Annotated in this window: 51 protein-coding genes (1 of these 51 running past the window's edge); 20 read left to right on the forward strand and 31 right to left on the reverse strand. The window is 69.1% G+C overall.

Annotated features, from left to right (window positions below; all coding sequences use genetic code 11):
- Window positions 1-510 precede the first annotated feature (510 nt).
- Both AC3ERS_RS10895 and AC3ERS_RS10900 read left to right on the forward strand, forming a co-directional pair.
- Window positions 511-1278 (forward strand): SDR family NAD(P)-dependent oxidoreductase, encoded by a 768-nt coding sequence (locus tag AC3ERS_RS10895; protein WP_431966195.1) that lies wholly within the window; start codon window positions 511-513, stop codon window positions 1276-1278.
- A gap of 57 nt (window positions 1279-1335) precedes the next feature.
- Window positions 1336-2775 carry a hypothetical protein gene (locus AC3ERS_RS10900; RefSeq protein ID WP_431966197.1) on the forward strand — a complete coding sequence of 480 codons (1440 nt, stop codon included), beginning with the start codon at window positions 1336-1338 and terminating at the stop codon, window positions 2773-2775.
- A gap of 304 nt (window positions 2776-3079) precedes the next feature.
- Here the strand turns inward: AC3ERS_RS10900 and AC3ERS_RS10905 are convergent, their stop codons facing one another.
- Window positions 3080-3781: a TetR/AcrR family transcriptional regulator gene (locus AC3ERS_RS10905; RefSeq protein ID WP_431966199.1), complete on the reverse strand. Its 702-nt coding sequence runs from the start codon at window positions 3779-3781 to the stop codon at window positions 3080-3082.
- A gap of 67 nt (window positions 3782-3848) precedes the next feature.
- Between AC3ERS_RS10905 and AC3ERS_RS10910 the strand changes: the two genes are divergently transcribed.
- Window positions 3849-6029 (forward strand): MMPL family transporter, encoded by a 2181-nt coding sequence (locus AC3ERS_RS10910; protein WP_431966202.1) that lies wholly within the window; start codon window positions 3849-3851, stop codon window positions 6027-6029.
- A 743-nt stretch (window positions 6030-6772) separates the two neighbouring features.
- Here the strand turns inward: AC3ERS_RS10910 and AC3ERS_RS10915 are convergent.
- The gene (locus AC3ERS_RS10915; RefSeq protein WP_431966204.1) at window positions 6773-7783 is read right to left on the reverse strand and encodes a stage II sporulation protein M; all 1011 of its coding nucleotides are present in this window, start codon (window positions 7781-7783) and stop codon (window positions 6773-6775) included.
- Between the two features lie 44 nt (window positions 7784-7827).
- Here AC3ERS_RS10915 and AC3ERS_RS10920 point away from each other — a divergent pair, with 44 nt between their 5' ends.
- Entirely contained in the window at window positions 7828-8604 is a 777-nt protein-coding gene (locus AC3ERS_RS10920; protein ID WP_431966206.1) for an RDD family protein, read from the forward strand.
- 94 nt (window positions 8605-8698) lie between these two features.
- On the opposite strand, the gene AC3ERS_RS10925 is transcribed toward AC3ERS_RS10920, so the two are convergent.
- The 5 genes from AC3ERS_RS10925 to AC3ERS_RS10945 all read right to left on the reverse strand — a co-directional run bounded on the left by AC3ERS_RS10925 (window position 8699) and on the right by AC3ERS_RS10945 (window position 13681).
- Window positions 8699-9985 carry a DUF58 domain-containing protein gene (locus tag AC3ERS_RS10925; protein ID WP_431966208.1) on the reverse strand — a complete coding sequence of 429 codons (1287 nt, stop codon included), beginning with the start codon at window positions 9983-9985 and terminating at the stop codon, window positions 8699-8701.
- Between the two features lie 2 nt (window positions 9986-9987).
- Complete coding sequence (locus tag AC3ERS_RS10930; protein ID WP_431966210.1) at window positions 9988-10968, reverse strand: AAA family ATPase; 981 nt, start codon at window positions 10966-10968, stop codon at window positions 9988-9990.
- 144 nt (window positions 10969-11112) lie between these two features.
- On the reverse strand, window positions 11113-12138 hold the full coding sequence (locus tag AC3ERS_RS10935) for a DUF4129 domain-containing protein (RefSeq protein WP_431966212.1): 1026 nt from the start codon (window positions 12136-12138) through the stop codon (window positions 11113-11115).
- A complete protein-coding gene (locus tag AC3ERS_RS10940; RefSeq protein WP_431966214.1) occupies window positions 12135-12932 on the reverse strand; it encodes a hypothetical protein in 798 nt (265 codons plus the stop codon). Before AC3ERS_RS10940 ends, AC3ERS_RS10935 begins: the two co-directional genes overlap by 4 nt.
- A gap of 203 nt (window positions 12933-13135) precedes the next feature.
- Window positions 13136-13681, reverse strand: coding sequence for a TetR/AcrR family transcriptional regulator (locus tag AC3ERS_RS10945; RefSeq protein WP_431966216.1), 546 nt, complete (start codon window positions 13679-13681; stop codon window positions 13136-13138).
- Between the two features lie 88 nt (window positions 13682-13769).
- On the opposite strand from AC3ERS_RS10945, the gene AC3ERS_RS10950 reads away from it, so the two are divergent.
- Window positions 13770-15317, forward strand: coding sequence for an MFS transporter (locus AC3ERS_RS10950; RefSeq protein ID WP_431966218.1), 1548 nt, complete (start codon window positions 13770-13772; stop codon window positions 15315-15317).
- A 181-nt stretch (window positions 15318-15498) separates the two neighbouring features.
- Here the strand turns inward: AC3ERS_RS10950 and AC3ERS_RS10955 are convergent, their stop codons facing one another.
- Window positions 15499-17052, reverse strand: a complete 1554-nt coding sequence (locus AC3ERS_RS10955; RefSeq protein WP_431966220.1) for an adenylate/guanylate cyclase domain-containing protein — start codon at window positions 17050-17052, stop codon at window positions 15499-15501.
- Window positions 17053-17190: 138 nt separating this feature from the next.
- Window positions 17191-18975, reverse strand: a complete 1785-nt coding sequence (locus AC3ERS_RS10960; protein ID WP_431966222.1) for a DUF4407 domain-containing protein — start codon at window positions 18973-18975, stop codon at window positions 17191-17193.
- A gap of 192 nt (window positions 18976-19167) precedes the next feature.
- Here AC3ERS_RS10960 and aroQ point away from each other — a divergent pair, with 192 nt between their 5' ends.
- The 4 genes from aroQ to AC3ERS_RS10980 all read left to right on the forward strand — a co-directional run bounded on the left by aroQ (window position 19168) and on the right by AC3ERS_RS10980 (window position 27839).
- Entirely contained in the window at window positions 19168-19743 is a 576-nt protein-coding gene (gene aroQ / locus AC3ERS_RS10965) for a gamma subclass chorismate mutase AroQ (RefSeq protein ID WP_431966224.1), read from the forward strand.
- A 721-nt stretch (window positions 19744-20464) separates the two neighbouring features.
- Window positions 20465-25111, forward strand: coding sequence for a glutamate synthase large subunit (gene gltB / locus AC3ERS_RS10970; RefSeq protein ID WP_431966226.1), 4647 nt, complete (start codon window positions 20465-20467; stop codon window positions 25109-25111).
- Between the two features lie 59 nt (window positions 25112-25170).
- Window positions 25171-26640: a glutamate synthase subunit beta gene (locus tag AC3ERS_RS10975; protein WP_431966228.1), complete on the forward strand. Its 1470-nt coding sequence runs from the start codon at window positions 25171-25173 to the stop codon at window positions 26638-26640.
- A 302-nt stretch (window positions 26641-26942) separates the two neighbouring features.
- Entirely contained in the window at window positions 26943-27839 is an 897-nt protein-coding gene (locus AC3ERS_RS10980) for a cutinase family protein (protein ID WP_431966230.1), read from the forward strand.
- A gap of 64 nt (window positions 27840-27903) precedes the next feature.
- On the opposite strand, the gene AC3ERS_RS10985 is transcribed toward AC3ERS_RS10980, so the two are convergent.
- Together AC3ERS_RS10985 and AC3ERS_RS10990 are read right to left on the reverse strand one after the other, a co-directional pair.
- The gene (locus tag AC3ERS_RS10985; protein WP_431966232.1) at window positions 27904-28209 is read right to left on the reverse strand and encodes a hypothetical protein; all 306 of its coding nucleotides are present in this window, start codon (window positions 28207-28209) and stop codon (window positions 27904-27906) included.
- A gap of 163 nt (window positions 28210-28372) precedes the next feature.
- Entirely contained in the window at window positions 28373-28984 is a 612-nt protein-coding gene (locus AC3ERS_RS10990) for a histidine phosphatase family protein (protein WP_431966234.1), read from the reverse strand.
- 173 nt (window positions 28985-29157) lie between these two features.
- Between AC3ERS_RS10990 and AC3ERS_RS10995 the strand changes: the two genes are divergently transcribed.
- A complete protein-coding gene (locus AC3ERS_RS10995; protein WP_431966236.1) occupies window positions 29158-29727 on the forward strand; it encodes a Uma2 family endonuclease in 570 nt (189 codons plus the stop codon).
- 116 nt (window positions 29728-29843) lie between these two features.
- Here AC3ERS_RS10995 and AC3ERS_RS11000 read toward each other — a convergent pair whose 3' ends face one another.
- Together AC3ERS_RS11000 and lysX are read right to left on the reverse strand one after the other, a co-directional pair.
- Window positions 29844-30149 carry a hypothetical protein gene (locus AC3ERS_RS11000; RefSeq protein ID WP_431966238.1) on the reverse strand — a complete coding sequence of 102 codons (306 nt, stop codon included), beginning with the start codon at window positions 30147-30149 and terminating at the stop codon, window positions 29844-29846.
- Window positions 30150-30282: 133 nt separating this feature from the next.
- Entirely contained in the window at window positions 30283-33606 is a 3324-nt protein-coding gene (gene lysX, locus AC3ERS_RS11005; RefSeq protein WP_431966240.1) for a bifunctional lysylphosphatidylglycerol synthetase/lysine--tRNA ligase LysX, read from the reverse strand.
- A 273-nt stretch (window positions 33607-33879) separates the two neighbouring features.
- Between lysX and AC3ERS_RS11010 the strand changes: the two genes are divergently transcribed.
- The gene (locus AC3ERS_RS11010) at window positions 33880-34101 is read left to right on the forward strand and encodes an RNA-binding S4 domain-containing protein (RefSeq protein WP_068066219.1); all 222 of its coding nucleotides are present in this window, start codon (window positions 33880-33882) and stop codon (window positions 34099-34101) included.
- 10 nt (window positions 34102-34111) lie between these two features.
- Here AC3ERS_RS11010 and rraA read toward each other — a convergent pair whose 3' ends face one another.
- The 9 genes from rraA to AC3ERS_RS11055 form a co-directional block, all read right to left on the reverse strand.
- On the reverse strand, window positions 34112-34597 hold the full coding sequence (rraA, locus tag AC3ERS_RS11015) for a ribonuclease E activity regulator RraA (protein WP_431966242.1): 486 nt from the start codon (window positions 34595-34597) through the stop codon (window positions 34112-34114).
- A gap of 122 nt (window positions 34598-34719) precedes the next feature.
- Entirely contained in the window at window positions 34720-35085 is a 366-nt protein-coding gene (locus AC3ERS_RS11020; protein ID WP_431966244.1) for a DUF5313 family protein, read from the reverse strand.
- 95 nt (window positions 35086-35180) lie between these two features.
- On the reverse strand, window positions 35181-35561 hold the full coding sequence (locus AC3ERS_RS11025) for a DUF5313 family protein (protein ID WP_431966246.1): 381 nt from the start codon (window positions 35559-35561) through the stop codon (window positions 35181-35183).
- 54 nt (window positions 35562-35615) lie between these two features.
- A complete protein-coding gene (locus AC3ERS_RS11030) occupies window positions 35616-36071 on the reverse strand; it encodes an SRPBCC family protein (protein ID WP_431966248.1) in 456 nt (151 codons plus the stop codon).
- Between the two features lie 37 nt (window positions 36072-36108).
- Complete coding sequence (locus tag AC3ERS_RS11035) at window positions 36109-37038, reverse strand: CopD family protein (RefSeq protein WP_431966250.1); 930 nt, start codon at window positions 37036-37038, stop codon at window positions 36109-36111.
- Between the two features lie 7 nt (window positions 37039-37045).
- Window positions 37046-37591 carry a copper resistance CopC family protein gene (locus AC3ERS_RS11040; RefSeq protein WP_431966252.1) on the reverse strand — a complete coding sequence of 182 codons (546 nt, stop codon included), beginning with the start codon at window positions 37589-37591 and terminating at the stop codon, window positions 37046-37048.
- Entirely contained in the window at window positions 37588-38238 is a 651-nt protein-coding gene (locus tag AC3ERS_RS11045) for a YcnI family copper-binding membrane protein (protein WP_431966254.1), read from the reverse strand. The genes AC3ERS_RS11040 and AC3ERS_RS11045 overlap by 4 nt, the downstream gene beginning before the upstream one ends.
- Window positions 38239-38277: 39 nt before the next feature.
- A complete protein-coding gene (locus tag AC3ERS_RS11050) occupies window positions 38278-38997 on the reverse strand; it encodes a hypothetical protein (protein WP_431966256.1) in 720 nt (239 codons plus the stop codon).
- Window positions 38998-39011: 14 nt separating this feature from the next.
- Window positions 39012-39641, reverse strand: coding sequence for a DUF6474 family protein (locus AC3ERS_RS11055; protein WP_431966258.1), 630 nt, complete (start codon window positions 39639-39641; stop codon window positions 39012-39014).
- A gap of 303 nt (window positions 39642-39944) precedes the next feature.
- Between AC3ERS_RS11055 and AC3ERS_RS11060 the strand changes: the two genes are divergently transcribed.
- From AC3ERS_RS11060 to AC3ERS_RS11070, 3 genes are all read left to right on the forward strand, one after another.
- The gene (locus tag AC3ERS_RS11060) at window positions 39945-41624 is read left to right on the forward strand and encodes a TM0106 family RecB-like putative nuclease (RefSeq protein WP_431966769.1); all 1680 of its coding nucleotides are present in this window, start codon (window positions 39945-39947) and stop codon (window positions 41622-41624) included.
- 46 nt (window positions 41625-41670) lie between these two features.
- A complete protein-coding gene (gene htpG / locus AC3ERS_RS11065; protein ID WP_431966260.1) occupies window positions 41671-43629 on the forward strand; it encodes a molecular chaperone HtpG in 1959 nt (652 codons plus the stop codon).
- A gap of 552 nt (window positions 43630-44181) precedes the next feature.
- Complete coding sequence (locus tag AC3ERS_RS11070; protein ID WP_431966262.1) at window positions 44182-44910, forward strand: TMEM165/GDT1 family protein; 729 nt, start codon at window positions 44182-44184, stop codon at window positions 44908-44910.
- Window positions 44911-45035: 125 nt separating this feature from the next.
- On the opposite strand, the gene AC3ERS_RS11075 is transcribed toward AC3ERS_RS11070, so the two are convergent.
- Together AC3ERS_RS11075 and AC3ERS_RS11080 are read right to left on the reverse strand one after the other, a co-directional pair.
- Window positions 45036-45707, reverse strand: a complete 672-nt coding sequence (locus tag AC3ERS_RS11075; protein ID WP_431966264.1) for a TetR/AcrR family transcriptional regulator — start codon at window positions 45705-45707, stop codon at window positions 45036-45038.
- A gap of 63 nt (window positions 45708-45770) precedes the next feature.
- Window positions 45771-46658, reverse strand: coding sequence for an SDR family NAD(P)-dependent oxidoreductase (locus tag AC3ERS_RS11080; protein WP_431966266.1), 888 nt, complete (start codon window positions 46656-46658; stop codon window positions 45771-45773).
- Between the two features lie 196 nt (window positions 46659-46854).
- Between AC3ERS_RS11080 and AC3ERS_RS11085 the strand changes: the two genes are divergently transcribed.
- Window positions 46855-47622: an SDR family NAD(P)-dependent oxidoreductase gene (locus AC3ERS_RS11085; protein WP_357448794.1), complete on the forward strand. Its 768-nt coding sequence runs from the start codon at window positions 46855-46857 to the stop codon at window positions 47620-47622.
- 64 nt (window positions 47623-47686) lie between these two features.
- Here AC3ERS_RS11085 and AC3ERS_RS11090 read toward each other — a convergent pair whose 3' ends face one another.
- The 3 genes from AC3ERS_RS11090 to AC3ERS_RS11100 all read right to left on the reverse strand — a co-directional run bounded on the left by AC3ERS_RS11090 (window position 47687) and on the right by AC3ERS_RS11100 (window position 50013).
- The gene (locus AC3ERS_RS11090; protein WP_431966268.1) at window positions 47687-48505 is read right to left on the reverse strand and encodes a class I SAM-dependent methyltransferase; all 819 of its coding nucleotides are present in this window, start codon (window positions 48503-48505) and stop codon (window positions 47687-47689) included.
- A 147-nt stretch (window positions 48506-48652) separates the two neighbouring features.
- Window positions 48653-49180, reverse strand: coding sequence for a peptidase (locus AC3ERS_RS11095; protein ID WP_431966270.1), 528 nt, complete (start codon window positions 49178-49180; stop codon window positions 48653-48655).
- A gap of 209 nt (window positions 49181-49389) precedes the next feature.
- Window positions 49390-50013 (reverse strand): superoxide dismutase, encoded by a 624-nt coding sequence (locus AC3ERS_RS11100; protein WP_067844217.1) that lies wholly within the window; start codon window positions 50011-50013, stop codon window positions 49390-49392.
- A gap of 197 nt (window positions 50014-50210) precedes the next feature.
- Between AC3ERS_RS11100 and msrA the strand changes: the two genes are divergently transcribed.
- Complete coding sequence (gene msrA, locus AC3ERS_RS11105) at window positions 50211-50915, forward strand: peptide-methionine (S)-S-oxide reductase MsrA (protein ID WP_431966771.1); 705 nt, start codon at window positions 50211-50213, stop codon at window positions 50913-50915.
- A gap of 70 nt (window positions 50916-50985) precedes the next feature.
- Here the strand turns inward: msrA and AC3ERS_RS11110 are convergent, their stop codons facing one another.
- Window positions 50986-51597 carry a hypothetical protein gene (locus tag AC3ERS_RS11110; RefSeq protein ID WP_431966272.1) on the reverse strand — a complete coding sequence of 204 codons (612 nt, stop codon included), beginning with the start codon at window positions 51595-51597 and terminating at the stop codon, window positions 50986-50988.
- Window positions 51598-52203: 606 nt separating this feature from the next.
- Between AC3ERS_RS11110 and AC3ERS_RS11115 the strand changes: the two genes are divergently transcribed.
- The 4 genes from AC3ERS_RS11115 (at window position 52204) to AC3ERS_RS11130 (ending at window position 55490) form a co-directional block, all read left to right on the forward strand.
- On the forward strand, window positions 52204-52569 hold the full coding sequence (locus AC3ERS_RS11115; protein WP_431966274.1) for a rhodanese-like domain-containing protein: 366 nt from the start codon (window positions 52204-52206) through the stop codon (window positions 52567-52569).
- A gap of 84 nt (window positions 52570-52653) precedes the next feature.
- Window positions 52654-53715: a DUF4328 domain-containing protein gene (locus AC3ERS_RS11120; RefSeq protein ID WP_431966276.1), complete on the forward strand. Its 1062-nt coding sequence runs from the start codon at window positions 52654-52656 to the stop codon at window positions 53713-53715.
- Window positions 53712-54479 (forward strand): glycerophosphodiester phosphodiesterase, encoded by a 768-nt coding sequence (locus tag AC3ERS_RS11125; protein ID WP_431966278.1) that lies wholly within the window; start codon window positions 53712-53714, stop codon window positions 54477-54479. The genes AC3ERS_RS11120 and AC3ERS_RS11125 overlap by 4 nt, the downstream gene beginning before the upstream one ends.
- 90 nt (window positions 54480-54569) lie before the next feature.
- A complete protein-coding gene (locus tag AC3ERS_RS11130; RefSeq protein WP_431966280.1) occupies window positions 54570-55490 on the forward strand; it encodes a DUF5926 family protein in 921 nt (306 codons plus the stop codon).
- Between the two features lie 262 nt (window positions 55491-55752).
- Here AC3ERS_RS11130 and AC3ERS_RS11135 read toward each other — a convergent pair whose 3' ends face one another.
- From AC3ERS_RS11135 to AC3ERS_RS11145, 3 genes are all read right to left on the reverse strand, one after another.
- Complete coding sequence (locus tag AC3ERS_RS11135; RefSeq protein ID WP_431966282.1) at window positions 55753-56301, reverse strand: ferritin; 549 nt, start codon at window positions 56299-56301, stop codon at window positions 55753-55755.
- Between the two features lie 70 nt (window positions 56302-56371).
- Window positions 56372-56917, reverse strand: a complete 546-nt coding sequence (locus tag AC3ERS_RS11140; RefSeq protein WP_431966284.1) for a ferritin — start codon at window positions 56915-56917, stop codon at window positions 56372-56374.
- A 9-nt stretch (window positions 56918-56926) separates the two neighbouring features.
- A protein-coding gene (locus tag AC3ERS_RS11145; RefSeq protein ID WP_431966286.1) for an LCP family protein crosses the window boundary here: on the reverse strand, window positions 56927-57671 show its 3' portion. The gene runs 440 nt beyond the window's last position; only the last 745 of its 1185 coding nucleotides appear in the window; the start codon falls outside the window, past its right edge — the gene reads right to left on this strand; it ends in the stop codon at window positions 56927-56929.

Below are 57671 nucleotides of genomic sequence, written 5' to 3' on the forward strand. Positions count from 1 at the left end.
TTTTTTTCTTTTTCCCCCCCCCCCCCCCCCCGCCCCGCCTGGGGGCTCTGCCCCCTAGCCCCCCGCTTGGTAGGTACCGAGTGGGCGCTATTTGGTAGGTGCCAGTGGGCACTTTTGGTGGGTGCCGATGCGTGCTGTTCGATAGGTGCCTGGTGGGGGCGTTGGCGGCGCGGCGCGCTATCTGGCGGGTGCCGAAGGGGGCTTGGTAGCGAGCGGCTGTTCGGTCGGCGTCGAGTGGATGCTTTGTGTCGTCTGCGGTGGTTGGTGGGGTCCGACTAGGCGCTTTCGATGGGGGGTTGCGGCTGTTCTGCGGGTTGGGGGAAGTGGGTTGTCGGTGCGGTTCGGTGGGAGGCGTTCGTGGGGCGGCTGGGTGTGGGGGCCTTATCTATATGTGTGCGCTGCGCGGGGGTGTGGGGTGGGGCGGTTCTGGAACTGGTTTCAGGTGGGGAAATGGGAAATGTGGTGCCGGAACGGGTTGATTCCTTGGAGGAACCTGTTCTAATTTTGGGCATGCGTAGATACGAGGGTCGTCGGGTTGTCGTCACCGGAGCTGGGTCGGGGATCGGGCAGGGGATCGCCCTGCGGCTGCTCGACGAGGGGGCGCAGTTGGTGGGGGTCGACATCGATCGGGCGGGGTTGGATGTCACCGCGGAGAAGGCGGGGGACGCGGGTGAGCGGTTTCGCGCGGTCGAGGTGAACATCGCCGATGCGGAGTCGGTGCGGGCGGGGACCACCGCGGCGCTCGAGTTTCTCGGCGGGCTGGATGTGCTGGTGAACGCGGCGGGGATTCTGAAGCCCGCGCGGACGCACGAGATGCCGCTGGACGCGTGGAACCAGGTCATCGCGGTCAACCTGACCGGAACCTTCCTCATGACGCAGAGCGCGCTGCCCGCCTTGCTGGACTCGGGGCACGGCGTGGTGGTCAATCTGTCCTCGACCGCGGCCTACAGCGCCGCGCCGTATCTCGCCGCGTACGCCGCGTCGAAGGGCGGGGTCAGCTCGTTCACTCATTCGATCGCGCTGGAATACGCCAAGCAGGGTTTGCGCGCGGTGAACATCGTGCCCGCGGGCATCACCAGTGGGATCACCACCAAGTCGATCCTCGATCAGCCCGAGGGCGTGGACTACAGCCTGTTCGCGCGGCTGACGGGCTGGCTCAACGGTGGCGCGCTCGGCACGCCGGAGGACATCGCGGGCGTGGTCGCGATGGTCGCTTCCGACGACGGCCGCTACATGACCGGCACCGAGATCCGCATCGACGGCGGCGCGTTGATGTGAGGGCCGCCGAGGTTCTCCTCGCGACGCCCGGACGCGCAGTCTGATTACGTAACTCCCATGGGTAACACCTCTGGCGTGCCGCCGCGGCACGCACGGTCGCTCTCGCTGTTCGCCGCCTGCCTGCTGGCGCTGGGTGCGCCGGGTCAGGCGCAGGCCGCCGAGCAGTGGGGGCCGCTGGCGCCGCCGAATCCGCACCTCGGTCCGAACGGCACGTCGACCATGCACGGCGACGCGGGGGCTTCGGACGCGACGCCGTTGGCGGGGCCCGGTCTGCGCGGGGTCGGCGCCTATCCGCTGGCCGCCGCGTGCCCGACGCTGCTTCAAGGCTCCGACGGGCTCGTCGTCGCGTTGTGCACCGCCATCGTGGGGCGGTCGCCGACGGTGCACCTGCTCGATCCGGGCGCCGGGCCGGTCGGCCGCTCGCTCGCCTCGCTGGAACTGTCCAAGGGCAGCCTGCTCGGCGGCGTGTACGTCTATCTGGACAACGCCGACCGTCTCGTCGTGGTGGACGGCGACCGTGCGCTGTTGCGTGTCGCGCACGCCAAGAGCTCCGGGGGCAGCTGGCAGCTGCGCGTCGACACGCGCACCGATCTCTCCGGCGCGATTCCCGCCGACGACAACGTGACCGGGTTGGTGCCCGATTGGTCGGGCAACGTCTGGTTCGCCACCGGCAAGGGACTCGTCGGCCTGGTCACTTCGGCGGGCGTGGCGACGACGGTGGCGCTGCCCGCCGGTGAACTGGTGGCCAACAGCATCTCGGCGGCGCCGAGCGGGCGGATCGCCGTGGCGACCACGCACGCCCTCTACGAACTCCACGCCGACGCGTCCGGACGGCCCGAGGTGATCTGGCGCGCGGCCTACGACCGCGGCTCCGCGCGTAAACCGGGACAGCTCAGCTGGGGCACCGGCTCCACCCCGACCTACTTCGGCCCGCGCACCGGCGCCGATTACCTCACCATCGTGGACAACGCCGACGGACAAGTGCGGGTGCTCGTCTACGCCTCGGGCACCGGGCAGCCGGTGTGCTCACAGCCGGTGCTGACCGAGGGCGGCGCGGGCAGCGAGAATTCGCCGATCGGCATCGGCGGGTCGGTGTTCGTGGCGAGCACCTACGGCTATCCGTATCCCGCGGTGCCGGAGGACGCGGGCCCGGCCGTGCCGCCGAGCGCGCCGTTCGCGGGCGGGATGACCCGGGTCGACATCGATGACGCGGGCGGCTGCCGCACGGTCTGGGAGAACACCGTCCGCAGCGCGGCCGTGCCGCACCTGTCCACCGCGGACGGATACCTCTACACGGTGACCAGGCGCGGTCTCGACGTCACCACACCACTGGACGGCTACGCGTTCACCGTCATCGATCCGGGCACCGGAGCAGTGGTCTCGAACACGCCGCTGCCCGGCACCATCGTGGACGATCCGCTTCAGATGTCCCCGCTCGTCACCGCGAGCGGGCGGGTGTTGCAGGGCACGGTTACCGGCGTTTTGCGGGTCGGCTGACCACCACGCACAAGCCTGTGGATATCCCGGGCATTTCTGTGGAAAACGTGTGCGGCGCAGGGAATGTGCGCCTGGTTGTGCACAACTCGCCCGATGGTCCGTGAAACTCCTTGCGCACCAGCGTGAGTGCCGGAGCCGCGTTGGTTCCAGGCATTGTTTCCGCTGGTAGAACGCCTATTCATGAAGTGCTGACACATCGTCCGGCCTGTGCATACGTGATCGGCGCCGCGCAGGGGACACGGAACCGCGCCCCGCTCACACCGACATCAGCCCGTTTATCCACAGGATGTGCGCACCGCGGTGATCAGTTCGCCTGGTCAGGCATAGCTGCGCGCCGCGCACTGCTGTGGAAATCCGCGGCGTTCGGCCCGGTCGCCAATCCGCGCTCGATCATCGCGAGGGTGCGCGCGATGGCCAGATCCCTCGCCTCCGGCCCCTGGTCGGGCATCGCCCGCTCGATGAGCAGCGAGGCCATGCCGTGCACCGCGGACCACGCCGCGAACTCGGCGTCCGGCCGGTGCGCGGGATCGGTGAAGCCGATCTCGACGAGCTCGTCCAGCAGATCCGAGAGCAGGTCGAAGGCGGGGGAGTCCCAGTCCTCCGGGCCGTCCTGTTCGCGGTTGCAGAACGCGGTGCGGAAGAGACCGGGCTCGCGCAGGGCGAAGACGATGTATCCGCGCCCGACCGCGAACAGGCGGGTCACCGCGTCGGCGTCGGGCGGGAACGTCTTGATGGTCTCGGCCATGGCATCGAACAGGGTCTGCTGCGCTTGCTCCTGCGCGGCGCCGAGCAGCTGCTCGTGATTGGTGAAGTGCCGGTAGGCGGCGGTGGGTGTGACGCCGACGCGGCGGGCGGCGGCGCGGACGGTGACCGCCTCGGGTCCGCCGGTCTCGGCGAGTTCCGCGGCCGCGTGCACCAGGGCATTGCGCAGGTCCCCGTGGTGATAGGGGCCTTCGCGGTGTGGGCGCCGCGCTGCCTGTTCGGTCGCTGATTCCGATGTCGTCACCTCTTCGATGTTGACACTCGCACACATCGGTGGCAAGTTAACACCCACAAAGTTTACGCATGCACACATGCCCGACTGGAGGCTCGACATGTTCGAACGACTCGGCCGCTACGTGGCCGGACATGCTCGCTGGATACTCGTGGCGAGCGTGCTCGCCCTGATCGCGGGCGGCGCGCTCGGCGTCACCGCGTTCAGCAAGATGCAACCCGGCGGTCAGGAGGATCCGAACGCGGAATCCAGCACCGCCACCGCGCAACTGGCCGACGAGTTCGGCGCCGACACCGATTACGTCTTCCTGATCCGCGCCGAGCAGGGCAGCGTCGACGCCGAGGCGATCGCCGGATTCGGCAGGGAACTCGCGCGCAGGCTGGCGGCCGACGATCGGCTCGTCAACGTGGTGTCGTACTGGGACACCGGCTCTCCCGCGATGCGCTCCGGCGACAGCACGGCCGCGGTCATCCTGGCCGGCGGGGCCGATCAGGATCCCACCAGGGAGACCGAGATCGCCGAGCAGATCGTCGCCGAATACCGCTTCGACGGCCCGATCGCCGACGTCAGGATCGGCGGCACCAACGCGATCTTCCACGCCATCACCGAACAGATCGGCGCGGATCTCGGCCTGGCCGAGGGCATCGCGGTGCCGCTGATCCTCGCGCTGCTGGTGCTGGCCTTCGGCAATGTGGTCGCCGCGCTGCTCACCATGGTGGTCGGCGGCGTCGCGATCCTCGGCACCTTCACCGAGCTGTCGATCCTCGGATCGATGACCGACGTGTCGGTGTACGCGGTGAACCTGACGACCGCGCTGGGTCTCGGCCTCGCCGTGGACTACGGGCTGCTCATGGTCAGCCGCTTCCGTGAACGGCGAGCGGCGGGCGCGTCACCCGACGACGCGGTGGTCGGCGCGGTGTCGACGGCCGGGCGCACCATCGTGTTCAGCGCGGCCACCGTCGCGGCGGCGCTCTCCTCGCTGGTGATCTTCCCGCAGTACTTCCTGCGCTCGTTCGCCTACGCGGGCATCGGTGTGGTCGCTATCTCGGCCACGGCCGCCGTGATCACGCTGCCCGCGCTGCTCGTCGCGCTCGGCGCCAAGTCCGACGCGTGGAAGATCCCGGGCGTGCGCGGTATCCGCGGCGACGCGGCGCCGTTCTGGGCGGGGGTGGCGAGCTTCGCGATGCGGCGTCCGCTGGTCACCGGCATCCCGGTGGTGGCGGCGCTGCTGCTGGCCGCGGCGCCGCTGCTGAACGTCCAGTTCGGTACGCCGGACGATCGCGTGCTGCCGACCAGTACCGACGTGCGCCAGGTCGGCGACGCGCTGCGCGATGATTTCGGCGGCGGTGACGCCAACGCGCTGTCCGTCGTCACGGCCTCGGGGGTCGAGGCGGGTCCGCTCGCCGAATACGCGGCCGCGGTCTCGCGAGTGACGCACGTCACTCAGGTCGATTCCAGCGCGGGCACTTTCGTCCGCGGCGAGCGCACCGCGAGTTCTCCCGCGGACGCCCGGTTCGCCAGGCCGGACGCCCAACGCCTCACTGTGCTCACCGATCTCGACCGAAACTCGGCCGAGGCGCGCGATCTCGTCGACCGGGTACGCGATGTGCCCGCTCCGGCAACGGCTCTCGTCGGCGGGCAGGTCGCCGAGCTGCGCGACAGCCTGGCTTCGATCGGATCGAGATTGCCGGTGGCTGTGGCGTGGATCGTGCTCACCACCTTCGTGCTGTTGTTCCTGTTCACCGGCAGCATCGTGCAGCCGTTGCGCGCGCTGCTGTCGAACGTGTTGAGCCTGGCGGCCACGCTCGGGTTGATGGTCTTCGTCTTCCAGGACGGGCACCTGTCCGGTCTGCTCGGATTCACGCCCGCGCCGCTGGACGTGTCGATGCTGCTGTTGTTGTTCTGCATCACATTCGGGTTGTCCATGGACTACGAGGTTTTCGTGATCAGCCGGATCAAGGAGATGCACGACAGGGGCGCGTCCACGCACGACGCCGTCGTCGAGGGGCTGGCTCGCACCGGCAGGTTGGTGACCACGGCGGCGGCGTTGATCTCGATCAGCTTCCTCGCCTTCGTCACGAGCGACGTGCGGTTCATCCAGTTCTTCGGACTCGGCGCGGGGCTGGCCATTCTGATCGACGCGACGCTGGTGCGCGGTGTGCTCGTTCCGGTGGCGATGCGGCTGCTCGGCCCGGCGGCCTGGTTCGCGCCGCGCCCACTGCGGTTGGTGCACGCGCGAATCGGTCTCGCGGAGGCGTGATCGTCAACACACCTGAATGCGTCCGGCCGGGTTTTCACGCTCGGCCGGACGCCGTCGTTTCAGTACCCGAAACCGGCTCGGCCCTGGCCTTTTGACCCACTGAGCGAGACGGTGAGGCGAAGGTCACACGGCCGCTTTCGATTGCGGTTTCGGTGCTGGGGTACCGCTCGGTACTCGGGTGCGGGCGCGCAATTCCGCGCCTGGCAACCATCCACTTCCGCCTGATGCGAGTACGTCGAATGCCATTGCGACCGGGTGTCGATCTTGTTTGGTCGGCGGTAAACAAACTTCGGGTCTTTTTTCACTCCCGGAACATGTAGTTACCAAAAATAGAGTTGACAAAACCGCAGGTAGATGCGTTGTTGTAGATACATACCGGTGCCCGAAAAATGCCTTGGCTAACCATTCCATAGCCCATTGTTCGGTGCGTGGAAGGGCTGATCGAATGGTTTTCGAGTGCCCTTCGGGCGGGTTTCGGAGGGTCGAAATTCGGGCGATCGAGCGTCAGCTACGAGTTAGCTGCCAGTATGAAAAACTGTGTGGTCAGAGGGGTTTGCTGGCGCGCTGCTTTATACGCTCGCCACCGGCGTGGAGGGTTGCGCGGGCATAACGATTGTGTAGAGTCGACGGTAACGCTGGCCGCAGCTGAGCAGCGACTCGCTGCGGCCAGCGGAACTCAAATGGGGGATATCGCAACCGATCTGATACATGGCGTTGCTGCCGATTGTCCGAGGCCGCGCCGATCAGCGTGTGCCCGAGGTTGTCTGCCAACTCTCCGCTTCTTCGACCGGTAAAGCCGCCGCCGCGTCCTGCGCCAGCGCCGCCCTTCGTCCCGCGCCGAACACGTAGGCGAGGAAAAGTGCCTCGGCCGCGAAGCCGATACCGATTCGCACCGGGGCGGGAAGCGGACTCGGCGTCACGAAACCCTCCAGCAGGCCCGACACGAACAGCACCCCGACCAAACCGAGCGCGATCGTCGCCGTCGCCCTGCCCTGCCGGGCGACCGCCTCGATGCGGCTCAGCCGACCGGGGTCGACGAGGGTCCAGCCCAGCTTCAGTCCCGCGCCACCCGCCACGAACACCGCGGTCAGCTCCAGGGTTCCGTGCGGAAGGATGAAGCCGAAGAACGAATCGAGCCGGTCCGCCTCGGCCATCAGCCCGGCGGTGATGCCGACGTTCATCGCGTTCATGAACAGCAGATACACCGCGGGCAGGATCAGCACGCCGGTGAACAGCGCGATCGCCGCCACCCACGCGTTGTTGGTCCACACCTGCGCGGCGAACGCGTCGTTCGGGTGCTCGGTGTAGTAGGTCTCGAACGCGCCGCCCGGCGCGGTGACCGCGGAGTTGTCGGCGGGAATGCCGAACAGCTCGCGAGCCCGGCCCGATCCCTCGATCCAGATCGCCAGCCATGCCGAGACCGCGACGAACAGCGCGGCCACCGACGCCCACCACGGCCACGCCCGGTAGACCGCGGCAGGGAAGCGGTGGGTGAAGAAGTGACCGATCTCACCCCAGGTGTCGGCGCGGGTGCCGAGCACCCGTCCGCGCGCCCTGGCCAGCAGGGCGCTGAGCCCGGCGATGAGTTCCGGATCGGGACTATGCGATTGCAGCCTGGCCAGCTGCTGTGACGTCCGCCGGTACAGCGCGACGAGTTCGTCGGACTCCGCCCCGCTCAGCTTGCGCCTGCGCGACAGCTGATCCAGCCGGTCCCAGGACCGCCGGTGCGCGTAACTGTATGCGTCTACGTCCATATCGGTTGCCTCCCACTACCGCCGGTCGCAAGAATGCTATCGAGATGGCTGAGTTCACCACCGGCGAAGCGGTCGCCCTCGAGCTTCCGATCGCGCGGATACCGACACGCGCCACCGCGTTCCTCATCGACCTGGTGGTGCAACTGACGCTGGGCGTGCTGTGCGTGGCCGTCGCGGGCCTCCTGGTGGTGCGCAGCGGCGCCGACCCGGCGTGGGGTGACGCGATCATGCTGACGACCGTCGTCGCGGTGCTGGTCGGCTATCCGGTGGCGTGGGAGACGCTCAGCCGCGGCCGGTCGCTCGGCAAGCTGGCGCTCGGGCTGCGGGTCGTCCGCACCGACGGCGGGCCCATCGATTTCCGCCACGCCATGACGCGCGGTCTGGCCGGCGTCATCGTCGACTTCTGGATGCTCGGCGGTTTCGGCGCCATCGCCGTGATCACCTCGATGTGCTCCCCGAACGCCCGGCGCGTCGGCGACGTGCTCGCGGGCACGGTCGTCGTGCACGCCCAGCGCGGACTGCCCGCGCCCGCCCTCGCCTTCGCGCCGCCCTGGCTCGTGGGCTGGGCCGCACGCCTCGACCTCTCCGGCATACCGGAGGATCTCGCCCTGGCCATTCGCCAGTACCTGACCCGCCTGCGCACCCTCACCCCGGCGGCCCAGGCGACCCTCGGCCAGGCTCTGGTCACCGCCCTCTGCGCCCACCTGCGCGTGCCCGTTCCACAGGGCTACCCGCCGATCCAGATCCTCGGCGCCATCGTCGCCGAACGCCAACGCCGCGCCCTCGCCCCACAGGCTCCCGGCCTCGTCCGCGTGGCGTAGCCGCTTTCCCACAGACCGTTCTCACGCCTCACAAGGCTGATGCCTATGTGAGGCGTACGAAGGTGTGTGAATCCAGCCGGGGACGGCGGGTGGTTCAGAGGGAGCCGGACTGTTTGAGTTCGAGGTATTCGTCGGCCAGCGCCTCGGGGAGGCGGTCCGGGGGTGCGGAGACGACCGCAATGCCCTTGCGGCGCAGGGATTCCTGTACCAGGGCGCGTTCGGCGAGGATCGTTTCCGCGGCGGCCGCGGCGTAGATGTCGTCGCGGGTGGTGGCGGCCGCGGCGACGTCGGGGTCGATCACCGAGACGATGAGGACGCGGTGGCGGTGCGCGAGGACGGGCAGCACCGGCAACAGGTTCTCCTCGACGGCCGCGCCGTCCAGGCTGGTGAACCACACCACCAGGCTGCGGCGGCGAGCCCGTTCGATGGTGGCGCGCACCAGCCCCGCGCTGTCGGTGTCGACGAGCGCGGGGGTCAGGCCCGCCAGCGCGTGCATGAGCTGGAGTTGCAGGCGGTTGCCGCGCACGCCGCGCACCTCGGTGCGGACGGTGCGGTCGTAGGCGAGCAGATCGACGCCGTCGCCCGCCGCCGCGGCCAGCCCGCCGAGCAGCAACGCGGCTTCGATCGCGGCGTCGAGACGGGTGCCTTCGCCGACCCGGCCCGCGCTGACCCGCCCGGTGTCCAGCAGCATCAGCACGTGCCGGTTGCGCTCGGGGCGCCAGGTGCGCACCAGCACGTCGGTGGCGCGTGCGGTGGCGCGCCAGTCGATGGAGCGCACATCGTCGCCCGCGACGTACTCGCGGAACGAATCGAATTCGCTGCCCTGGCCGCGGGTGTTGGCGACGTTGCGGCCCTCGAGGTGTTGCAGCCGCTTCACTTTCGAGCGCATCAGCCGCTCGCTGCGGAACGCGGGCAGCGCCCGCACCCGGGCGGGCACGGTGCGCCTGGTCTGCCTGCCCGCCAGGCCGAGCGGGCCGAGCAGCCGCAATGTCACCGGACCCGCGACGCGGTCGCCGCGGTGCACCGGCCGCAGCGAGGTACGCAGCCGCACCTTGGTGTTGGGCGCGAGTTCCAGGGTGTGCCTGCGGTTTTCGGTGCGCGCGCTGCGCGGCCAGTCGTCCCAGAGCAGGCCACGCACCGTGTGTGCGCCGGTGTTCACGACGGTGAGCTCCACCTCGGTGGCGCGGCCCTGCCGCACGGCGGTCAGCTCCGGCCTGGTCAGCGTCAGGTCGCCCGCCGCGCCCGCCGCGACCAGGTCGACGAGCACCGCGATCGCCAGCGCGGCGCACGCCAGCGCGACGCCGTACCAGGACGGCAGCACGACAGCCACGAACAACCCGAGCACCGCCGCGACGGTGACCAGACGACCGGTGACGACCACGGCTAGACCGGAACCGGGACCGAGCCGAGCAGCGAGGACATGACGCCCTCGGTGGTGACACCGTCCAGCTCCGCCTCCGGCCGCAAGTGCAGCCGGTGCCGCAGCACCGCCACCGCGACGAACTTCACGTCGTCGGGCGTGACGAAGCCGCGCCCGTTCAACCACGCGAACGCCCGCGAGGCCGCCATCAGCGCGGTCGCGCCGCGTGTCGACGCGCCGTGCTGCACGGCGGGCGCGGTGCGGGTGGCCCGGCACAGGTCGACGGTGTAGGCCAGCACCTCGGGACTGATCGTCACGGTGGCGATGGCGGCACGCGCGGCGGCGATGTGCGCGGGCCCGGCCACCGGCCGCAACCCGGCCGCCGCGAGATCGCGCGGGTCGAAACCGGCCGCGTGCCGTTGCAGGACGCGGAATTCGTCGTCGCGCCCGGGCAATTGGATGTCGACCTTGAACAGGAACCGGTCCAGCTGCGCCTCCGGCAGCGGATAGGTGCCCTCTTGTTCGATCGGGTTCTGCGTGGCGATCACGACGAACGGGTCGGGCAGCGGCTGCGGCTTGCCGTCGACCGAGACCTGCCGCTCCTCCATCGATTCCAGCAGCGCGGACTGGGTTTTGGGCGGCGTGCGGTTGATCTCGTCGGCGAGCAGCAGATTGGTGAACACCGGGCCGTGCCGGAAGGTGAACTCGGCCGAATGCGGGTCGTAGATCTGCGATCCCGTGACATCGCCGGGCATCAGGTCGGGCGTGAATTGCACCCGCGCGTACTCCAGATCGAGCGCGGTGGCCAGCGCGCGGACGAGCAGCGTCTTCGCCACGCCCGGTACGCCTTCCAGTAGCACGTGACCGCGGCACAGCAAGGCGAGCACGAGGTACATGACCGCGTTGTCGTTGCCGACCACCGCCTTGCCGATCTCCGCGCGCAGCGCGCCGAACGCCGCGCCGGCCTGCTCGGCGGTGGCGGCCTTCGTGATGTCCGTGGTCATCCGACCTCCTGTACTCGGCGGGCGTTCCCGCGTCTCGTCGGCCGGGTGAGCGCGAGGCGATAGTCGCTCATGCCTCCGCCTCGCTGGCGCTCCGCTGCGGCATGCGCGCCGCGCGCTGGCACATGATTCGCTCACTTCGTTCGCTCATCCGATCTCCGTCTCGATCCATTCCAGTTGTGCGGCGACGATGTGCAGCGCGCCCGCGTCCGGCACCGGGCCGAAGAACGCGTTCCCGACCAGCTGCCGGTCCGCGCCGATGCGTGCCGTGACGGCCGCGACGAGCAGGTCGGGCGGCGCGTCGGCGCCCATCCCGAGCAGCGGCCGCAGCCTGCGTAGCGTGGCCGCGCGCAGTTTCGCCGCGACGTACTCGTGGTCGCGGGAGCGGCGATACAGCGCGGCCTGGCCCGCGAGCAGTTCGTTCGCGGCGACCTCCACCGGGCGCGGTTCGCCGACCAGCGCGCCACGCCGCCGGGCCCGCCACCACACCAGCAGCGCGGCGGCGATCAGAAACTGCAAGCCGCCGAAGGCGAGCGGCGCGGGCAGCCGGGCGAAGATCGAGTCCTGGCCGGGGCCGATGTCCGGCCGGTCGATATCGCCGTTGGAGGGCGGCGGCTGCGGGGGCGGGATGTCGGGCGGCGGTTTCGGCGCGGTGGGCGCGCCGCAGGATTGCATCGCGCCGTAGACGATCAGCAGGAGCACGGCCACCGCGGCGAGCGCGGCCCAGAACTTCGGATCGCGCAATAGTGCAGGCAGCGGCGGCAGCTTGCGGCGGGTGCGTGGCGCGGTCTCCACCGGCGTCAGCTCGGTGGGTTCGGCGACGGGAGGCGGGGCCTCGGCCGAGAAGCGGTCGGCGTATTCGAGCCTGCGGTACTCGTCCTCGGTGGCCGTGCGGCCGCCGTAGACCACCTCGTCGAAACTGCGTGCGGCGGGCTGGAGTTCGGTGGTGACCTCCAGCGGCAGCACCGACGAGACGTCGTCGACCGTCTCGTCGGCGGTCCGGGAGCGGCGCACTTCGAGCACACCGCGTTGTTCCATGCCGCGCAGCACGGCGCGGAAGCGCTCGCGCAGCGCGCGGTCGTAGTCGCGGCGCTGGGCGGCTTCCTCGGCGGCGGCGCGGTGGTCGGCGGCCGGACCGAGGCGCGGGGGCGGCGGGGTCTCGGGATGCGTCACCGCGCGCCTCCGGACGGGATCCGGATGTCCAGACCTTCGCGGCGGCACCGCAGATCGATGTAGGACGCCACCCGCGTGCTGGCCTCGACGATCTCGCCGAAGGCGACGAGCAGCAGCGCCGCCGAGGTGAGCAGCACGATCACCGGCCAGCGGTGGGTGCCGGAGAAGTCCGAGACGAACCACGGAATCGCCAGCAGCGGAACGGCGAGCAGCGTGAACAACAGACGCTGACTCAACCACAGCCCGGTCAGCGACCATTCCGAGCCGCCGACAAGGAGTTTCGTGCGGCGCACCGCGTTGCCGTGCGAGCCGTGCTCGGCGAACAGCACCGGCGCGACCAGGAACCGCTTGGCGCGCAGGTAGCCGAGCCAGATCACCGCGAACGGAAAGGTGATGATCAGAATCGCGCCGACGGACAGGACGCCGATACCGACGAGGGTGAACAGCAGCTGCCCGATCAGCAGCGCGGGTGCGGTCCCGCGCAGCCGGACCAGCGCGGCCCGCCATCCGATACGCTCGCCCGCGATGCTCGCCAACCCGACCGGCACCGTCACGCCGCGCAGCAGCAGGCGGAGGAACCACGCGCCGACCACGGTCGACAGGATCGCCGCCCACGCGGTGCCCGCGTCGGACCCGTCGGTCGCCTCGGAGACGCTCGCGGTGATCACCACGACGACGACCTCGGCCACCACCAGTCCGGCCGCCGCCGTACCGGCCAGCGTGGCGATGTTGGCCTGAATCAGGGCGAACGGCAGGTCGAGCAGTTCGCGGAAGGTCAGCGGCCGGATCGGCACCGTCGTTCCAGGGGACCCTGGTACCGGATCGCTCCCCGCCCCAACGGCACCGGCCGGGTCAGCGGCTGGTAACACGCGGCCGAGTCTAATGGGCACCGCGGCCGGGCGTCAGGGCTGGAGGAGGCAGCGCAGCGTAATCACGCAGGCCCCGAGGCTGTCACACCATTGGGTACAGCGGCACCGAGCCCGCTATCAGGTTCGCGTCAGCGTTCCAGCAGACGAGCGACCACATGGCGGTAGCGCTCCGGGTCGATCGGCGGGATGCCGAGCAGCGCCCGCAGGTACACCCCGTCGCCGACGAGCCGGATGATGTCGGCGCGCACCGGGTCGTCGATCTCGGCGTCCAGGCTGTCGGACCAGGAGGTCATGAGTTCGGTCAGCGCCCGCTGGACATTGTCGAGGTCGGGACCGGAATTGGCGTCGATGGTGCGCATGGTGGCGAGCAGCGAGCGGTAGAGCTCGAGTTCCACGGCATCAGCGGCGTTGTCCTGGTTGGGGGTTTGGAGATACCACTCCGTCGCGGAAATGCCTTTGGCTCGCGCGTCGGTGAGCTGCTGGGTGGCCCGTTCGCCGACTCGGCGGACCAAGCCCGCGAGCAGCGAGTCCTTGCTCTTGAAGTGATAGAGCAGCCCGCCTTTGGAGACGCCCGCCGCGGCGGCCACGTTCTCCAGCGTCACCTGGGACATGCCTTTGTCCAGCAGCAACGTCTCCAGTGCGTCCAGGATCCGGTCGCGGGTGTTTGCCGTCACGCGAGGAACTATACCGGCTGGACGGTAAGGTGCTGTACTGTACCGTCTGGACGGTAAATGAACCTGACGACGAAAGTCGAGAAAGTCGATGAACGCCCAGACCTCAACCGCGGCCACCGCCGCGTCGACAACCACGCCCGCCCCGCCGCGCGCCACCGCGCGCGAGTGGGCGGGCCTCGCCGTACTCGCCCTCGCCCTGCTGCTGCTCGCGGTAGACGCCACCGTTCTGGACCTCGCGGTGCCCGCCATCAGCGCCGACCTCGCACCGACCACCCCGCAGCTGCTGTGGATCATCGACGTGTACTCGTTCGTGCTCGCCGGTCTGCTCGTGGTGATGGGCAATCTCGGCGACCGGATCGGGCGGCGCAGGTTGCTGCTCATCGGCGCGGTCGGCTTCGGCCTCGCCTCCGCTGTCGCGGCATGGGCGGTCTCGCCGCACATGCTCATCGCGGCGCGCGTGCTGCAAGGCGTCGCCGGCGCGACGTTGATGCCCGCGACCCTCGGCCTGATCCGGTCGATGTTCCTCGATCCGCGTCAGCGCACCGTCGCGATCGCGGTGTGGAGCGCGATGGCCGGTGGCGGCGCGGCGGCCGGTCCGCTGCTCGGCGGCTGGCTGCTCGAGCACTACTGGTGGGGTTCGGTGTTCCTGGTGAACCTGCCGGTCATGCTGGTGCTCGTAGCGCTGGGTCCGGTGCTGATCCCGGAATCACGCGACCCGAATCCGGGCCGCTTCGATCTGCCGAGCGCGGTGCTGTCGATGCTGGCCCTCGTGCCGCTCGTGTACGCGGTGAAGGAAGCCGCGGCGCACGGTCCGAGCGCGGCGCTGGTCGCCGTCGGCGCGGTGGGTGTGCTCGCGGGCGTGCTTTTCGTGCGCAGGCAGCGCAGGCTCGCGCACCCGATGCTGGACCTGAAGCTGTTCGCGCTGCCCAGGTTCCGCACCGCGGTGGTGACCAACCTGCTCGCGGTGTTCGCGTTGGCGGGCGTGCTGTTCTTCGGCTCGCAGTATCTGCAGCTGGTGCTCGGCAGGTCACCGATGCAGGCCGGTCTGCTGTTGCTGCCGGGGCTGGTGGCCAGCGTGGCCGCCTCGCTCGCGGCCGCCTGGCTGCTGCGGCGCTGGCGGCCGGGCGCGGTGCTGGCGGGCGCGCTGGTGACGGCGGCCCTCGGCGCGGTGCTGTTCCGCTGGCTCAGCCCCGACGCCGCGACCAGCACGGTGCTGTTCGTCCTCGGGTTCCTCGGCATCGGCGCGGGCGTCGGTGTGGCGCTGACGGTGTCGTCGGACCTGGTGATCAGCTCCGCCCCGGCGGAGCGAGCGGGCGCGGCGGCGGCGGTCTCCGAGACCGCCTACGAGACCGGCATCGCGCTCGGCGTCGCGCTGCTCGGCAGCGTGGTCATGGCGATCTTCCGCAACGGTCTCGACGTGTCCGAGTTGCCCGCGGAGTCGGCTGGTCCCGCGTCCGAATCCCTCGGCGCCGCCACCGAATTCGCCCGTCAGCTCCCGGAGGCCGCGGCCGAGACCTTCCTGGTCTCGGTGCACGAGGCCTTCGTCTCCGGCATCCACCTGGCCGCGCTCGGCACCGCGTCGGTGCTGCTGATCGCCGCCTGGGTGGCGTTCCGCCTGCGCGCGGCGCGTTCGTGATGCAGCGAGGACTCGCACCCCTGGTGGGTGCGAGTCCGTCGCGTTCGTCGTGTGATCACTTCAGCAGGGCCGTGCTCGGTGCGACAGGGAGACCCGGCCTTCAGTGCGGGTGGGTGGTCGGCGTCACGAGGCGGCGCGTCTTCCCGAGTTCCGATCAGGAAGCGCTGTGGCGCCGTCGGTTTCAGCGTGGCCGTGCCAGGGTGGTCGGTGCGATGCGGCCGCGCAGGGTGACCGACTCGCCCAGCTGCCAGTGCTCGCCCTCGCCCGCGTCCGCGGCGGCGACGGTCGACCCGGACGCCAGCAGCAGCCCCGAATCCTGTTTGGCGAGTTCGCACAGCCGCGCGGCCTCGTTGACCGCGTCGCCGATGACGGTGAATTCGTAGCGCTGGTGCGCGCCGACATTGCCCGCGACCACGCGTCCCGCCGCCACGCCGAGACTCGCGGTGAGCTCCGGGATTTCGCCGAGACGCACGCGGATGGCGCGGGCGCAGGACAGGGCCGCGCCCGCCGCGTCGGGCAGGGGAGTGGGGGTGCCGAAGACCGCGAGCGCCGCGTCGCCCTCGAACTTGTTGAGCAGCCCGCCGCAGCGCTCGACCTCGTCCACCACGAGCCCGAAGAAGCGGTTCAGTAGCGCGACGGTCTCGGTGGCGGATCGGGTCGCGGTGATCGTCGTCGAGCCGATGATGTCGATGAACAGTGCCGCCGCGTCGGTTTCCACGCCGCCCAGCTCCGGCTCGGCGGCCAGCGCGGCGTCCGCGACGTCCTGGCCGACGTGCCTGCCGAACAGGTCGCGGATCTGTTCGCGCTCCCGCAACCCCTGCACCATGTGGTTGAAACCGCTTTGCAGCTCGCCCAATTCGGTGCCGTCGTACACCGCGAGCCGGATGTCCAGATCGCCCTTCTCCACCTGGCGCATCGCCTGGCGCACCCCGCGGATCGGCGCCACGGTGGCGGCCAGGGTCTGGGTCATCAGCAGCAGGCCGAACACCAGCGTGGCGCCGCCGAGCGCGAGCACGCACACGGCCAAGCGCTCGGCGCTCACGTCCGAACGGCCCAGCGCGAGCACGGCGATCACCATCAGTCCGGCCACCGGCACGCCGGAGCCGAGCATCCAGGCCAGCAGCGAGCGCCCGAAGACGCCGATGCCGCGGCGGCGATGGGCGGGCGCGGCCTCGAGCACCCGCGTCGTCACCGGTCGCAGCGCGAACTCGATGATCAGATAGCTGTTCGCGCACACCACGATCGCGCTGATGCCGACGGCGAACGCGACCTTCGGGATCAGTTCCGGATCCGCCAATCCGTACAGCGTCGTGAGCAGGACGAGCCCGCCGAACCACAGCAGACCCTGCTGCACCACCAGCGACCGGGGCACGGCGGCCGCGGCCGCCTGTTCGGCCTCGGTGGGGACGTGATCGAGATCGGTCGCCCAGCGCAGGGCGCGCAGTCCGCGCGTCGTGCCCCACCCCATGCCGAAGGCCATCGCCAGCCCGGCGTAGACGGGTGCGGCGATCACGTCGAGCAGCAGCAGGTCGCGGGTGAACACCGAGGGGCCGGGCAGCACGAACCCGCCGAGCGCGATCGAGACGACCATGCCTGTGACGTTGGCGAGGAGCAGCGGCACCGTCAGCAGCAGCTGAATTCGCAGCCGGCGCATCCGCGAGGATTCCTGCGCTGACCCGAGCAGCCGCGAACCCCACGGCGCGGTCCGCGTCGACACCTCACCCACCACCGGCATGCGTGCAGAGTAGAACGCCGCGCGCGAACCCACTCGGAGATCTCTGGCGGACGGGATGCAGGCCAGTGCGCGCTCGGCAGGATCGGGTCTCCGCACGAACGGCGCGACATCGCCCGGACCGCGCGGCCGATCGCTCGATCAGCGGCCGGGAGGAAGCTCCCGTCGGCCGGAGCCCGGCAGTTCCCGCTGCTCGCGCGCGGTCAGCTCGTCGTGGTGCGCCACGGGCGGCAGTCCGTAGTACGGCCCGTATCCCTGGTGGAGCGCGGCGTACCGCGGATCGTGCGCCGCCGGGTGCGGCGCGTCGACCACGGTCGAGGCGATGCGGTGCGCGTGCCAGGCCTCCGGCGAGCCGGGCGGCAGCTGGTAGCCGGCCTGCGGCGTGACCGCCTGCGGCTGGGCCGGTGCGTGCGAATCCTGCGAGTCCACCGTCACCTTCCTGGTGCGGCGCAGCGTGAAGGTGATCTCCTCCACCTCCTCGAACGCCTGCCGCGCGGTGCGCAGCGGGTGCGTCGCGGTGTCGATCGCGTTGGCGACGAATGAGGGCACCAGCGGCCGGATCCAGCGTGCCGCGGTATCGGTGAACGGCACGGTGCCGATGATCGGCAATTCCAGGCCGCCGCCCTTGGGCTCCTCGGTTCTCGGCGCGACCGGGGCGAGCGCGCCCGCGCCCGTGATCGGTGCGAGCGGAGCCGCGCCGACGGTCGCGGGCAGGTTCGGTGTCACGATCCCGTCCTGAGACACGGAACTGTCCTTTCGATCGGCAGCCGGTGCGGCTGGCAGTTCGGGGTGCCTCGGCTTGTCGAGGCCACGCGGTTCGGAGATGCCGATCTCCAGCCCGCCGATGGCCGCGATGATCCGGGTGCGCTGGCGCTCCCTGTCGATGGCGGTGTCGGCCTCCACGGCGAGCCGGGCGGCGGTGAGCTGCTGTTCGGCGCGCATCTGCTCGGCCTCCGCGCGCACCTCGGCCTGCTTGACCGCGATGGCCGCGTCGGCTTCGCGTTCGGCGCGGTCGACCACGGCGCGGGCGGCGGCGTGCCGGTCGAACGAGGTCTCTCCGCGCCACCAGCGCAGCAGCAGCGGCAGCAGGGCGAGCAGCACGAAGGAGATCAGGCTCGCCAGCCGCAGCAGCAGCGCGCCGCCGGTCGCCGCGGTGTGGTCGTTCATCGCGACCCAGCGCGCGCCCAGCCCCCGATCACCGTCCGTGAAGGCGGCGGATCGGGCTGCGGCCGTTGCCCTTTCGGCCTCGGGCAGGCGCTGGTCCAGCGCGGCCGCCCGGTCCTGCGCCGCAGCGAGCCGGTGGCGGGCGTCGTCGAGCATCTCGTTGGCGGTCTGGGATTCCGGTCCCCGGCCTGGCACGCCGGTGATCCGGGTCTGCGGGCATTCCGGGGTCGGATTGAATTCGCACCGCGCGATCACCAGTGCGCGGTCGATATCCGCCTGCGCGGCGGCGATGGTCTGATCCAGCGCGGTGCGGTCGGCGCGCGCCCGGTCGAGGTCGGCGCGGGCGGCGGCCACCGCGGGTGCGGATTCGACGGCGGCGTGGGCCTTTTCGTCGAGTACGCGGTTCACCGAACCGCCGAACAACGCCGTGCTCGCCAGTTCGCCCAGCAGCACGCCCGCGAGGATCGCCACCGCGATGCGCCCGGCCAACCCGAGCCGGTCGGGCATGCGGCCGGGCCGCGCGGTGGCGAGCGCGCGGCCGACGGTGCCCGCGAGCAGCGCGACGATCAGCGCGACCGGCACGATGGCGAACAGCGGCCAGCCGTCGGTCACAGCCAGCGCCAGGGTCGTCACGACCCCCGCTACCAGCGCGAACAGTGCGACCGCCGCACCGGTGACGGCGTAGCTGGCGCGTTCGTGGCGTTCGGTGAGTTCACCGGTCTGACCTCCGCCGAGCCAGGTGAACAAGCCGGTGACGGTCATGGGATCTCACATCCTCTACGTCCCAGTCGTATGGCAGCTTGGCGAAACTGTCACAGATTCGTTGTCCCAGCGTGACAGGCAGTAGCCCGACACACCGAGTACGGCCCAGTGGATGTGGCAAGGCTCACAGCGAAGGCGGCGGTTTCGCCTAACCTGACTGGGTGATTCGTTGTCCAGCGAACGGGCGGGAGTATGCGCGCACTCGCGGCGGCACTGCTGTCGGCGGTGCTGCTCGTGTGGGCCGCGGGTAGCGCTCGGCCGGTTCCCGGCGAGCCGATGGACAGGTCACTCGACCGGCTCGTCGTCCTGATCGCCGAGCGTCTCGACACCGCCGACGCCGTCGCCGCCGCCAAGTGGGCCGACGCCGCGCGCGACGGATCGGCGCCGACCATCGACGACCCGGCCCGCGAGGCGGAGGTCTACGACGCGATGGCGCGCCTCGGCGTGGCCAAGGGGCTGCCCGAAAACTGGGTCAGGCGGGTGTTTTTCGGCCAGATCGAGGCCAGTAAGACGGTGCAATACGGCCTGATCACGCGCTGGCGGTTCGACCCCGCGGGCGCCCCGAGTACGCCACCGGATCTGACCGACGTGCGTCCGACGATCGATCGGCTGAACGCGGCGATCATCGACCAACTTGCCGAGCACCGGGCCGAACTGGCCGCGCCGGACTGCATGGAACGGCTGTCGCACGGCGTGTTCGCCCTGCTCGAGGCCATGGATCCGCTGCATCGGCTGGCGCTGATCCGGGCCGCTTCCGCACTGTGCTGAGCGACGGTCGCCGAGCGTCCGGCGCGGTGTGTTCAAGACCACTGATCTTGTTTGCTGAAAATGTGCTGTAAAGCACAAAGCGCAAAAGAATCCGGACGGTCGGATACCTCCTGAGGCTTGTCACACCCCTGTCGTAAATATCTCATCGAGGTCGCGCGCGAGTTAGCCGCAGCACAAGTGGTTTGCCGTCCTCCGGGCAGGGGAAATCATCTTCGATGCAGGTGAGCGCCTGTTCTCGGGGTTGTTCGGCCTCGCGGGGCGGTCGCGCGGTGGGCCGTGTCCACCACTCGGCACCGGGTGCCGGGGGATCGATCCAGGTCCATTCGCTGCTTTACACTGGACGACGCGCACACGTGGAGGACCGTATGAAGAAGCCCAGCTAGACCAGGTTATTAGTGCTACCTAAGTTGGTTGGGCCCCGGACCTGACTTATCGTTTGCTCTTACGCCGAACACGAAAAGCTCGGCAACCATCGCCCGCTCGGGCTCACCAAGCAGGTGCCCAGAGTAGCGGGTGAACACCCGCGCGGAGGTAAGGAACACGTAAGCGTTCCGTTACCTACGAGCACCCACTTATCCATCGCGGGTGGACAACTGGAGACGTGACTGCACGCCGAAGACCATCAGCGCGGCTGGCTTCGGAACGTACGGGCGCAGTCTTGACGGAGGCGTTCGACGAAAGGCCGTTTTTCATCGAAGGCCACTTTCTTGAAGGCAGAGGCATGACGCAACTTCCTGGCCACAGGTCACCTGGACCCATCGGTCTCTACGACCCGGCGAACGAACACGACGCTTGCGGCGTCGCATTCGTCGTCGATATGCACGGCCGCCGCAGCCGCGACATCGTGGACAAGGCTATTACGGCACTGTTGAACCTGGAGCACCGTGGTGCTGCGGGCGCCGAGCCGAACTCCGGCGACGGCGCGGGCATCCTGATCCAGATCCCGGACCGTTTCTTCCGCGCGATCGTGGACTTCGAGCTGCCCGCCGAAGGGTCCTACGCGTCCGGCATCGCCTTCCTGCCGCAGGCTCGCCGCGAGGCCGCGCGCGCCGCCTACGGCGTGGAGAAGATCGTCAAGGAAGAGGGCCTCGAGGTTCTCGGCTGGCGCGAGGTGCCGATCGACGAGTCGTCGCTCGGCGCGCTGTCGCGCGACGCCATGCCGACCTTCCGTCAGATCTTCATCGCGTCCCCGCAGGGCGCCGCCGAGCAGCTGTCCGGCATGGACCTGGAGCGTCGCGCCTACGTCATCCGCAAGCGCGTCGAGCACGAGCTCGGCTCGGCGGGCGCGGGCCAGGGCGCCGTCGGCAAGGAGTCGGTGTACTTCCCGAGCCTGTCCGGCCAGACCTTCGTCTACAAGGGCATGTTCACCACGCCCCAGCTGCGCGCCTTCTATCTGGACCTGCAGGACGGCCGGGTGGAGTCCTCCCTCGGCATCGTGCACTCCCGGTTCTCCACGAACACCTTCCCGTCGTGGCCGCTCGCGCACCCGTTCCGCCGGGTGGCGCACAACGGTGAGATCAACACCGTCACCGGCAACGAGAACTGGATGCGCGCCCGTGAGGCGCTGCTGAACAGCGACGTGTTCGGGACCGACTCCGCGGGCAAGAACCGCTTGGAGAAGATCTTCCCCGTCTGTACCCCGGGGGCGAGCGACACGGCCCGCTTCGACGAGGTGCTGGAACTGCTGCACCTCGGCGGCCGCAGCCTGCCCCACGCCGTGCTGATGATGATTCCCGAGGCCTGGGAACGCAACGAGAACATGGACCCGCAGCGGCGGGCGTTCTACGAGTACCACTCGATGCTGATGGAGCCGTGGGACGGCCCCGCATCGGTGTGCTTCACCGACGGCACCGTGATCGGCGCCGTACTCGACCGCAACGGCCTGCGTCCGAGCCGGATCTGGGTCACCGAGGACGGCCTCGTCGTGATGGCCTCCGAGGTCGGCGTGCTCGACATCGACCAGTCCAAGGTCGTCAAGAAGGCCCGCCTGCAGCCGGGCCGCATGTTCCTGGTGGACACCTCCAAGGGCCGCATCGTCACCGACGACGAGTTCAAGACCGAGCTCGCCGCCGAGCACCCGTACCAGCAGTGGCTGGACGAGGGCGTGACCCGCCTGGCGGATCTGCCGGACCGTCCGCACGTGCACATGTCGCACGACCGCGTGCTGATCCGTCAGCAGATCTTCGGATACACCAACGAAGAGCTGAACCTGCTGATCTCGCCGATGGCCAAGTCCGGCCTCGAGGCGCTCGGCTCGATGGGCACCGACACCCCGATCGCGGTGCTCTCGGCGCGCCCGCGCCTGCTGTTCGACTACTTCTCGCAGCTGTTCGCGCAGGTGACCAACCCGCCGCTGGACGCGATCCGGGAAGAGGTCGTCACCAGCCTCAAGCGCAACATCGGTCCCGAGGCCGATCTGATGCACCCCGGCCCCGAGTCGTGCAAGCAGATCGCCATCGAGCAGCCGATCCTGGACAACGACGAGCTGGCCAAGCTCGTGCACATCAACGACGACGGCTCGCGTCCCGAGCTGCGTTCGGTGGTCGTGCGCGGTCTGTACCCGGTGAAGAAGGGTGGCAAGGGCCTGCGCAAGGCGCTCGAAGCCATCAACACCCAGGTCTCGGCGGCCATCGACGGTGGAGCGCGGATCATCGTGCTCTCCGACCGCGAATCCAACGAGAAGCTGGCGCCGATCCCGTCGCTGCTGCTGACCTCCTCGGTGCACCACCACCTGGTGCGCGAGCGCACCCGCACCAAGGTCGGCCTGATCGTGGAGGCCGGTGACGCCCGCGAGGTGCACCACATGGCCATGCTGGTCGGCTTCGGCGCGGCCGCGATCAACCCGTACATGGCCTTCGAGACGATCGAGGACATGCTGGAGCGCGGCGCGCTCGACCTCGGCACCGGCAGCCTGGAGGCCGACTACCGCAAGGCCGTCGCCAACTACAACAAGGCGGCGGGCAAGGGCGTGCTGAAGGTGATGTCCAAGATGGGCATCTCCACCCTGGCCTCCTACAACGGCGCGCAGCTGTTCCAGGTGATCGGCCTGTCGCAGGAACTGGTGAACGAGTACTTCACCGGCCTGCGCTCGCACCTGGACGGCATCGGCCTGGACGAGATCGCCGACGACGTGGCGGCGCGGCACCGGGTGGCGTTCCTGGAGAACCGCAACGAGCGCGCGCACCGCGAGCTCGAGGTGGGCGGCGAGTACCAGTGGCGTCGCGAGGGCGAATACCACCTGTTCAACCCGGACACCGTCTTCAAGCTGCAGCACGCGACCCGCTCGGGCCAGTACTCGATCTTCAAGGAGTACACCAAGCTGGTCGACGACCAGTCCGAGCGACTGGCCTCGCTGCGCGGCCTGTTCAAGTTCAAGTCCGGTCAGCGCGCGCCGATCTCGATCGACGAGGTCGAGCCCGCCTCGGAGATCGTGAAGCGGTTCTCCACCGGCGCGATGAGCTACGGCTCCATCTCGGCCGAGGCGCACGAGACCCTCGCGATCGCGATGAACCGGCTCGGCGGCCGCTCGAACTCCGGTGAGGGCGGCGAGCACCCGGCCCGCTTCGAGGTCGAGGAGAACGGCGACTGGCGTCGTTCGGCGATCAAGCAGGTGGCCTCGGGTCGCTTCGGCGTCACCGCGCACTACCTGACCAACTGCACCGACATCCAGATCAAGATGGCCCAGGGCGCCAAGCCGGGCGAGGGCGGCCAGCTGCCCGCGCACAAGGTGTACCCGTGGGTCGCCGAGGTGCGGCACTCGACGCCGGGCGTCGGCCTGATCTCGCCGCCGCCGCACCACGACATCTACTCGATCGAGGACCTGGCGCAGCTGATCCACGACCTGAAGAACGCGAACCCGCAGGCGCGGATTCACGTGAAACTTGTCGCGGAGCCCGGCGTCGGCACCGTCGCCGCGGGTGTGTCGAAGGCGCACGCGGACGTCGTGCTGATCTCCGGCCACGACGGCGGCACCGGCGCGTCCCCGCTGACCTCGCTCAAGCACGCGGGCGGTCCCTGGGAGCTCGGCCTCGCCGAGACCCAGCAGACGCTGCTGCTGAACGGTCTGCGCGATCGCATCGTGGTGCAGGTCGACGGTCAGATGAAGACCGGCCGCGACGTCGTGATCGCCGCGCTGCTCGGCGCCGAGGAGTACGGCTTCGCGACCGCTCCGCTGGTGGTCTCGGGCTGCATCATGATGCGCGTCTGCCACCTCGACACCTGCCCCGTCGGTGTCGCCACGCAGAACCCGGTGCTGCGCGAACGCTTCACCGGCAAGGCGGAATTCGTCGAGAACTTCTTCCTGTTCATCGCCGAAGAGGTCCGCGAACTGCTGGCGTCGCTCGGCTTCCGCACGCTGGACGAGGCCATCGGCCGGGTCGACATGCTCGACACCGCCAAGGCCAAGGAGCACTGGAAGGCCAGCAAGCTCGACCTGTCGCCGATCCTGGACGACGTCGAGACGGCGTTCATGTACCAGGACCGCCGCTGCACCAAGTCGCAGGACCACGGCCTGGACAAGGCGCTGGACCAGCAGCTGATCACGCAGAGCCGGGACGCGCTGGAGCGCGGCCAGGCGGTGAAGTTCGAGACCAAGATCACGAACGTGAACCGCACGGTCGGGACCATGCTCGGCCACGAGGTGACCAAGCTGTACGGCGGCACCGGCCTGCCGGACGACACCATCGACATCACGTTCACCGGTTCCGCGGGCAACAGCTTCGGCGCCTTCGTGCCGGCGGGCATCACGCTGCGGGTGCAGGGTGACGCGAACGACTATGTCGGCAAGGGCCTTTCGGGCGGTCACATCGTCGTGCGCCCGTCGCAGAGCGCGCCGTCGGACTTCGTCGCCGACCAGAACATCATCGCGGGCAACGTGATCCTGTTCGGCGCCACCAGCGGCAAGGCGTTCATCAGCGGCGTGGTCGGCGAGCGTTTCGCCGTGCGCAACTCGGGCGCCACCGCGGTGGTCGAGGGCGTGGGCGACCACGGCCTCGAGTACATGACCGGTGGCCGGGTGGTCATCCTCGGCGAGACCGGACGCAACTTCGGCGCCGGTATGTCCGGCGGTGTCGCGTTCGTCTACGACCCGGAAGGCACGTTCGCCGCGCGGGTCAACCCGGAACAGACCGACGCGATCGAGCAGCTCGCGGGTGACGACTTCACCTGGCTGCACGACATCGTGACCGAGCACCGTGACCAGACGGGTTCGGCTGTCGCCGATCGCATCCTGAGCGATTGGTCGCAGCAGGTGAACCACTTCGTCAAGGTCATGCCGCGCGAATACAAGAAGGTTTTGCTCGCCATCTCCGAAGCTGAGAAGAGCGGCAAGGACGTGGACGAAGCGATCATGGAGGCCGCACGTGGATAACGCGCGACGCTTGCAGAAGCCGAGTCCGACTTCGATAGGCGAGAATACGGAGGCGGCACGTGGCTGACCCACAGGGATTTCTGAAGCACACCTCGCGGGAACTGCCCAAGCGGCGTCCGGTTCCGCTGCGCCTGATGGACTGGAAAGAGGTCTACGAGGAGAAGTTCTCCCAGGACACTCTGAAGACCCAGGCCAGCCGGTGCATGGACTGCGGTATCCCGTTCTGTCACAACGGCTGTCCGCTCGGGAACCTGATTCCCGAGTGGAACGACCTGGTGTACAAGGGCCAGTGGCGGGAGGGCATCGACCGCCTGCACGCGACCAACAACTTCCCGGAGTTCACCGGTCGCCTGTGCCCCGCGCCGTGTGAGGCGTCCTGCGTCCTCGGCATCAACCAGGACCCGGTGACGATCAAGCAGGTCGAGGTCGAGCTCATCGAGAACGCCTTCGACGAGGGCTGGGTGACCCCGGTCTACCCGACCCGCATCACCGGCAAGAAGGTCGCCGTCGTCGGTTCGGGCCCGGCCGGTCTGGCCGCCGCCCAGCAGCTGACCCGCGCGGGCCACACCGTGACCGTGTTCGAGCGCGCCGATCGCATCGGCGGCCTGCTGCGCTACGGCATCCCGGAATTCAAGATGGAGAAGCGCTTCATCGACCGCCGTCTCGCGCAGATGGAGGCCGAGGGCACCATCTTCAAGACCGGCGTGAACGTGGGCGTCGACATCACCGCCGAGGAGCTGCGTGAGCGGTACGACGCGGTCGTGCTCGCCGGTGGCGCCACCCTGGCCCGCGACCTGCCGATCCCGGGTCGTGAGCTGGACGGCATCCACCAGGCGATGGAGTTCCTGCCCTGGGCCAACCGGGTGCAGCTCGGCGACGACGTCACCGACGCCGATGGCCTGCCGCCGATCCACGCCAAGGGCAAGAAGGTCGTCATCATCGGTGGCGGCGACACCGGCGCGGACTGCCTCGGCACCTCGCACCGCCAGGGCGCGGAGTCGGTGCACCAGTTCGAGATCATGCCGCGTCCGCCGGAGGAGCGCGCCGCGTCCACCCCGTGGCCGACCTACCCGCTGATGTACCGGGTTTCCTCGGCGCACGAAGAGGGCGGCGAGCGGGTGTTCTCCGTGAACACCGAGCGCTTCGTCGGCAAGGACGGCAAGGTCACCGGCCTGGAGGCGCACGAGGTCAAGATGGTCAACGGCCGCTTCGAGAAGGTCGACGGCACCGACTTCACCCTCGAGGCCGATCTGGTGCTGCTGGCCATGGGCTTCGTCGGACCCGAGAAGCCGGGCCTGCTCACCGATCTCGGTGTCGGCTACGACCAGCGCGGCAACGTCCAGCGCGACAAGAACTGGGCCACCAACATTCCCGGCGTTTTCGTCGCCGGTGACATCGGCCGCGGCCAGTCGCTGATCGTCTGGGCCATCGCCGAAGGCCGCGCCGCGGCCTCCGCGGTCGACCAGTTCCTCGAGGGCGAGACGGCGCTTCCCGCACCGGTCACCCCGACGATGGTCGCCCAGCGCTGAGCGTCGCCTGAGCAAACACGAGGCGCCCGTGGACAACTCGTCCACGGGCGCTTTCGTGTGTTCGCTGTCGGAAATCGGACATTCGCGGAGCCCGAATGGCGAATGGGACGCGCGACCCCTATTGTGATCAACGGTGTGCGGCGGACCTGCGGGCTCGTCGTACACGTCGTACAGGCGTTAACGCGGTGGGTGGCTCGGGTTGACTTCGCGTCCACGAGAACGACATCCGCCGCGTTCAGCATGTGAGCGGCAACTCGACGGGGAGCGCCCCACCACCGGGGCCAGGTTTGAACTGGAGCAGTATGCAGTTGAAGAAGCTTGTCGCGGCCCTCGGCGCGTCCGCGACGATCGCCTCGGGCTTGGTGTTCGGCAGTGGGACCGCGGCGGCGGACAACTGCCCCAGCCTCTATGTGGTGGCCATCCCCGGTACCTGGGAGACCGGTCACGACAAGAAGCCGCAGCCCGGCATGCTGGCCGGCGTCACCCGCGGCCTGCCCGGCTCGGTCGACGTCGACTACGTGACCTACGCGGCGACCGCCTTCCCCTGGGAGGGCGAGATCTACGGCAACTCGAAGAAAGAGGCGGTCACCGCCGCGCGCGGGTTGATCGGCGACGTGGCCCAGCGTTGCGGCGCGACGAAGATCGCGCTGGTCGGCTACAGCCAGGGCGCGGACGCCGCCGGTGATCTCGCGGCCGAGATCGGCACCGGCCTCAGTGTGGTCTCCCCCGATCGCGTCGCGGGCGTCGGCCTGATCTCCGACCCGCGCCGCTCGCCGACCGACACTCAGGTCGGTCCGGTGGCGCCCGGCGCGGGCGCGGGCGGCGCGCGGGTCGGCGGCTTCGGCTGGGTGAGCGACCGCACCCGCACCATCTGCGCGGTCGACGACCTGTACTGCGCGACCGCGACCGACGACTTCGTCACCCGTTTCGCCGGCTTCCTCGCCCAGAGCTCGGACGCCAACCCGGCCAACATCTGGCGCTACCAGATCGAGGCGGGCGCGATCATCAACGATCTGATGGCCTTCGGCGGCGTGCCGCTCCTGCAGTCGCAGCTGACCGACGCGGCGAACCAGCAGCGCGCCAAGGACCTGGAGCGTTTCTACCGCTCGCAGGCGCACACCGTGTACGGCAGCTACTCGGTCGGCGGCGGGCAGACCGCGGTCTCCTGGATGCACAACTGGATCGCGGGCATGGCCTGATCGGTTCGTAGACACAGCGAAGGCCACCTTTCCGGCGCGGGAGGTGGCCTTCGTCGTCTCCCGATCAGTTGCCGGACGTGGTCGGCGGGATACCCTCCTGGTGGACGCGTGGCCCGGCACCCGGCGAGGTGTAGTAGTCCGAGTCGTGGGAATCCGTTCTGTCGTTGCCCGGTCGGCCCGGGTACCCGTGGTTCCCACCCGGATGTGGATAGCTGACATCGGTCAGCACGAGGCCCTCCGTCCCCTGCTGAGCGGTGTCGGCAGCGGGCGCTTCCGCACTGGCCGTCGCCGCCAGCGGAATCGTCACCATCGCGCCCGCCACGGCGGCCAGGAGGGCACCTCGGCGGATGTTCTTAGTCTTGGAAAACATTCGGAACTCCCTTCTCTCAGAGCGTGAGTCGCGGTGACTCACGAACTCCCATCGAAGGGCGCGGCGCTGTGACTGGGGTGCGACGATTCTGGTAGTCCGCTGTGAGCGGCGGGCTTCGCTGTGAATCCGCGGCCGATGTTAACGGCGGCGGGCTCTCCCGCGATCAGCGGCCGATGTTACGGGGCAACAGGTCCCACACGTGCCCGTTCTCGTTCACGGTCGCGGCGGTGCGGCGGCCGGTGCGGGAGAACAGGATTCGGGTCACCGAGCAGTAGTCGATCGGGAAAGTCAGCGGCCGCGGCAGGCCGAGCACCTCCTGGAGCAGCACGTTGATCACGCCGCCGTGGGCGAAGGCGACCACGGTCTCGGCGGGATCGGTGCTCGCGGCGATCTCCGTCGCGGCCTCGCGCACCCGGTGCACGAACGCGGGACCGTCGATCTGCTCGGGCAGATACCCCGCCTTGATCCGTTCGTAGGCGTCGCGGAACTCCAGCTTGGCGTCCTCGATCGGAATGTAGGCGGGTAGGTCGCGATCGTATTCGGCCAGATCGTCCACGATCTCCACCGGCAGCCCCAGCTTGGCCGCCGTCGGCGCCGCGGTCTCCCGCGCCCGCCGCTGCGGACTGCTCAGCACCCGCGTGATCCGATGGTGGCTCAACGCCCCCGGCACGCGCTCCGCCTGCTCCCGCCCCACCTCGGACAGCTCGGGATCGGCGGGACCGGACGCGTTCAGCATCCGAAACGGCTGAGCATGGCGAACGAGAATCAACTGCACCCACCCACTGTGCCGCATGCTCCCGCGGAGGTCCGGTTCAGGTGGCGTTGTCGGGCGGAAAAGGCTCCGGGTCGCGGGCGACGACCGGGGTTTTCGCTCTGCATCTCTGTTGTTCACTTCAGGCAGTGCTTTTCGGATACATCGCGTCGAAGTGCGGTGACATACTCGTCGCCGTGACCGCCGAACCGTTCCCACAGTGGTTGCGTCCGCCGCCCGGCGGGTTCGTCGCCGAGGACCTGGACCGCCTGCCGGACCTGCCGCCGCACACCGAGTTGATCGACGGGAGCTTCGTCTTCGCGTGCCCGCAGGCGAAGTTTCACGTGCAGGTCATCGCCTTGCTCGAATCGATGCTCGGTCGCTTCGCGCCTGCCGGCATGCGGGTTCGCCACGCGATGACGGTCACGCTCGGCCGGGACCAGCGGCCCGAACCGGATGTGCTGGTGGTGCGTGCGCACACCGAGGGCGGTAGGGAAAGGACGACCTATTGGCCCGAGGAAGTCGTGCTGGCCGTGGAGGTCGTGTCGATCGAAACCCGAACCCGGGATCGCGAGCGGAAACCTCAGCTGTACGCCAAGGCCGGTATCGCACACTTCTGGCGAGTGGAGAACAGCGACGGGCACCCGGTCGTCTACGTGTACGAACTCGACCCCGCGACAAAGGCATACGCGCTCACCGGCATCCACCACGACCGCCTGCGCCTGAGCGTTCCGTTCCCTATCGACATCGACCTGACCGGGATCTGATCGGATGTAGTCCGCGGGCGAACCCACTCGCCGCCCTACGGCGTACCGAGCCGATTCCGCAGCACACGAAAGCCCGGGTCGCGTACGCGGCCCGGGCTTTTCGCGTCAGAGCTCGATCAGTGCTGGCCGTACGGCGGCTGGCCCGGCTGGCCGTAAGGGGGCTGGCCCGGCTGGCCGTACGGCGGCTGACCCGGTGCGCCGTAGGGCGGCTGGCCGTTCGGCGGCTGCTGGTCTTTCTTCTTCTTGTTCAGCAGCAGGTAGATACCCACTCCGATGGCGACGACCACGAGCAGGCAGCAGAGGCCGCCGAAGAGCAGACCGTTGTTGCTCTTCTTCTTTTTCTTGGCCGCGTATTCCATGGCCGTTGTCCAGGTGTCCGGGCTCGCCCACACGGACGGATCCAGCAGGCTGGCATTGGTCAACAGGTCAACGTACATATGTCCCATCCCGATCGTCGAAGGTGTCGGCCTCCTCCCGGAGCCGAGTCTCAAAGGTTATCGGGCGGTTTCGATCATCGTTAATCCTTCGACGATGCAATCTCTCATAGTGAGATCCTCAGCGCGGCTTCACCAATGGGAACGGCAGCGTCTCGCGGATGCTGCGGCCCGTGATCAGCATGACGATCCGGTCGACGCCCATGCCGAGACCTCCGGTGGGCGGCATGGCGTGTTCGAGCGCCTGCAGGAAGTCCTCGTCCAGCTCCATGGCCTCCGGATCGCCGTTCGCCGCGAGCATGGATTGCTCGGTGAGCCTGCGCCGCTGCTCGACCGGATCGGTGAGTTCGCTGTAGGCGGTGCCGAGTTCGACACCCCACGCCACCAGATCCCAGCGCTCGGTGACACCCGGGATGCTGCGGTGCGCGCGGGTCAGCGGCGACACCGAGGTGGGGAAGTCGATGTAGAAGGTGGGTTCCTGGGTCTGCGATTCCACCAGGTGCTCATACATTTCCAGCACCACCTGCCCCGCGTCCCAACCGTGCTGGTACGGGATGGCGGCCCCATCGCACAGCGTCCGCAGTTCTTCCACGGACGTCTGCGGGGTGATAGTGGACCCGATGGCCTCCGACACCGCGCCGTGCACCGTCTTCACCGGCCACTCGCCGGAGATGTCGACGGCCTCGAACTCGCCTTCGTCGGTGGGCCGCATCGCGACCATGGCGCCGTTGGCGGCCATCGCGGCGTCCTGGATCAAGTGGCGGGCGGTGTGCATCATGCGCTCGTAGTCGCTGTGCGCCTCGTACGCCTCGAGGATGGTGAATTCCGGGTTGTGGCTGAAGTCGACGCCTTCGTTACGGAAGGTGCGGCCCAGCTCGAACACCTTCTCCATGCCGCCGACGCATAGTCGTTTCAGGTATAGCTCGGGTGCGATGCGCAGGTAGAGGTCCAGATCGTAGGCATTGATGTGGGTGATGAACGGCGTCGCGTTGGCGCCGCCGTGCACCTGCTGCAGGATCGGCGTCTCGACCTCGAGGTAGCCCCAGGAGTTCAACGAGTCGCGCAGCGAGCGCACCACCGCGCTGCGCCTGGCGAGCACCTCGCGGGTCTCCTGGTTGATGGCCATGTCGACGTAGCGCTGGCGCACCTTGGCCTCGGGATCGGCGAGGCCCTTCCACTTGTCCGGCAGCGGGTGCAGGCATTTGCCGTTCATCCGCCAGTCGGCCGCCAGCAGGGAGAGTTCGCCGCGTCGGCTGTGCCCGATCTGGCCGCTCACCTCGATCAGATCGCCGAGGTCGAAGTACTCGCCGAACTCGGCGCTGCGCTCGGCGCCGACCCGTTCGCGGTCGATGACCAGCTGGATGTCGTCGGACCAGTCGCGCAGCACCGCGAAGATCACCCCGCCGTAGTCGCGGATGCGCAGCAGCCTGCCGCACACCCGGACCGTGGTGCCGCGCGGTGAGCGCCGGGCCGCGGCCACGGTGTGCGTCGGGGGATAGGCGATCGGGTACGGGTCGATGCCCGCCGCGGCCAGCCGGTCCAGCTTGTCCATCCGCACCCGGACCTGCTCGGGGCGGCGCGCGAGGAGTTCGGCGACACCGACTTCCGGTATGTCCGGCGCGCTGCCGTCGGCGTGCAGGCCGGTGATGGTGTCGGGCACCGCGCTGTGCAGACCGGTGTGCACCGCGGTCTCGGGTTCTTTGCCGAAGCGCGGCAGGAAGCCTTCGGCCAAGCCGCTGGCCATCGCGACCCGCGGCAACTGCCTGCGCTCCTCGAACAGGAAGAAGCGCGGCACCCAGTGCGGCTGGTATTTCACATTGGACCGGTACAGCGCCTCGAGCTGCCACCACCGCGAGAAGAACAGCAGTACTCCGCGCCAGAGCCGCAGCACCGGGCCCGCGCCGATCCGCCCGCCCTCCTCGAACACCGACCGGAACACCGCGAAGTTCAGCGACACCCTGGTGATGGCGTGCTGCTCGGAGGTCAGCGCCAGCTGCGAGATCATCAGCTCCATCACGCCGTTGGGGCTCTGCGGGTCGCGGCGCATCAACTCCAGCGACGCCCCCGTGCGGCCCCACGGCACCAGCGACAGCATGCTGAGCACCCGGTCCTGCTGATTCACCGCCTCGACGAGCAAGCAGTCGCCGTCCAGCGGATCGCCCAGCCTGCCGAGGGCCATGGAGAAGCCGCGCTCGGTCTCGGTGTCGCGCCAGGCGTCGGCCCTGGCGATGACCTGCGGGAACTCCTCGGCAGGGATGTCACCGTGCCTGCGGATACGCACCGAGATGCCGTGCTTGCGCAGGCGGTTCGCGGCCTGGCGGACCTGCTTCAGCTCCGGCCCCGCCAGCGAGAAACTCCTGGTGTCGAGAATGGCTTCGTCGCCGAGGCGCAGCGCGGAGAGCCCGGCCCTGCGGTAGGCGGTCGCTCCGAGTTCGCTGGCCCCCATGACGGCGGGCGTCCAGCCGAATCGGTCGGCCAGCCGTAGCCAGGCGTCGATCGCCTGCGGCCAAGCCTCGCGGATGCCGATCGGATCACCGCTGGCCAGGCAGACGCCCAGCTCCACGCGATAGGTGACGGCGGCCTTCGCGCTCGGCGCGAAGACCACCGCCTTGTCGCGGCGGGTGGCGAAGTAGCCGAGCGAATCGTCCACGTCCGAGCCCTCGAGCAGCCCTCGGATCGCCGACTCGTCCAGGCCGGTCATGGCGTTCTCCGCGCGCTGCGAGCGCAGCAGCGTGATCACCGCGGCCAGCAGCGCGATCGCGCCGAACAGGCCGAGCAGGAAGTTGACGAACGGACGCGGGTGACCGTCGAAATGCTCGTTGTCCACCAGGATCGCCGCGGTCACCCGGTAGACCGCCCAGGCGGGCCGCTGCACGCCGGGCGGCAGCGTGCCGGGGAACAGCTCGACCAGGGCCCAGCCGAGCAGACAGCCCACCGCCAGCCCGCCTGCCAGGACGCCGAGCGCCTTCCAGGCCGCACCGCGGCGCACCTTGGTGTAGAACTCCCGCCACGAGGCGATCAGCACGCCGATAACGCCGAGCTGCACGATCATCGCGACGAGCGCGTCGATATTGCCTTCGGTCACGAATTCCACGGCGTTGGTCAGCGCGAACAGCGCGAGATAGCCGACGAGCAACCACCAGGCGATCCGTTTGCGGCTGGCGATCGCGCCGGCCAAGAGGCCGACGATCAGCGCCCACATCAGGTTGGTGTCCGGCGCGTCGAAGTAGTAGTCGTCGAGGTAACGGCGCGGCACCTCGGTCAGGAATCGCAGCGCCGGCGAGAGGCTCCACAGAAAGCACGACACCGCGAAGACGCCGAGCACAGTGCCCGCGATATGCGGGACCTGGGCGAACCGGCCGTGCCCGCGGTGCGGGACCGGGGGAATCGGTCTGTCCGCCAGTGGCTCGATATCGATACGCTCACCGGCTTGCGTGAAAGTCACCAATCCAGTGTGGACGCTTCCGGGTTTGTTTGCCGAGCCTTCGCGCGGCGTGTTCGCGGCCCCCTGATATATCGCGTCCCAGCGGCCGAGACTCGCGACTATGTCGCATGCGCTTCGACCGCTGGGACGCGAGACGGGCAGCGAACGGGCTCGTAAGACTCGCCCTCGAGGTGGTCGAGAATTCTCCCGGCTCAGGTTGGCGCATGCCTCCGCCTAAGTGCGTGCTGGCAGGCGGTTTGCCGATCCGGGGTTCCTGGCGCGAGGATGTACGCCATGTCGGATCCAGTCGATGTGCCGATTGATGACGACGTCATTCGGCTCGGTCAGTTCCTGAAATTGGCGAATCTGATCGATTCCGGTTCGGAGGCCAAGACGGTGATCGCCGCGGGCCTGGTCCGGGTGAACGACGAGGTCGAACTACGGCGCGGACGGCAGTTGCACGTCGGCGACGTCGTCGCCCTCGCCGGACACAAGGCGCGGGTCGCCCCGGACTAGCCGGGGCCGTTCAGGATTCGGCGCGCACCACGATGCCGTCGTGGTCGCTGTAGAGCACCTCGCCGGGCACGAAGGTGACGCCGCCGAACTCGACCGTCACGTCGCGCTCACCGCTGCCGGTCTGGGTGCTCTTGCGCGGGTTGGTGCCCAGCGCCTTGATGCCGATGTCGAGGGTGCGCAGGATCGCCGAATCGCGGACGGCGCCGTTGACGATCACGCCTGCCCAGCCGTTGTCGACGCCGCGGCCCGCGATGATGTCGCCCACCAGCGCGGTGTGCACGCTCGCGCCGCCGTCGACGACCAGCACCGCGCCGTTGCCCGGTTCGCTCAGCGTCTGCTTGACCAGCAGGTTGTCCTGGAAGCAGCGGATGGTGGTGATGCGTCCGGAGAACACCTCGCGGCCGCCGAACTGAATGAACTGCGTGTCGCAGCTGCGGATCTCGGGGCCGATCTCGTCGGCCAGATCGGCGGTGGCAATGTTCACTGATTCGGTCACGGTGTCAGCTTAGGGGTGGCGCGCCGAAGGGTGGCCGCGGCCGGTTGCTCGATGTGAGCTCGGTCGCTGTCGCTCTCGGCGGCTTGCCGGGGCGGTCACCGGTGTTCGGATGATGTCCGGCGTCAATGGTGTCGGTAGCGCAGTTCGTACTTCTCGCGATCGATGTCGGAGATCCGGCCGTGGTCCAACAGGTCCGGGCTCAGGCCGTGCTGGATCAAGCGGAAGCGGCGCCACACGTAGGTCAGCGCCACCGTGAAGACGATCAGCGGCACGATCATCATCACGATCATGCCGATCTTGAGCGGCATCGGTCCGGGGAACAGCAGCACCAGCGCGAAGAACGGGATGATCGGCACGAGGAAGCGGACGAGGTACCGCTCCGATGCCCCGTGTCCGACGAGGTCGTGGACGACCCACTCGTGCAGCTCCTCCGGGAGCTCGCGGCCCAGATCGTAGGCGATCCGTTGCCCGAATGTGGGTTTCTTCATGTCTACAGGCTATGCCCGTGAGATGAGTCACCGCCAGCGTCGCGGCGGCGGTCGACCGCCGTCCGACCATGCGTTTTCCGGCCGCCGAGCGGGCGTCAGGCGCGGCCGTGCTTGCGCTCGTAGGCCAGCCGGTCCGCGGCGGACCGCTCCCTGGCGTCGGCGTCGGCCAGCGCGGGGTCGAGTCCGTGTTTGATCAGGCGGTGCCGCCGGTAGACGTACATCAGCGCCACCGTGAAATAGATCAGCGGCAGATAGAGCAGCGCCATCATCGCCAAGCCCATCCACAGCGGGCCGGGGACGAGCAGGAACAGGCTCAGCACCGGGATGATCGGCACCAGGATGCGCACCAGGTAGCGGCGGGTGGCCCCGGGGCCGGTCAGGTCCGCGCGCACCCACTCCGACATCGCCGGGGGCAGCGTGCGGCCCCAGATGTAGCCGATCCGCTGGGCGAAGGTCGGGGTGGTGCGCTCGCTCATGGTTTCAGCATCCCATTGGCCGCGCGGTTTTCCCGCCCTTCGCCCGGCGCGAGGTCAGGCGCGGGCGGCGTGGTACGCGGCGATCTCCTTCACGAGATTGTCCGTCGTGTGCTTGACCGCGATCTTCACGAACGGCTCGATGGTCTTGCCGAGCGCCTTGCCCGCCAGACCACCGGGCACCCGGAAGTCGATGATGGCATCGACGGTGCACAGCGCGTCGCTCTTGGGGTGGAACAGGAAGGTCGACACGATCTCGAAGCCCTTGATCGACTTGATGCCGATGGCGTAGTTCTGCTCCCAGCGGATCACCTCGACGCGCGAGTGCAGCGAGGCCGGACCGAGCTTCATGTGCCCGTCGAAGACGGCGCCGACGCCCTCGGTCTGCTCGCCGACCGGCGTGAAGGACTGAATGCCATGCAGGAAGCTCGGCAGGTTCCGGTAATCGTTGACGTACTGGAACGCGGATTCGGCCGTCGCGGCACAGTTTTCGACGATCTTCACTTCGGTCATGCGGGCCACTGTAACGGGTTTCCCCTGCGGTAGCGGATCACGCTGTGACGGCCAGGGTCGCCGCCAAACCGAAGGCCACGGCCATGACGGTCACCTCGAGCACGGCGCGGCGCAGCGAGCTCGCCGCGTCCATCCGATGGTCGGCGGCGCGGCGCACCCAGGTGCGCCGCCACCACCAGCCGAGCGCGAGCAGCACCGCGAGCACCGTGGTCTTGGCCAGCAGGATGCGGCCGTACCCGGTGTCGAACAGCGGGCCCAGACCGCCGAGCCGGACGAGTCCGTTCACCACGCCCGTCGCCGCGACCACGCCGATCAGCGGAAAAGCCACCGCCGAGTACCGCGGCAGTGTCGCCGCCCATTCGCCGCGCGTGCGGACCACCAGCGCCAGCGCGACCAGCAGTCCGAACCAGGCCCCGGCCGCGAGGGCGTGCACGGCGGCCAGGACCGAGCCGAACGCCTGCTGCGACATGTGCCCGGTGATCGGGCGCAGCGCCACCGCCACGGCGGCGAATACCAGTACCAGGTCGGTCGAGGCCGTGCCCGCGCCGCGGAAGGCCAGCGTCGAATAGCCGGCCACCGCGGCGGTCGCGATCAGGATGGCGATGCCGACCTGACCGCCGCTGATCTCGGTGAGAAAGGTGCCGAACTGGCCTGCCGCCAGCCGTCGCACGGGAACGCCGACCACCTCGGCCGCCTCGAAGACGAGCACCGCGAACTCGGTCACGCACCAGGCGCCGGCCAGCGCGGCGAGCATGCGCCACGGCGGCGCCAGCCGTTCGTGCACACGGGGAAGCGCGGCGAGTCCGAGCACCGTCGCGCCCAGACCGTCCGCGATGACCCGCACGGCGCCTTCGGCGGGCGCCGATCCCGTGGTGAGCAGCCAAGCCAACCCGACACCGAGCAGCCCGGCCGGGACGATCAGCAGCAGCGCTCCCGTGTCGCGGACGCCGGTCGCCCCGCTGCTCACCGCGTGCTCATCGGCGCTGCCCGCCGCGGAAGCCGATCAGCGCGAGTGCGAGACCGCCGCCGAACAGCACGACCGCGCCGATCACGAAGATCCACACCGGGATTCCGTCGGAGCCGTCATCCTCGGTGGCCCTGCCCTTGGCGTCCGCACGCGGGCCCGGCGTGCCCTTGCCGGGCTGGCTCAGCGTGAACGTCCGCTTGCCGCTGACCGGGTGACCGTCGGCGGACGTCACGCGGTAGGCGATGACGTAGTCACCCACCGGGCCGAGCTCGCCGACCTCGATGCTCACCGTCTTGCCGTCGACGACCGGCTCGCCCTTGGACCAGAGGTTGCCGTCCGGACCCGTGAGCGTCAGCGACGGGAAGTTCGGCTGTAACTCCTCGTTGAAGGTGACGCTGATCCGCCCCGGGCTGGTGTCCACAGTCGAGCCGTCCTCCGGCACGCTGCCGACGGCGCCGGAATGCGCGGCGGCGACGGCAGCGGTGGCCAGCCCGACACCGAACAGCAGCAGTACGGCGACCAGCGCGGCGCCGAGACGTCGGATGGTCCTCATGAGCGCCTCCCGATCAGGCTGCCGAGTCCGAATGCGACACCGAGCGCGCCGAGGGCAACGCCGATGCCGCCGAGCCAGCGCGCCGCGTTGTCGGTGCTGTCGTCCTGCGCGGCCGCGCCGTTGTCGACGCTGTGGCCGTCGGCGTGATCGCCCGAGCCCGCCGCGAGGGTCAGCGTGGGCGCCGGGTGCTCCGGTTCCGCGCCGTCCGGGCCGACGGGCTGATTCCAGTCGACCACCTTGCCGTCGCTGTAGGTCTGCTTGGCCGGGAAGCTCACCATCTCCGCGGCGGGCAGCGGGCCGAGCGAGACGACGAAACGCTGGAACTGGCCGGGGCCCACGCCGGGCGCGCCGGGGTCGGCGGTCCAGGTCACCGCGACGGCCTCGGATTTGTCGTTGCGTTCCACCCGGGCGGTCCAGCCCGACATGGGTTCGGTGCGCGCGCTGCGCACGTTGGGCAGCGTGACGGTGAGCGCGGTCGTCGACGCGGTGTCCGATTCGGTCGGTACGCGGAAGGTGACGACGGAGTACTTGCCTTGCTGAGCGCCGGGCGCGTCGACCGTCACGTGCGCGGCGGCGATACCGCCGGAGAGCAGCACGAAACCAACGGTCGCCACCGCACCGCAGGCATGTGAAAGAGAACTTCGCATGGGGAGGCTTTCTGTCCGAAAGGAATTGGGGTGCGCGGATCAGGCGAACGCCGGTGGCGCGCGCGGCCCGATCGGTCCCCGCGGCGGAAAGCGGTAGGTCGGTGTCCGGTGATCGGCCCAGCGGCCCGCTCTCGCGACCGGGAGATGCCGAGGTTCGCCGAGGATGGCTCGGGCCGCGCCGGAGACGATCCCGTAGAGACGTTCGGCGGCCAGGATCGCGACCGCGCAGGCGAGGGTCGCGAGAAGATGCGCGCACAGCATCCAGCCGGTCGGCAGGAAACCCGCCAGCGGTGCGTCGTCGCGCGCGATGTGCGAGACGCGCTCGCCGTGCGCGTGCCCGAGCAGGCCGGTCAGTACCGCGTGCCCGGCGAGTTGTCCGGCCGCGAGCGCACCCAACACGGGCGCGGCGGCGTGCGCCTGTCCCGCACGGCGTCGAGCACCCTCGAGCCATTCGCCGCGTCGGGTGCTGAGCTGGGCACTGTGCTGATCGCCGCGTCGGGTGCTGAGCCGATCGCCGTGCCAATCACCGCGTCGGAGCCCGAGCCGACCGCGGCCGATCGTGCTGCGGGATCGGTCGGAGCTCCGCGAGAAACTCGTCGCCGCGCACCCCGCCAACGCCGAAACCGTCAGCAGCAGGGCCGATTCCGGCGAATCCGGATAGCCCCCGCCCGCGGCGCCGTGCGCGGCAACGCTGAGCAGACCGACCAGCGCGCCGACCAGGCCGCCGCGCGGCCAGCCGGTACTCGGGCCGGGGTTCATCGCGGAGACGGCATTCAGCTCACGCCGAGCCGGGCGAGCACGTCGGCCTCGATGCCGGACAGCTCGTGCGAGATGGAGGTGTGCACGGCGCGCCTGCGCGCGGCGGGCATCTGTTCGGCGGTGCGGACCGCGGCGCCGAGACTGTCGAGCCGGGCGCGGGTGGCGATGACGAACTTCTGCCCGTCGCCCTTGTCGTCGATCTTGCCGAGCGCGGCCTCGGCGTTGGCGAGGCGGGCCTGGAGCTTCGCGCCGTGCCCGGTGTAATCGCCGAGCTGGTCGATGCCGATGCCGAGTTGCTGCGCGCGACGGGTGTCGAGCTGGCCGCGGACGAAGGTGGCGCCGCGGTAGGCCAGCGGCGCGAGCACCGGAACGAGCACACGGGCCACGCCGAGGTACTTGCGCACCTGGCCCGCGCTGAACACGTCACGCTCGGCCTTGGCGGCCACCTTCAGCGCGGCCTTCTCCTCGGCCTGCAGGGTGGCGATCTGCTGCTTGGCGACCTTGGCCTGAGTGCGGGCCTCGGCGCGCTTGGCCTTGCGATCGTTCTTCGCGAACAGCTTGGCTTCCATCGCCGCCTTGTGCTTGAGGGCTTTGGCCTCGGCCCGGCGACTCGGACGCCGCTTGCGCTTCGTGAACAACCCCATCGGAAGGCCCTCCGTCAATGCTGTGTGCCAGGGCAGCGCTGTCGGCGCGAGGCCGTCTGCCGTCTACCACGCGGTTTGCGCCCACCTTATCCGGTCGACGGCGGCGGCAGCGAGGGCACGCCATGTCCTGTCGGGGGTCTGGACCATACTGCATACGTGTATTCGGGCAGCGGTGACCGCGAGGGTCGCAAGGTGGACGGCTCGGCCGCGGACCGGTCGGGCGAGCTCGCCGCCGCGCCGATCGAGGACGCGCCGATCGAGAACGAGCCGGTCGAAAACGCGCCGATCGAGAGCGGTCCGATCGTGAACGCGCAGGTCGCGTTCATCGATGCGCGCGCGTTGATCGGATGCAGGCACCGGCTGCACCTTGACGCGGCCCACCCGCAGATGCTCACGGGCGTACTCGAGGATCCGGGTGTGCGCCAGCGGCGGGAGGCCGCGACCGCGCATCGCAATCGGGTCCGCGACGCGCTCGTCGCCGCCGATCCGGACAACTGGCTGATCATCGACCCCACGCTGCGGGCGTCGGATCGCGCCGCGGCCACCATGAGCGCGTGCGCCGCTGGGGCGCAGAACATCTGGGGCGGGCTGCTGCCACAGGAACCGGACACCGGCAGACGCGGCGGCTCGGAGATCCTGCTGCGCGACCGCGATCGCGGCGGCTACATCCCGGTCATCGTGGTCAACCACAAGGTGACCGATCCACGCAAACCCGAACCGGCCGAGTTCCATCCGACCACCTCGGACCCGTATCGCTGGGACCCGCGCCCGGATCCGGCCCGCAAGCTGCGTCAGCAGCCGCGCGACCAGCAGCGCCTCGCCCACCTCTACCGGATGCTGCAACGTCACGGGCTGGCCAGTCCGTCGCTGGTCGGCGGTGTCATCGGCTACCACTTCGACCGCATCCTCGTCCACGATCTCGGCCCGCTGCTCGACGAATACGACCGCCGCTACGCCGACCGCATCGCGGTGGTGCGCGGCGAGCTGCCGACGGTGCCGTCCAAGGTGCCCGAATGCAGGCAATGCCCTTGGTGGACACGGGGAGTCGAGGGAGCGAGCTGCGAGGGCTGGCTGGCCGAGCACCGCGACGTCAGCCTGGTCGCGCCGGGCTCGCGGGCCGACGTGCTGCGCGGCCACGGTGTGGAGACGATCGACGACCTGGCGGCGTGGACCGGCGACGACCCGGAGGACTGGCAGCACGGCCCCTTCGACGAGGCCGTGGTCACCGCGCGCGCCTGGCTCGCGGGCGCGCCGCTGGTGCGCCGCTACGACCGGGTGCAGGTGCGCCGCGCCGACGTCGAGGTGGACGTGGACCTGGAGAGCTTCCAGGAGCACGGCGCGTACCTGTGGGGCACCCTGCTCGACGGGCGCTACCGCCCGTTCGTCACCTGGGACCCGCTGCCGACCGAGGACGAGGGCCGCTCCTTCGGCGAGTTCTGGACCTGGCTGATGACGGTGCGCGCCGAGGCCGCGACGGCAGGGAAGACCTTTGCCGCCTACTGCTATTCGCGCACCGCAGAGGACAAGTGGCTGTACGAGTCGGCGCGCCGGTTCGCCGGGCGTCCCGGGGTGCCGACGGTGGACCAGGTGCGCGCGTTCGTGGACGGACCCGAGTGGGTCGACATGTTCCAGGCCGTGACCGACCAGTTCATCTGCCCGAACGGCAAGGGGCTCAAGAAGATCGCGCCGGTGGCCGGTTTCTCCTGGCGCGATCCCGAGGCGGGCGGCGAGGCGTCGATGAGCTGGTACCGCCAAGCCGTCGGCTACGACGGTGCACCCGATCCGACCCAGCGCACCCGGTTGCTCGAATACAACGAGGACGACGTGCGGGCCACCCAGGTGCTGCGCGAATGGATGTCGCCGCTGGTGCCGAACCCGCACTGCGCCGAGTTGGAGGTGCCCGCCCTGGCCGACTTCGGGCGTGCGCCGGAGTTGCCCGCCGGTGGCCGCGGCGCGGCGTCTTCCTTCGGCCGCGGCGCCTGATCGGGCGTGCGTCCGTGCCGTCGGCCCGCGGCGGTACCATCGCGACGTGACTCAGCACGTCGAACAACTCGAGTTCCAGGCAGAGACCCATCAGCTGCTCGAGCTGATGATCCATTCCGTCTACTCCAACAAGGACACGTTCCTGCGGGAGCTGATCTCGAACGCCTCCGACGCGCTGGACAAGCTGCGGCTGGCGTCTTTCCAGGACAAGGACCTGCACGTCGACACGTCCGACCTGCACATCGAGCTGGAGGTCGACAAGGACAACCGGGTACTCACCGTCCGAGACAACGGCATCGGCATGTCCCGCGCCGAGGTGGTCGACCTGATCGGCACCCTCGCCAAGTCGGGTACCGCGGAGCTGCGCAAGCAGCTGAAGGACGCGAAGACCGACGCGGCGGCCGAAGAGCTGATCGGCCAGTTCGGCATCGGCTTCTACTCGACCTTCATGGTGGCCGACAAGGTCACCCTGACCACCCGCAAGGCGGGCGAGACCGAGGGCACCCGCTGGGAGGCGGGCGCGGGCAGCTCGATCTACACCATCGAGGCCGTCGACGACGCGCCGCAGGGCACCGCGGTGACGTTGGAGCTCAAGCCCGCCGACGAGGAGGATCACCTCTTCGACTACACCCTGGAGTGGAAGCTCAGGGAGATCGTCAAGAAGTACTCCGACTTCATCGCCTGGCCGATCCGCATGCAGGTGGAGCGGACGGTCACCGAGGGCGAGGGCGAGGACAAGCAGGAGAAGACGGTCCTCGAGGAGCAGACCCTCAACTCGCAGAAAGCGCTGTGGACGCGTCCGAAGAGCGAGGTCTCCGAAGAGGAGTACAAGGAGTTCTACAAGCACGTCAGCCACGCGTGGGACGACCCGCTGGAGATCGTTCCGCTCAAGGCCGAGGGCACGTTCGAATACCAGGCGCTGCTGTTCATTCCGTCGCACGCGCCGTTCGACCTGTTCACCCGCGAGCACAAGCGCGGCGTGCAGCTCTACGTCAAGCGGGTGTTCATCATGGACAACTGCGAAGAGCTGATGCCGGAGTACCTGCGCTTCGTCAAGGGTGTGGTGGACGCGCAGGATCTCTCGCTCAACGTCTCCCGCGAGATCCTGCAGCAGGACCGGCAGATCCAGATGATCCGCAAGCGCCTGGTGAAGAAGGTGCTCTCGACGGTGAAGGAGCTGCAGGGCGCCGAGGATCAGGAGAAGTACCAGACCTTCTGGACGGAGTTCGGCCGCGTCCTCAAGGAGGGCCTGCTCTCGGACTTCGACAACCGCGAGACCATCCTGCAGGTCTCCTCGTTCTCCTCGACGCACTCCGAGGCCGAGCTGACCACGCTCGCGCAGTACGTCGAGCGGATGAAGGACGGCCAGGACGCGATCTACTACATGACCGGCGAGTCCCGCCAGCAGGTGGTGAGCTCCCCGCACATGGAGGCGCTCGCGGCCAAGGGTCTCGAGGTGCTCATCCTGACCGATCCCGTCGACGAGATGTGGGTCGGTTCGGTGCCGGAGTTCGACGGCAAGCGGTTCCAGTCCATCGCCAAGGGCGAGGTGGATCTGGAGACCGAGGAGGAGAAGAAGGAGTCCGAGGCGCTGCGCGAGCAGCAGGACAAGGACTTCGCCGAGCTGCTGACCTGGCTGGGCAAGACCCTCGACGAGAGCGTCAAGGAGGTGCGCCTCTCCAACCGGCTCACCACCTCGCCCGCCTGCCTGGTCGGTGACGTCTTCGACTTCACGCCGATGCTGGAGCGGATGTACCGGGCCTCGGGCCAGATCCTCCCGGAGACCAAGCGCATCCTCGAGCTCAACCCGACCCATCCGCTGGTCACCGGCTTGCGCGACGCGTACGACACCCGCAAGCAGGACGCGGACGAGGGTAAGGTCCCGGAACTCACCGAAACCGCCGAGCTCCTCTACGGCACCGCGGTGCTCGCCGAGGGCGGCGAGCTGAAGGACCCGGCGCGCTTCGCTCACATCCTCACCGACCGCCTCACTCGCACGCTGTAAACGCACTCCGCGAAGGCCCCCTCCCGCATCGGGAGGGGGCCTTCGTCGTTTCCCATGGGCCCCTCCCACACATGCCGCATACGCCGCACAGAGGCGGCGGCTGTGTGCGGCGTATGGGAAGGGTGTGGCGACGTCGCCAGGGCGGCGACCGTGGGCCGGTGCCTGCCTTGTTCGCGGTGGGTCCCGGACGGGGTACCCGGATGTCTTCGTCCAGCGTCCCTGCATCGGCGATAAGGGTTTGCTGAAGGGTTCGTAAGGGTTACCGAAACTCGCTGACAGGTGCTCCAAACTTATTGTGCGCATTGCGATTTGGCTTACAGCGGGTTGGCGTGCGGAAGGTTGCTGGGGTAGGGTCGGAGACAGCGAAGGGGAGTAGCCCCCAATCACGCAGTCGACATACTGGCCCGCTGCCTCCCCGAGGCTCGGGTCCGGTTGTGTGAACCGGGTTTTCATCCGGTGGGCGAGACCTTCGGCCTGAACAACCACACGTTGTCGGCCGGAGGCGTACCCAGATCTCCGGCAGGCAGGCCGGAGACCGGGAGTGCGCCACACATGATCGCCACCATCCTGCTGAGCATCGGCATCGTCTTCCTTGCCGAACTCGGAGACAAGTCCCAGCTCATGGCGTTGACGTTCGCGTTGCGCTATCGCTGGTGGGTGGTTCTCGGCGGCATCGCGACCGCCACAGCGGGCGTGCACCTGATCTCGGTCGCCGTGGGCTACTTCCTCGGCGCGGCCCTGCCCACCCGGGCCATCTCACTGGTCGCCGCCCTCACCTTCTTGGCCGTCGGCCTGTGGACCTTGCGCGAACACCTCGGCGCTCCCGACGATGACGCCGAGCCGCGGCCACCCCGCTCCACCGCCGCCCCGTTCCTCGTGGTCCTCTCCGCCTTCCTCCTCGCCGAACTCGGCGACCGCACCATGTTCGCCACCGCCGCCCTCGCCACCGACAACAGCTGGTTCGGCGTGTGGCTCGGCTCCACCATCGGCATGGTCGCCGCCGACGCCCTCGCCATCGCCGTCGGCATCGCGGTCGGCAAGCATCTGCCCGAACGACTGATCGGCATCTGCTCCGGGCTGCTGTTCCTGTACTTCGGAAGTGCGACGTTGCTCGGTGCGGCGGTGCCGTCGATGGGTGTACTGGCGGGAGCGGGGCTTGCTGCGATCACGCCGGTGGTAGTGGGTGTCGTGCTGCTCGTGCGGCGGGGGCGTTCGCGCGGGGAGAGGCTCAGTGGCCAGGTTGAGGGAGTTGTCGCGGAGGGTGTGCGCCCGCAGGGGTGAGGGCCCCGCCCCGGGTTCGGTCGGGGGCTCGTCCGGTCGGCGGGTTGTCGCGTTGGCGGACGTTGTTTCTTGGGTGATCCTTGCGATTCGCGCCACCACGGAGTTGGCGCGATACCGCTGAGACCTCAGGCCCGCACCTCATCGACTATCGCCGACCCGTACAGATCCCCACTCCGCCGCACCATATCCAGCAGCGGCGCGCACAGGCCCCGCAGTCCTTCCAGGTCAGCCGCAGCGATCCGCGCGGTGACCATCGCGCTCACCGCGGCGGCGAAGGTCTGACAGGCGAACCGCTGTTCCTCGCTGCGGGCGTCGAGCACCTCGGCGATCACCGCGACGAACGAGTCCTGGAGTTGGGCGCGGCGCGCCAGCGCGTCGGAACCCACCGCGTAGACCTCGACCAAGTAGAGCCTGGCGTAGGCGGGGTCCTCGATCAGCCCTTCGAAATACGCGTCGAGCAGACGTCCCATCCGGTCGAGATTCGTTTCGCTCGTGCCGTTTTCGTCCTCCAGCGGTCCGGATGCCTCCGCGATCCGGACGACCAGCCGCTCGACGGCCCGCTCGTAGGCGGCGGTGAAACAGTCCTCCTTGGAACGGAATTGCTCGTAGAAGGTCTCCCGGGAGACGCCCGCCAGTTTGAGGACCGCCGCGACGGAGGTGCCGACGTAGCCGGTGACCGCCATGGTCTCGGCCATCGCGTCCAGGATCCGATCCCGCTGCGACGCGATCACCTGCTCCCGAGGTAAACCGTGCCTGCCCCTGGGGAGTTGGCGGGCGGTGCCTTGGGTGTCGGTCATGCGGTGGCTCCGGACGGTTCGGTGGGGCAGGTGTTCGGCGAGCGCGGCGCCGGGCGACCGGCGTCACGCCCCTCGGGCGGGTCGCTCCATTCTGCGTGGTCTGCTGGGTTGATCGGTGGTGAAGGGCGCGTCCTCGGCGCGGGCGATCTCCAGCGCCTCGGCCACTCCGCGGCGCAGCGTGGCGTCCACGAGGCGCTGGGCGAGCGGGCGGAACGGCAGCGCCACCGCCACCCACCAGGGCGAGACGATCTGGCGGTGGCGGCGCGCGATGGCCCGTTCGGTGGCGTCGATGGCGGGTCCGAGCGGCGCCACGCCGGAGACGGTGGCGCGGCCGAGGATGGCGCGCGCCGCTGCCGTGCCGAAACCGCGAGCGGTCATGTCGGTGTCCAGTTCGGCGAAGTACGCGATGCCGACCTTGGCGCCGGTGTGCCTGATCTCGTGGCGCAGGGTGTGGCCGAGCGCCTCGACGCCGGCCTTCGACGCGCTGTACGCGCCCGCCAGCGGCAGATTCACGGCGGCGGCCAGCGACGAGACGATGAGCGCGTAGCCCTGTGCGTGACAGATGTGCGGGCCCGCGGCGCGCAGCGTGTAGTAGACGCCGAGCACGTTCACCGCCAGCGTCTCCTCCATCACCGAAGGATCTCCGCCGATCAGCGCCAGCTGCTTGGCCACACCGGCGTTCGCGACCACCACGTCCAAGCCGCCGAGCTCGCTCGCCAGCGTGGTCACCACCCGCTCCACTTGGGCATGGTCGCCGACGTCGCAGTAGCGCCACGGGGCGTCGCCGCATTCGCGCGCCACCTCCGCCAGCAGGTCGGGTTCGAGTCCGAGCAGCGCGACCGACGCCCCGTGCGCGTGCAGCTGCTTGGCCAGCGCGGCCCCGATGCCTCGCGCCGCCCCGGTGATCAACACCCTTCTACCGGCGACGACTGGGCCGGAGAACAGCTTCATGCGGCGACGATACCACCGATGAACAGCAATGTTCGCAAATATGTTCGCCTCGCGCGCGGCGTGAGAGAATGTCATGCATTGTCTCTCACGAGGCCTCGCCGGGTACGCCCGGGTCGGGGGCGGACTTCGCTCCACAGCATCTATTAGTGTGCAATTGACACAAGGCCAACTGGCTGTCACGAACGAGAGGACCATCGTGGAGATTTCGGGTTCCGCCGCCATCGTCACCGGAGGCGCATCCGGCCTCGGCGCCGCCACCGCCAAGCGTTTCGCCGAGCTGGGCGCCACCGTCTTCGGCCTGGACGTGCCGCAGTCGATCGAGCGCGCCGGTGACAACGTGCCTGCCGGGGTCACCCTCATTCCGGCCGACGTGACCAGCAACGACGAGGTCTCGGCCGCCGTCGCGAAGGTGGTCGAGTCGGGCGCGCCGCTGCGCATCGTGGTCAACTGCGCCGGCGTCGGCTGGGCCGGTCGCATCCTGTCCAAGAACGGCCCGCACGATCTGGAGCTGTTCCGCACCGTCATCACCGTGAACCTGCTCGGCACCTTCAACGTCATGCGGCTGGCCGCCGACGCGATCGCCAAGACCGATCCCGTCGACGAGTACGGCCAGCGCGGCGTCGTCATCAACACCGCCTCGGTCGCGGCGTTCGAGGGCCAGGTCGGCCAGATCGCCTACTCGGCCTCCAAGGGCGGCGTGCACGGCATGACCGTGCCTGCCGCGCGCGACCTGGCGCAGTTCGGCATTCGCGTGAACACCATCGCCCCCGGCATCATCGACACCCCGATGCTGGCCGGCGTCACCGAGGAGTACCGCAAGGGCCTCGAGGCGGGCGTGCCCTTCCCGTCGCGTCTCGGCCGCCCGGACGAGTACGCGCAGCTGTCGCAGTACATCGTCGAGCACGACTACCTGAACGGCGAGACCATCCGCATGGACGGCGCGCTGCGCATGGCGCCGCGGTAATTCGGCGTACCACGCGAAGGCCGCCTCCGATTCGCTTCGGGGGCGGCCTTTTTCGGCCAGGTGATCAGGGCAGGGGCTTGTGACCGATGCCGAGGAACGCCGTGGTGGCCAGTGGGGTGTTGGGCCGGTAGTTCTCGGCGAGATGGGCCCGCATGGACTCCGAGCGGGCGGCCCACGCGTCCTCGCCGATCGAGCGCCGCAGCAGCATCATCGGCGCGCTGCTGCGCGACATTTCCTCCCACAGCCGGTCCGCGTCCGGGTAGGCCACCGAGGTGGTGTGCCGCTGGATGGACACCCCGGCGAACCCAGCTCCCCGCAGCTCGGTGGCGAAGACCTCCGGATTCTCCAAGCTCAGGAAGTTGGGCTGCGGCTCCTGGATGGCCGGATCGCCCGCCGCCAACGCGCCGAACATCATTCGCATCAGCGGGGACTCGGCCACCGGCGCCCAGCTCGACACCACCGCGACCCCGCCGGGGCGCAACACCCGGAACAGCTCGGCGAAGCCTTTGATCCGATCCGGGAAGAACATCAGGCCGAACATCGAGAAGCCCGCGTCGAAGCTGTCGTCATCGAACGGCAGCGCCTGACCGTCACCCACCCGCACGTCGACATTGGTGATTCCGGCGTCTCGCGCGGCATTCCGGAGGCGTTCGAGCATGTGCTCGGCGAAATCGACGGCCTGCACCCGGCCGACCCGCGCGGCGGCGGGCAGACTCAGCGTGCCCGGCCCCGCCGCGACATCGATGACATGCGCGTCGGCGGGCAGATCGGCGAGTTCGAGGGCGCGATCGGAGAACGGCGCCATGATCGCGAGCGCGGATTCGGCGTAGCCGTCGGCGACCAGATCCCATGGTTCGGCGGAGGCGAGGGGATTACCGGACATCTTCCACGATCCTTTCGACCGTGACAGGCTAACTGTGCAGCACCCTCGCAAACCACCAACTCACGCGAATACGGCTGTGCACGAATGCGTTCGAGGCCGCGGCGAAGCGCAGGCGTCCGCATTCGCCGAGCATCGGGGCGGCACCGCTCAGGCCGCGAGCAGCATCGCGAGCACGGCGGTATCCGGATCGCTGATCGGATCCAGCCCGACCCGGCTGACCAGCGAGGTGACGGTGCCGTCGGATTCCGCCTCGGCCCACGCCGCGCGGTGTTCCAATCCCAGGTGCGGCACGCCCGGCAGCAGCACGCAGCCGGAGGCCGCGCCAACGCATTCGGGCAGCGTCGGGCGAGTCTCCGACGGCGGGTGCAGCATGAGCAGCGCGGGCGGCACGTGATCGGCGAACCGCCCCGGCTCCAGCGCCTGCTCGCCAAGCACCGTGCCCTCGGCCAGCACCAGCCCGACCGTGCCCGGCTCCGGATCGTCGGGCAGGTCCTCGCGGACGCCGAAGACGGTCGACGTGGACAGCAGCCCAGGCAGGCTCGCCACGCGCACGGCGAGCACCAGAACCTGCGCCCATTCCTTGGTGGTGTCCGGCCAGCGACCGGAAATGACGAACCCGCGCAGCGACCCGCGCGAGTGGAACGGCGTGACGCCGATCGGCCCGTTGGTTCGCATCGTGCCTCCCGAAATGAAACCGGGGGCGGCCTTGCCCGTCCTCGAACTGTATGGATTCAGAGGATGACCCACGAATCAACTGGCACACAAGTACCAATGAGTGCTAATCGGGCAGTGGACGCGCAGATCGGGCGGCGGACACGAAAAAGCCCGCCGGGCGATTCCACTACCCGGCGGGCTTCCAGCCGCGCGCCTCGGCGCGCGGAGATTCACCCGAAGATCAGGCCCTTGCCCTGGGTGACGGCGCGAGCGAAGCGCTCCTGCACGTCCTCCCAGTTGACGACGTTCCAGAACGCGGTCACGTAGTCGGCCTTGACGTTCTTGTACTGCAGGTAGAAGGCGTGCTCCCACATGTCGACCTGCAGCAGCGGGATGATGCCCAGCGGGACGTTGGCCTGCTGGTCGTAGAGCTGGAAGGTGAGCAGCTTCCCGCCGAGGGTGTCGTAGCCGAGCACCGCCCAGCCGGAGCCCTGCAGACCGTTGGCGGCCGCGGTGAACTGCGCGCGGAACTTGTCGAACGAACCGAACTGGTCGTCGATCGCGGCGGCCAGCTCGCCGACCGGCTTGTCACCGCCGTTCGGGGAGAGGTTCTTCCACCAGATGGAGTGGTTCACGTGGCCACCGAGGTGGAACGCGAGGTTCTTCTCGTAGAGGAAGATCGCGCCGTGATCGCCGGATTCGCGAGCCGCCTCGAGCTTCTCGAGTGCGGTGTTCGCGCCCGCAACGTAGGCCGCGTGGTGCTTGGAATGATGCAGCTCGTTGATCTGCCCGGAGATGTGGGGCTCCAGGGCGCTGTAGTCGTAATCCAGATCTGGCAGCGTGTACTCAGCCACGATGTCCCTTTCTCAGTTGTCGGGCTGTGACGCTCGGAGATTCGAGCGCTTCCAACCATCATTCGTACACCCGCTCGGTTCCAACCGGGCCGTGTGCCCCCTCATTCCATCGGAGATTCGTCGATAACGCAGTGGTTGGTACCGGCGTGAGCGGAAGGGCGGTTCGAGCAAGAGCATTCGTGAGTAGCATCGGAACCATGTCGTTCTTCGACGAGCTGGTCGGACGGATCCGTCTCCCGGAGCCGGCGATGGTGACGCCCGAGCAGGCGCTCCCCGGCCGGGAGGAGCCAATCCTGGTGCCGGATACCCATTTCGTGAACGGCAATCCCCTCCGTCCGCCATTTCCTGACGGCATGCGGGTCGCGGTCGTCGGGATGGGTTGTTTCTGGGGTGCGGAGAAGGGCTTCTGGGAGCTCGACGGCGTCTACACGACCGCGGTCGGGTACGCGGGCGGGTACACGCCGAATCCGACCTACGAGGAAGTGTGCAGCGGCCGCACCGGGCACACCGAGGCGGTGCTCGTCGTCTTCGATCCCGCGGTGCTGGATTACGCCACCGTGCTGAAACACTTCTGGGAGGACCACGATCCGACCCAGGGCATGCGCCAGGGCAACGATCGTGGCACGCAGTATCGCTCGGCGATCTTCGCGCTGAGCGACGAACAAGCCGCCCTGGCCGGAAGCAGCGCGGAGACCTACGGCAAGCGGCTCGCCGAGGCGGGGTACGGGTCCATCACCACCGAGATCGCGCCGCTGCCGACTCCGGAAGCAGGTCCGGCGCCGAATCTGTCCGGGTTCTATTACGCCGAGGGCTATCACCAGCAGTACCTCGCGAAGAATCCGGGCGGCTACTGCCCGGTGCACGCCACCGGGGTGACCTGCCCGGTCGGGCTGGGGGCCTGAAAGACCTTGCGCGAACGGCGAACCGCCGCGCATCCGAAGTGATCGGACGCGCGGCAGTCGCGGGGCTCGGTTACAGCGGCGGCACGACGCCGGGGCGAAGGGTGCGCGGATCGGCCGCGTCATGGGCCTTCCACCAGCGCACGCCGCCCGCGATGAAGTCGGCGGGCGCGATCTCCTTGCCCTTGGCGTCGTACACCGTGACGTTGTCGAACCACACGCGCACATCGAGTTCGCGCGGGTCGATGCCCTCCTCCTGGGAGAACTCCAGCACGTGCGAGGGGGTGTGATCGTCGATCTCGGTGTCGAAGCTGAGCAGTTCGCGCCACAGCGCCCAGCCGCTGTCGTCGACGTCGATGAATTCCCAGCCGTGCAGGCGGCCGCCGCCGAAGCTGCGGATCGCGTGGTCGAGGCCGTCGAGCGTGAGCGGAAGTATCTTGGCCGCGATGTCGTCCCAGCGCTGGATCCGCAGTGAGGCCGCGACTCGGCTGACGCCGGTGAAGTCCAGCCGGACCTGATGGTCCTGTGGCGGCGCGCCGTCGGCGGGCACCGTCATGACTGTCAGATCGAGGCGCAGCGTGGCCGCCTTCGTATCCACCTCGAGCCCGAGGCAGGTCGCCTCCGAGATCGCGGTGTTGAGTCCGGTCGAGTCCAATCCGTCGAATAGCCCCCTGCGCACATCCATGCCCTCAGGCTACCGACAGCGCCAGCTGGAGCCCGGTATTTCAGTTTTTCGCTAGTGTTCTCGTTTTTTCTGGAACCGAATCGTTCGCCGTTCCGTCCAAGTAGATGTCGGGACCCGCTCGGCCGCGGTTCCGAGGCAGCGGCGAACGACCGCTCCGGGATGGACAAGGAGGGGAGTCCCGGATCGGTCGTTCGTGACCCCCGCTTCGCCGAGGATGAGCTGGACAGGGCCGTGTGGGTCCCGATCCCGGTCCGCTGGGGCGAGATTGGATTCGCGTGAAGTTTGCTTATAGCCGCGCCCTGTGACTGTCCCCGACGGTGATAGGCGGGGCCTGTGGATCAGGTTGTGGATTCTGTGGATAACTCCCACGAAGATATGCACAGGTGGTCGCGGAGCGGGGCGGGAATGGGTTAACGGCGGCGGAAACGGACTCGGGGTACGAAATTTGCGGACGGGTACCGACCCCGCAACCACCTGGCGATACGGACATCGTCGCCGCCGGGGTGGTTGTGGGCGGCGGTCCGCCCGAAAACCCGCGCGCGATCGGACCGGATGCGGAAGTACGCCTGATCCCCGGCGCTGCGGCGATCATGGCAGGATCGAGTCGTGACGAGCCCCGAGATTCCGTCGGTGCCGGTGGAAGACCTGCCCGGCGAATTCGACCACGGCGAGCGGCCGGACCCGGTCCGGGCGATCCTGCTCGACGTGCGCGAAGTCGACGAGTGGCAGCTCGGGCACGCCCCCGGCGCGATCCACATCCCGATGGTCGATGTGCCCGCGCGCACCGACGAGCTGGACTACGACGCCGAGGTCTATGTCGTCTGCAGGCAGGGCGGCCGGTCCATCGAGGTGGCGAAGTACCTGGCCTATATCGGTTTCGAAGCGGTGCAGGTCGACGGCGGCATGGTGGCCTGGCAGCGGATGGGTCGCCCGCTGGTCGCCGAGGGTGACCATCCGGCGAAGATCTACTGACGGAAGAGCGAGGTGCCCAGGCAATGAGCGTCAGGCCGGAAGCGGCAGCCCGTGGGACAACGCCGGGCGAGCGAAGGACACGCTGTGAGTAGCGTGCTGCAGCCCTGTGCCCGCTGCGGCGCGCGGTGGGCCGTGCACGGCACCCCGATGCACTGGTGCCCGCGCTGCCACGGCGTGCTGCTCTCGCCCGCGCCCATCGACGCCCCCGCCGATCGGCGCAACTATCGGTGGGTGGCGCGCCGCCCGGATCACCGGAACGGCAGACCCGTCACGGCGGCGCGGCGCAGGCCGACCGCGCCGACCCCGCGCTACCCGCAGATCCCGCGCTGGGGCCTGCGCGACGAGCTGCCCGCCTCGGCCCTGGCCGCGCCGCGCGGCCGCGCCGCCGCGCTCGCGAGCTGGGTCACGCCGCTGCTGCTGGTCACCGCGGGGATGTTCGCGCTGGCCGCGGTCGCCGAGCTGGTGCGCTACGTGATCCTGCTGGTCAACCGGACACGTCTCATCGACCCGCTGGCGTTGCGGTTCTCGGACTGGCTCCTCACCGGGTCGTCCCTGCTGGCCCTCGCGCTCGCGCTCGGTAGCGGCGTCGCTGTGCTCGGTTGGTTGATCGAGACCCGAAGCGCGGTGTTCGCGCGGGCGGGTCGCCGCGATTCCCGTCCTGTGCCGCTGCTCGTGCTCGGCTGCCTCGTCCCGGTGGCCAACCTGGTGTATCCGGGGGTCTTCCTCACCGAGGTCGCCGCGGAACGCGGCGACCCGAGGGCGCTGCGCGCGATCCGGATCTGGTGGTGCGCCTGGATTCTCGGCGGGCTGATGGCCGCGGCCGCGCTGTTCTGGCGGGCCGCGGACTCGCTGCAGGTCAAGGCGGACGGCGTCCTGTTCACGGCGTGGACGGACGCGGTCGCCGTCGCGCTGACGGTGCTGACGCTCTGGGTGGTGCGGCTGCTCGACGGACACGATCTGTTCGGCCGGGTCCGGCTGGCCCGCCGCTGGGTGGTCGCGGTCGACCCGGCGGTGCCGGTCATCGAGCCGGTTCATCCGGGCGGCGCGGCGCGCACCGAGGCGCCGGATGCGGCCGACGCCGAGATCCCCGATGATCGGGATACCGACAACGGTGCTGTTCAGCACGAGGAGGTCATGGCCAAGTGAGCCAGAGCAGTCGCGCACCGTTCGTCGTCGCGCACCGTGGCGCCTCGGCGGCGCGTCCCGAGCACACGCTCGCCGCATACGATCTCGCGCTCCAGGAGGGCGCCGACGGCGTGGAGTGCGACGTCCGGCTGACCAGGGACGGACATCTGGTCTGCGTGCACGACCGCACGGTCGACCGCACGTCCTCGGGCTCCGGGCTGGTCAGCGAGATGACGCTCGACGAGTTGCGTGCGCTGGATTTCGGCGCCGACGGCGAGCCCGCCTCGGTGCTCACCCTCAGCGAACTCATCGAGCTGGTCCTCGACTGGCGCAGCAGGCCGACCAAGCTGTTCATCGAGACCAAGCACCCGGTCCGCTACGGCGGGCTGGTGGAGAACAAACTGCTCGCCGAACTCCAGCGCTTCGGCATCGCCACGCCCGCCTCGGCGGATCATTCGCGCGCCGTGGTCATGTCGTTCGCGGCGCTCGCGGTGTGGCGTATCCGTCGCGCGGCGCCGTTGCTGCCCACGGTGCTGCTCGGCGAGTCCTCGATCTACCTCGGCGGCGGGGCCGCGACCACCGTCGGCGCCACGGCCGTCGGCCCTTCGGTGAAGACGCTGCGCGAGCACCCGGATCTGGTGGACAAGGCCGCGGCGGCGGGCCGCGCCACGTACTGCTGGACGGTGGACGAACCCGAGGACGTACGCCTGTGCGCCGACCTCGGCGTCAGCTGGGTCGCGACCAACCACCCCGGTCGCACGAAGACCCTGCTCGCCGCCGCCTGAGTCGCGTCCGAGGAGTGGTTCGACATTCCTCGGGGGCCGCGCCGTGGCGCATTGCTGCGACGGTCACAGCACCATGTAGTTTGACCCCTCGTGGGTAAGAGCAAGCGCAACAGTCCGAAGCCCGGAGGGAACCGGGCGCAGCGTCTCGCCGAGCGAAAGGTGGCGCTGGACCAGGCGGCTCAGGCCGTCACCCGCCCGTTCGAGGGGCTGGCCGCGGAATGCGATCTGGTCGCACTGCGGGAGTTCGTGCCGTCGGCGACCGCGACGCTGAAGCTGTCGCCCGAGGTGGCCGCCGAGCGTTCCGTCGTGCTCGCCACGGTGCTGCCCGGCGCGGTGGCCGCGCTGGTGCGCGCGGGCGATCAGCCGACCGGTTACGTCGGCACCCAGATGCAGTTCCATGGACCCGATCCGGCCGCCGACCTCGCCGCGGCGATCCTGTGGACCCAGTCCGCCGAGCCTGGCGACTCGCTCACCTCCGTCGAGAGCATCGCGGGCGGTCCGCGCCTGGCCGACGTGATCGATCCGGGCGGCGACCTGGAACTCGTCGTGCACCAGGACTTCGACTGGTGGGTGCCGGAGGGCGTGACGCCCGATCCGCAGGTGGCCGCGACCATCGAACAGGCCAAGCAGGCGATCATGCCGTCGGCGCGGCTGGAACTCGGCGCCGATTCCGTAGGCGCGGCGTGGTGGGTGGACGCGGGCGAGAAGGCGCACGTGCGCTGGGTGCGTCCGGAGAACGAGGACGACCTGATGCTGGCGCTGGCCAGGCTGCACGCCTCGGGTGGGCTGCACATGGGCGAGGGTTCGCGTTTCGCCGGTTCGTTCCGCACGCACGGACTGCTGGTGCCGGTGTTCGACCTGGACCCGGAGCGCCACTCCAGCGAGTGGACCGCGCCCGCCGCCGAGTTCGGCGCCCGCCTGCTCGCCGCGCTGGCCACGGACGCGCCGCTCACTTCCGAGGAGCGCCGTTCGCGCGACGGTCTGCGGTCGCGTCAGGTGACCTTGCGCTGACTCCGAAATTTCCCGGAGGGAATTTTGTGAAAAACGCCTCTTTCAGACTCTGTGGCGGGTTAGGTTCTGAACATCACCGTTACTGGTGATGGTGAGGATTGCCTTACCGCACAGATGAGGAAAGTAGGAACACCATGGAAGCCATTCTTGCGCTGCTCAAGACGCTGCTCAGCTCGTTGAGCGCCAGCTGAGGCAACCATCTCGGTCGAAACAGGCCCAGCTCGTCGCGAAGAGCTGGGCCTGTTTTCCGGAATAACCTCTTCTATAGCGAACCGCCCGCTGTCGAGGGTGCGCCGGAGGCATCGGCCGGAGAACTCATCTCCCGCGCGATGAAATTCTCCAGATCGAACAGGTTCGAGCCGGCGCGGTCGGCGATGTTGAGCAAGGTCGTCATATTCGCGACCTCCTCGACCTGCTCCTTCAGGAACCATTGCATGAACTGCTCGCCGAGGTAATCGCCCTCCTCGCGGGCCGTGCTCGCCAGCCGGATGATCTGGTCGGTGACGGTCTTCTCCTGATTGAGGGCCAGGGCGATCGGTTCCCGGACACCGTCGAAATGCGACTTCGCCGGATCGATGCCGGAAAGCTCGACGCTGATATCCCGGTCGAGGAAGTACTGCACGATCATCATCGCGTGATTGCGTTCTTCCACGGCCTGTGCGTAGAACCGCTTGGCCAGCTGAGGCAGATCCGTATTGTCGAACCACACCGCGATCGCGATGTATTGGTGTTCGGCATTGAATTCGTGCCGGATCTGGTCGTGGAGCAGGCTGTGGAATTTGCTGCGCGGGGACTCCGAATGGCTGGACATGCCGCCACATTATCGCTGGTCAGGGCGCGTGTCATCCAAGTGCACCCTTATTGAGGCTAGTGTTGCCTAATTAAATGTTTGCTGCGCCAGCCATTTTCGGCGCCGAATTGCCTGGCTTCGCGGGCGCGCGCACCTCGCGCGCCACGAACTGCTCGACGTCGAACAGGTTGCCTTCCCGATCGATCACGGTGAGCAGCGTCGTCATCCCGGCGACGTTGTCCACCTGCTCTTTCAGGAACCACTGGATGAACCGCTCGCCGAGATAGTCGCCGCTCTCCCGCGCCGCCTTCGCGAGCGCCGTCACCTGCGAGGTGCAGTTGCGCTCGGCCTCCAGCAGGAATGCCGTTGCCGCGCGCGGAGATTCGAAGTCCGAGCGGATCGAGTCCAGGCCGCCGACCCGGACCTCCAGATCCCTGTCGAGCAGGTACTGCACCATGCGCATCGCGTGCGCACGATGCTCCTCCGAGCGGGTGTAGCAATGTCGGGCCAGTTGTGGAAGCCGCAGCGAGTCGAAGTAGACCGCGGCGGCGAGATACTGCTGCGCGACGGTGAAGCCGTGCCGGATCTGATCGCGCAGCAGGGCCGGGAAGGACTGGGCGCCATCGGTGTCGGACATGCCTCGACGCTACCGCGTGAGCAGTTCTTCCGGGATGGATCTGTCGTTCGCGAGTGCTTCGAAGAACGCGCTCGCCTTCGTCTTGTCCCACAGCAGCACGTTGCCGCTGCCGTCGACGTCGTCGAAACCGCCGACCGGCACCGTCGTCGCCACCGTGTCGCCGCGCATCGCCCAGCCGAGGCGGCCGAGATCCCAGATGTGATCGTCCTCGTCGACCTTCAGCGAGCCCGCGGTGTCGGCCGCCAACGGCCAGAGTGTGAACGGATTGGCCACGGTGGCGCCGCTGGTCGCCTTCTTCAGCAGCGCGGCCATGAAGAGGCGCTGGTTGTTCATCCGGTCGATGTCGGCGAGTGCGGTCGCCCTGCTGCGCACGAAACCGAGCGACTCCGGTCCGTTCAGCTTCTGGCAGCCCGCCTCCAGATTGATGCCCGCGAGCGGGTCGTCGATGGGTTTGGGCACGCAGACGTCGATGCCGCCCAGCGTGTCGACGATGCCCGCGAAGCCGGCGAACCCGATCTGCGCGTAGTGGTCGATGCGCAGGCCGGTCGCGCCTTCCACGGTTTGTACGAGCAACTGCGGGCCGCCGAAGGCGAAGGCGGCGTTGAGCTTGTCCTTGCCGTGGCCGGGGATGCTCACGTACGAGTCGCGCGGCAGGCTGACCAAGGTGGTGCGACCCGACTTCGGGATGTGCACCAGCATGATCGTGTCGGTGCGCTCCGGACCGACGTCGCCGCCGGTGGCCAGCTCCTGCTCC

The organism is Nocardia sp. bgisy134, from assembly GCF_057708325.1.

What these genes read in the sequence shown, in the direction of transcription:
- AC3ERS_RS11135 (WP_431966282.1), bottom strand. Translation starts at nt 56,301, where the DNA reads ATGTCCAGCCATTCGGAGTCCCCGCGCAGCAAATTCCACAGCCTGCTC.
- AC3ERS_RS10960 (WP_431966222.1), bottom strand. Translation starts at nt 18,975, where the DNA reads ATGACCGTCACCGGCTTGTTCACCTGGCTCGGCGGAGGTCAGACCGGT.
- AC3ERS_RS11090 (WP_431966268.1), bottom strand. Translation starts at nt 48,505, where the DNA reads ATGTCCGGTAATCCCCTCGCCTCCGCCGAACCATGGGATCTGGTCGCC.
- AC3ERS_RS10980 (WP_431966230.1), top strand. Translation starts at nt 26,943, where the DNA reads ATGCAGTTGAAGAAGCTTGTCGCGGCCCTCGGCGCGTCCGCGACGATC.
- AC3ERS_RS10915 (WP_431966204.1), bottom strand. Translation starts at nt 7,783, where the DNA reads ATGGACGTAGACGCATACAGTTACGCGCACCGGCGGTCCTGGGACCGG.
- AC3ERS_RS11110 (WP_431966272.1), bottom strand. Translation starts at nt 51,597, where the DNA reads ATGGATGTGCGCAGGGGGCTATTCGACGGATTGGACTCGACCGGACTC.
- AC3ERS_RS10895 (WP_431966195.1), top strand. Translation starts at nt 511, where the DNA reads ATGCGTAGATACGAGGGTCGTCGGGTTGTCGTCACCGGAGCTGGGTCG.
- aroQ (WP_431966224.1), top strand. Translation starts at nt 19,168, where the DNA reads ATGCGCGCACTCGCGGCGGCACTGCTGTCGGCGGTGCTGCTCGTGTGG.
- AC3ERS_RS10900 (WP_431966197.1), top strand. Translation starts at nt 1,336, where the DNA reads ATGGGTAACACCTCTGGCGTGCCGCCGCGGCACGCACGGTCGCTCTCG.
- AC3ERS_RS10930 (WP_431966210.1), bottom strand. Translation starts at nt 10,968, where the DNA reads ATGACCACGGACATCACGAAGGCCGCCACCGCCGAGCAGGCCGGCGCG.
- AC3ERS_RS11040 (WP_431966252.1), bottom strand. Translation starts at nt 37,591, where the DNA reads ATGAGGACCATCCGACGTCTCGGCGCCGCGCTGGTCGCCGTACTGCTG.
- AC3ERS_RS10955 (WP_431966220.1), bottom strand. Translation starts at nt 17,052, where the DNA reads ATGCCGGTGGTGGGTGAGGTGTCGACGCGGACCGCGCCGTGGGGTTCG.
- AC3ERS_RS10950 (WP_431966218.1), top strand. Translation starts at nt 13,770, where the DNA reads ATGAACGCCCAGACCTCAACCGCGGCCACCGCCGCGTCGACAACCACG.
- AC3ERS_RS11055 (WP_431966258.1), bottom strand. Translation starts at nt 39,641, where the DNA reads ATGGGGTTGTTCACGAAGCGCAAGCGGCGTCCGAGTCGCCGGGCCGAG.
- gltB (WP_431966226.1), top strand. Translation starts at nt 20,465, where the DNA reads ATGACGCAACTTCCTGGCCACAGGTCACCTGGACCCATCGGTCTCTAC.
- AC3ERS_RS11045 (WP_431966254.1), bottom strand. Translation starts at nt 38,238, where the DNA reads ATGCGAAGTTCTCTTTCACATGCCTGCGGTGCGGTGGCGACCGTTGGT.
- AC3ERS_RS11095 (WP_431966270.1), bottom strand. Translation starts at nt 49,180, where the DNA reads ATGCGAACCAACGGGCCGATCGGCGTCACGCCGTTCCACTCGCGCGGG.
- AC3ERS_RS11010 (WP_068066219.1), top strand. Translation starts at nt 33,880, where the DNA reads ATGTCGGATCCAGTCGATGTGCCGATTGATGACGACGTCATTCGGCTC.
- AC3ERS_RS11140 (WP_431966284.1), bottom strand. Translation starts at nt 56,917, where the DNA reads ATGTCCGACACCGATGGCGCCCAGTCCTTCCCGGCCCTGCTGCGCGAT.
- AC3ERS_RS11030 (WP_431966248.1), bottom strand. Translation starts at nt 36,071, where the DNA reads ATGACCGAAGTGAAGATCGTCGAAAACTGTGCCGCGACGGCCGAATCC.
- AC3ERS_RS11050 (WP_431966256.1), bottom strand. Translation starts at nt 38,997, where the DNA reads ATGAACCCCGGCCCGAGTACCGGCTGGCCGCGCGGCGGCCTGGTCGGC.
- msrA (WP_431966771.1), top strand. Translation starts at nt 50,211, where the DNA reads ATGTCGTTCTTCGACGAGCTGGTCGGACGGATCCGTCTCCCGGAGCCG.
- AC3ERS_RS11070 (WP_431966262.1), top strand. Translation starts at nt 44,182, where the DNA reads ATGATCGCCACCATCCTGCTGAGCATCGGCATCGTCTTCCTTGCCGAA.
- AC3ERS_RS10985 (WP_431966232.1), bottom strand. Translation starts at nt 28,209, where the DNA reads ATGTTTTCCAAGACTAAGAACATCCGCCGAGGTGCCCTCCTGGCCGCC.
- AC3ERS_RS10920 (WP_431966206.1), top strand. Translation starts at nt 7,828, where the DNA reads ATGGCTGAGTTCACCACCGGCGAAGCGGTCGCCCTCGAGCTTCCGATC.
- AC3ERS_RS11020 (WP_431966244.1), bottom strand. Translation starts at nt 35,085, where the DNA reads ATGAAGAAACCCACATTCGGGCAACGGATCGCCTACGATCTGGGCCGC.
- AC3ERS_RS10910 (WP_431966202.1), top strand. Translation starts at nt 3,849, where the DNA reads ATGCCCGACTGGAGGCTCGACATGTTCGAACGACTCGGCCGCTACGTG.
- AC3ERS_RS11075 (WP_431966264.1), bottom strand. Translation starts at nt 45,707, where the DNA reads ATGACCGACACCCAAGGCACCGCCCGCCAACTCCCCAGGGGCAGGCAC.
- AC3ERS_RS11080 (WP_431966266.1), bottom strand. Translation starts at nt 46,658, where the DNA reads ATGAAGCTGTTCTCCGGCCCAGTCGTCGCCGGTAGAAGGGTGTTGATC.
- AC3ERS_RS11025 (WP_431966246.1), bottom strand. Translation starts at nt 35,561, where the DNA reads ATGAGCGAGCGCACCACCCCGACCTTCGCCCAGCGGATCGGCTACATC.